Origin of the sequence: Pseudomonas flavescens (assembly GCF_013408425.1) — a bacterium.
GTDB lineage: Bacteria > Pseudomonadota > Gammaproteobacteria > Pseudomonadales > Pseudomonadaceae > Aquipseudomonas > Aquipseudomonas fulva_A.
This window is the reverse complement of record NZ_JACBYV010000001.1, coordinates 4,577,137-4,634,807: the sequence shown is the minus strand read 5'-3', so window position 1 is coordinate 4,634,807 and position 57,671 is coordinate 4,577,137. Positions and strand designations below refer to the sequence as shown.

General features: G+C 62.8%; 42 protein-coding genes and 1 pseudogene (2 of these 43 only partly in view). 30 read left to right on the top strand and 13 right to left on the bottom strand.

Annotation, left to right across the window (positions count from 1 at the left end):
- From recF to dnaA, 3 genes and pseudogenes are all read right to left on the bottom strand, one after another.
- Positions 1–49, bottom strand: a pseudogene (gene recF / locus FHR27_RS20730) (DNA replication/repair protein RecF) (it extends 1,054 nt beyond the left edge of the window).
- 141 nt (positions 50–190) lie between these two features.
- The gene (dnaN, locus tag FHR27_RS20725) at positions 191–1,294 is read right to left on the bottom strand and encodes a DNA polymerase III subunit beta (protein WP_179539434.1); all 1,104 of its coding nucleotides are present in this window, start codon (positions 1,292–1,294) and stop codon (positions 191–193) included.
- Positions 1,295–1,329: 35 nt separating this feature from the next.
- On the bottom strand, positions 1,330–2,811 hold the full coding sequence (gene dnaA / locus FHR27_RS20720) for a chromosomal replication initiator protein DnaA (RefSeq protein WP_042556079.1): 1,482 nt from the start codon (positions 2,809–2,811) through the stop codon (positions 1,330–1,332).
- Between the two features lie 520 nt (positions 2,812–3,331).
- Between dnaA and rpmH the strand changes: the two genes are divergently transcribed.
- From rpmH to yczE, 22 genes are all read left to right on the top strand, one after another.
- Positions 3,332–3,466: a 50S ribosomal protein L34 gene (rpmH, locus tag FHR27_RS20715; protein ID WP_003213577.1), complete on the top strand. Its 135-nt coding sequence runs from the start codon at positions 3,332–3,334 to the stop codon at positions 3,464–3,466.
- Between the two features lie 15 nt (positions 3,467–3,481).
- Positions 3,482–3,883: a ribonuclease P protein component gene (rnpA, locus tag FHR27_RS20710; protein ID WP_179539433.1), complete on the top strand. Its 402-nt coding sequence runs from the start codon at positions 3,482–3,484 to the stop codon at positions 3,881–3,883.
- A complete protein-coding gene (gene yidD / locus FHR27_RS20705; RefSeq protein ID WP_082045890.1) occupies positions 3,876–4,121 on the top strand; it encodes a membrane protein insertion efficiency factor YidD in 246 nt (81 codons plus the stop codon). Before rnpA ends, yidD begins: the two co-directional genes overlap by 8 nt.
- Positions 4,122–4,123: 2 nt before the next feature.
- Positions 4,124–5,863 (top strand): membrane protein insertase YidC, encoded by a 1,740-nt coding sequence (gene yidC / locus FHR27_RS20700; RefSeq protein WP_042556066.1) that lies wholly within the window; start codon positions 4,124–4,126, stop codon positions 5,861–5,863.
- Positions 5,864–5,936: 73 nt separating this feature from the next.
- Complete coding sequence (gene mnmE / locus FHR27_RS20695; protein ID WP_179539432.1) at positions 5,937–7,304, top strand: tRNA uridine-5-carboxymethylaminomethyl(34) synthesis GTPase MnmE; 1,368 nt, start codon at positions 5,937–5,939, stop codon at positions 7,302–7,304.
- An 812-nt stretch (positions 7,305–8,116) separates the two neighbouring features.
- Positions 8,117–10,009 carry a tRNA uridine-5-carboxymethylaminomethyl(34) synthesis enzyme MnmG gene (mnmG, locus tag FHR27_RS20690; protein ID WP_179539431.1) on the top strand — a complete coding sequence of 631 codons (1,893 nt, stop codon included), beginning with the start codon at positions 8,117–8,119 and terminating at the stop codon, positions 10,007–10,009.
- The gene (rsmG, locus tag FHR27_RS20685) at positions 10,009–10,653 is read left to right on the top strand and encodes a 16S rRNA (guanine(527)-N(7))-methyltransferase RsmG (RefSeq protein WP_373565126.1); all 645 of its coding nucleotides are present in this window, start codon (positions 10,009–10,011) and stop codon (positions 10,651–10,653) included. Before mnmG ends, rsmG begins: the two co-directional genes overlap by 1 nt.
- Positions 10,654–10,666: 13 nt before the next feature.
- A complete protein-coding gene (locus tag FHR27_RS20680; RefSeq protein ID WP_042556070.1) occupies positions 10,667–11,455 on the top strand; it encodes a ParA family protein in 789 nt (262 codons plus the stop codon).
- A gap of 11 nt (positions 11,456–11,466) precedes the next feature.
- Entirely contained in the window at positions 11,467–12,339 is an 873-nt protein-coding gene (locus FHR27_RS20675) for a ParB/RepB/Spo0J family partition protein (protein ID WP_179539430.1), read from the top strand.
- Between the two features lie 158 nt (positions 12,340–12,497).
- Complete coding sequence (locus FHR27_RS20670; protein WP_042556072.1) at positions 12,498–12,890, top strand: F0F1 ATP synthase subunit I; 393 nt, start codon at positions 12,498–12,500, stop codon at positions 12,888–12,890.
- A 31-nt stretch (positions 12,891–12,921) separates the two neighbouring features.
- Positions 12,922–13,791 (top strand): F0F1 ATP synthase subunit A, encoded by an 870-nt coding sequence (gene atpB, locus FHR27_RS20665; RefSeq protein WP_042556073.1) that lies wholly within the window; start codon positions 12,922–12,924, stop codon positions 13,789–13,791.
- A 163-nt stretch (positions 13,792–13,954) separates the two neighbouring features.
- Entirely contained in the window at positions 13,955–14,212 is a 258-nt protein-coding gene (gene atpE / locus FHR27_RS20660; protein ID WP_003097235.1) for a F0F1 ATP synthase subunit C, read from the top strand.
- Between the two features lie 57 nt (positions 14,213–14,269).
- A complete protein-coding gene (locus FHR27_RS20655; RefSeq protein ID WP_070882403.1) occupies positions 14,270–14,740 on the top strand; it encodes a F0F1 ATP synthase subunit B in 471 nt (156 codons plus the stop codon).
- A gap of 14 nt (positions 14,741–14,754) precedes the next feature.
- Complete coding sequence (locus FHR27_RS20650; protein ID WP_042556075.1) at positions 14,755–15,291, top strand: F0F1 ATP synthase subunit delta; 537 nt, start codon at positions 14,755–14,757, stop codon at positions 15,289–15,291.
- A 21-nt stretch (positions 15,292–15,312) separates the two neighbouring features.
- Positions 15,313–16,857: a F0F1 ATP synthase subunit alpha gene (atpA, locus tag FHR27_RS20645; RefSeq protein WP_179539429.1), complete on the top strand. Its 1,545-nt coding sequence runs from the start codon at positions 15,313–15,315 to the stop codon at positions 16,855–16,857.
- Between the two features lie 50 nt (positions 16,858–16,907).
- Entirely contained in the window at positions 16,908–17,768 is an 861-nt protein-coding gene (atpG, locus tag FHR27_RS20640) for a F0F1 ATP synthase subunit gamma (protein ID WP_042556077.1), read from the top strand.
- A 27-nt stretch (positions 17,769–17,795) separates the two neighbouring features.
- Positions 17,796–19,172, top strand: coding sequence for a F0F1 ATP synthase subunit beta (atpD, locus tag FHR27_RS20635; RefSeq protein ID WP_073263617.1), 1,377 nt, complete (start codon positions 17,796–17,798; stop codon positions 19,170–19,172).
- Between the two features lie 42 nt (positions 19,173–19,214).
- The gene (locus tag FHR27_RS20630; RefSeq protein WP_042554474.1) at positions 19,215–19,643 is read left to right on the top strand and encodes a F0F1 ATP synthase subunit epsilon; all 429 of its coding nucleotides are present in this window, start codon (positions 19,215–19,217) and stop codon (positions 19,641–19,643) included.
- Between the two features lie 118 nt (positions 19,644–19,761).
- Positions 19,762–21,126, top strand: coding sequence for a bifunctional UDP-N-acetylglucosamine diphosphorylase/glucosamine-1-phosphate N-acetyltransferase GlmU (gene glmU / locus FHR27_RS20625; protein ID WP_179539428.1), 1,365 nt, complete (start codon positions 19,762–19,764; stop codon positions 21,124–21,126).
- A gap of 136 nt (positions 21,127–21,262) precedes the next feature.
- Positions 21,263–22,036, top strand: a complete 774-nt coding sequence (locus FHR27_RS20620; protein WP_042554476.1) for a DeoR/GlpR family DNA-binding transcription regulator — start codon at positions 21,263–21,265, stop codon at positions 22,034–22,036.
- A gap of 10 nt (positions 22,037–22,046) precedes the next feature.
- The gene (gene glmS, locus FHR27_RS20615; protein ID WP_042554477.1) at positions 22,047–23,885 is read left to right on the top strand and encodes a glutamine--fructose-6-phosphate transaminase (isomerizing); all 1,839 of its coding nucleotides are present in this window, start codon (positions 22,047–22,049) and stop codon (positions 23,883–23,885) included.
- The gene (gene yczE / locus FHR27_RS20610; RefSeq protein WP_042554478.1) at positions 23,885–24,538 is read left to right on the top strand and encodes a membrane protein YczE; all 654 of its coding nucleotides are present in this window, start codon (positions 23,885–23,887) and stop codon (positions 24,536–24,538) included. The genes glmS and yczE overlap by 1 nt, the downstream gene beginning before the upstream one ends.
- A gap of 24 nt (positions 24,539–24,562) precedes the next feature.
- On the opposite strand, the gene map is transcribed toward yczE, so the two are convergent.
- A complete protein-coding gene (gene map / locus FHR27_RS20605) occupies positions 24,563–25,330 on the bottom strand; it encodes a type I methionyl aminopeptidase (protein WP_042554479.1) in 768 nt (255 codons plus the stop codon).
- Positions 25,327–25,539: a ParD-like family protein gene (locus FHR27_RS20600; protein WP_179539427.1), complete on the bottom strand. Its 213-nt coding sequence runs from the start codon at positions 25,537–25,539 to the stop codon at positions 25,327–25,329. Before FHR27_RS20600 ends, map begins: the two co-directional genes overlap by 4 nt.
- A gap of 206 nt (positions 25,540–25,745) precedes the next feature.
- On the opposite strand from FHR27_RS20600, the gene FHR27_RS20595 reads away from it, so the two are divergent.
- From FHR27_RS20595 to FHR27_RS20575, 5 genes are all read left to right on the top strand, one after another.
- On the top strand, positions 25,746–26,264 hold the full coding sequence (locus FHR27_RS20595; RefSeq protein ID WP_042554481.1) for a sigma-70 family RNA polymerase sigma factor: 519 nt from the start codon (positions 25,746–25,748) through the stop codon (positions 26,262–26,264).
- Positions 26,261–27,190, top strand: a complete 930-nt coding sequence (locus FHR27_RS20590; RefSeq protein WP_042554482.1) for a DUF4880 domain-containing protein — start codon at positions 26,261–26,263, stop codon at positions 27,188–27,190. The genes FHR27_RS20595 and FHR27_RS20590 overlap by 4 nt, the downstream gene beginning before the upstream one ends.
- A 613-nt stretch (positions 27,191–27,803) precedes the next feature.
- On the top strand, positions 27,804–30,167 hold the full coding sequence (locus FHR27_RS20585; RefSeq protein WP_257026961.1) for a TonB-dependent siderophore receptor: 2,364 nt from the start codon (positions 27,804–27,806) through the stop codon (positions 30,165–30,167).
- On the top strand, positions 30,164–31,009 hold the full coding sequence (locus FHR27_RS20580) for an alpha/beta hydrolase (protein WP_264650100.1): 846 nt from the start codon (positions 30,164–30,166) through the stop codon (positions 31,007–31,009). Before FHR27_RS20585 ends, FHR27_RS20580 begins: the two co-directional genes overlap by 4 nt.
- A 363-nt stretch (positions 31,010–31,372) precedes the next feature.
- Positions 31,373–33,265 (top strand): PhoX family protein, encoded by a 1,893-nt coding sequence (locus tag FHR27_RS20575; RefSeq protein WP_179539425.1) that lies wholly within the window; start codon positions 31,373–31,375, stop codon positions 33,263–33,265.
- 27 nt (positions 33,266–33,292) lie between these two features.
- On the opposite strand, the gene FHR27_RS20570 is transcribed toward FHR27_RS20575, so the two are convergent.
- The 8 genes from FHR27_RS20570 to zwf form a co-directional block, all read right to left on the bottom strand.
- Positions 33,293–33,805 (bottom strand): TadE/TadG family type IV pilus assembly protein, encoded by a 513-nt coding sequence (locus FHR27_RS20570; RefSeq protein WP_231570180.1) that lies wholly within the window; start codon positions 33,803–33,805, stop codon positions 33,293–33,295.
- A 44-nt stretch (positions 33,806–33,849) separates the two neighbouring features.
- A complete protein-coding gene (locus FHR27_RS20565; RefSeq protein WP_179539423.1) occupies positions 33,850–35,922 on the bottom strand; it encodes a pilus assembly protein TadG-related protein in 2,073 nt (690 codons plus the stop codon).
- A 2-nt stretch (positions 35,923–35,924) separates the two neighbouring features.
- A complete protein-coding gene (locus FHR27_RS20560; RefSeq protein ID WP_042554493.1) occupies positions 35,925–36,392 on the bottom strand; it encodes a TadE/TadG family type IV pilus assembly protein in 468 nt (155 codons plus the stop codon).
- Between the two features lie 295 nt (positions 36,393–36,687).
- The gene (locus tag FHR27_RS20555) at positions 36,688–37,863 is read right to left on the bottom strand and encodes an HlyD family efflux transporter periplasmic adaptor subunit (protein ID WP_179539422.1); all 1,176 of its coding nucleotides are present in this window, start codon (positions 37,861–37,863) and stop codon (positions 36,688–36,690) included.
- Positions 37,850–40,012 (bottom strand): type I secretion system permease/ATPase, encoded by a 2,163-nt coding sequence (locus FHR27_RS20550; protein WP_179539421.1) that lies wholly within the window; start codon positions 40,010–40,012, stop codon positions 37,850–37,852. The genes FHR27_RS20555 and FHR27_RS20550 overlap by 14 nt, the downstream gene beginning before the upstream one ends.
- Complete coding sequence (locus tag FHR27_RS20545; RefSeq protein WP_257026960.1) at positions 40,002–41,252, bottom strand: TolC family protein; 1,251 nt, start codon at positions 41,250–41,252, stop codon at positions 40,002–40,004. The genes FHR27_RS20550 and FHR27_RS20545 overlap by 11 nt, the downstream gene beginning before the upstream one ends.
- 20 nt (positions 41,253–41,272) lie before the next feature.
- Positions 41,273–53,350: an Ig-like domain-containing protein gene (locus FHR27_RS20540; protein WP_179539419.1), complete on the bottom strand. Its 12,078-nt coding sequence runs from the start codon at positions 53,348–53,350 to the stop codon at positions 41,273–41,275.
- A 501-nt stretch (positions 53,351–53,851) separates the two neighbouring features.
- A complete protein-coding gene (zwf, locus tag FHR27_RS20535) occupies positions 53,852–55,297 on the bottom strand; it encodes a glucose-6-phosphate dehydrogenase (protein WP_179539418.1) in 1,446 nt (481 codons plus the stop codon).
- A gap of 154 nt (positions 55,298–55,451) precedes the next feature.
- Between zwf and hexR the strand changes: the two genes are divergently transcribed.
- The 3 genes from hexR to FHR27_RS20520 form a co-directional block, all read left to right on the top strand.
- The gene (hexR, locus tag FHR27_RS20530; RefSeq protein ID WP_179539417.1) at positions 55,452–56,324 is read left to right on the top strand and encodes a transcriptional regulator HexR; all 873 of its coding nucleotides are present in this window, start codon (positions 55,452–55,454) and stop codon (positions 56,322–56,324) included.
- Positions 56,325–56,410: 86 nt separating this feature from the next.
- On the top strand, positions 56,411–56,599 hold the full coding sequence (locus tag FHR27_RS20525) for a PA3496 family putative envelope integrity protein (protein ID WP_042555851.1): 189 nt from the start codon (positions 56,411–56,413) through the stop codon (positions 56,597–56,599).
- 95 nt (positions 56,600–56,694) lie between these two features.
- Positions 56,695–57,671 carry the 5' end (the start) of a patatin-like phospholipase family protein gene (locus FHR27_RS20520; protein ID WP_042555852.1) on the top strand. It continues 1,210 nt past the right edge of the window, so only the first 977 of its 2,187 coding nucleotides appear in the window; its start codon is at positions 56,695–56,697; the stop codon falls past the right edge of the window.

The window sequence follows — 57,671 nt, the reverse complement described above, 5'->3', positions numbered from 1 at the left end:
ACGGTTCGAGGTTGCGCACTGCGGTCAGGTTAATACGGATCAGGGACATCAAGCGGACCGTGGAGGAGGGGAGCAAACAATTGAGGGACCAGAAACGAAATCAGCTTTGGATGTAGCGGATCAGTATCTGATCCGAACATGCCAAAGCTGATTTCAATAACGCCTGGAGTGCCGCTAGCGGCAGCGACAATTACAGGCGCATCGGCATGACGACATAAGCCGAGTCGTCGTTATCGGCTTCCTGCACCAGTGCACTGCTGTTGGAGTCGGACAGAATCAGACGCACCTTCTCGGTGGTCATTACACCCAGGACATCGAGCAGATAGCTGACGTTGAAACCGATCTCCAACGCACCACCGTTGTACTCGACGGCAATTTCTTCTTCGGCTTCTTCCTGCTCCGGGTTGTTGGCCTGAATTTTCAGAAGGCCGGACGCCAGTTGCAGGCGAATGCCGCGGTACTTTTCGTTCGACAGAATCGCGGTGCGGCTGAAGGCTTCACGCAGGCCCTGGCGATCAGCGACGACCAGCTTGTCACCGCCACGCGGCAATACGCGCTCGTAATCCGGGAACTTGCCGTCTACCAGTTTGGAGGTGAAGGTGAATTCACCCGTGGTCGCGCGGATGTGGTGCTGGCCCAGGACGATGCTGACACTGCCATCCTGCTCGGTAAGCAGACGAGCCAGTTCCAGGATACCTTTGCGCGGCACGATCACCTGATGACGCTCGACCTGCTCGATGCTGGCTTCCATGGAACACATCGCCAGGCGATGGCCGTCGGTAGCGACAGCGCGCAGAACACCCGTCTGCACCTCGAGCAACATGCCGTTGAGGTAGTAACGTACGTCCTGCTGGGCCATGGCGAAGCTGGTACGTTCGATCAGACGACGCAGCTTGCTCTGCACCAGATCGAAGGTCAGCGAACCTGGGCCTTCCTCAACGGTAGGAAAATCGTTCGCAGGCAGGGTGGACAGCGTGAAGCGACTGCGACCGGCCTTGACCAGCAGCTTCTGCTCGTCGACACGAATGTCGATCAGCGCATCAGACGGCAGGCTTTTGCAGATGTCCATCAGCTTACGCGCCGGCACGGTGATCTCACCCGGCTCGGCAGCATCTTCAAGCGCCACACGCCCGACCAGTTCGACCTCCAGGTCAGTGCCGGTCAGCGACAGCTGCTGGCCTTCGACGACCAGCAGAACGTTGGACAGAACCGGCAAGGTCTGGCGGCGTTCCACGACGCCGGCGACCAGTTGCAGGGGTTTCAACAGGGCTTCGCGTTGAATGGTGAAGTGCATGGTCTAGTCCCTTGCCTCGTGCATGGAATTGCGCATCACGTTGTCAGTGTACGCAGCAGGTTCTTGTAATCCTCGCGGATATCCGCGTCGGATCCTCTAAGTTCAGCAATCTTACGACAGGCGTGCAATACAGTGGTGTGATCGCGACCGCCGAAGGCCACACCTATTTCAGGCAGGCTGTGGTTGGTCAATTCCTTCGACAACGCCATGGCCACCTGACGCGGCCGCGCGATCGACCGCGAACGGCGTTTGGACAACAGATCGGTAATCTTGATCTTGTAGTACTCCGCCGTGGTGCGCTGGATGTTGTCGATACTGACCAGCTTGTCCTGAAGGGCCAGCAGATCCTTCAACGACTCGCGAATCAGCTCGATGGTGATATCGCGGCCCATGAAGTGCGAATGCGCGATCACACGCTTCAGCGCACCTTCAAGCTCACGTACGTTGGAACGAATACGCTGGGCGATGAAGAATGCGGCGTCGTGTGGCAGATCGACCCTGGCCTGGTCGGCCTTTTTCATCAGGATCGCTACACGTGTTTCCAGCTCGGGTGGCTCGACCGCAACGGTCAGCCCCCAGCCGAAGCGCGACTTGAGGCGCTCTTCCAGGCCTTCGATTTCCTTCGGGTAGCGGTCGCTGGTGAGGATCACCTGCTGGCCGCCTTCGAGCAAGGCATTGAAGGTATGGAAAAACTCTTCCTGCGAACGCTCCTTCTTGGCGAAGAACTGGATGTCATCGATGAGCAGCGCATCCACCGAGCGATAGAAGCGTTTGAACTCGTTGATGGCATTGAGCTGCAGCGCCTTGACCATGTCGGCCACGAAACGCTCGGAGTGCAGATACACCACCTTGGCATTCGGATTCTTGGCCAGCAGGTGATTACCCACCGCATGCATCAAGTGAGTCTTGCCGAGGCCGACGCCACCATAAAGGAAGAGCGGGTTGTAACCGTGCTTGGGATTGTCCGCGACCTGCCAGGCAGCGGCACGAGCCAGCTGGTTCGACTTGCCTTCGACGAAGTTGTCGAAGGTGAACGTGCGGTTGAGGTAGCTGGTGTGCTTGAGGCCACCTTCTACTTGTACGTTACGCTCACCACGAGCCGGCGCGACACTGGACGCAGCACCCGCCATGGAATCGAAACTGGCCCGCGACGGCTCGGCTTGCACAGGCGGTTTGGGCGGCGGTGCGCTGACCTGCGGTGCAGGCGCGGACGGGCTGCTGTAGTTGGACACCGAGGGCGAGGGCGTCAGCACTGCACGAGGCGTGGAGCTGCGGCGGCTGCCTATCAACAGCGATATCGCCGGTACCAGGCCCGTGGCACGCTCACCGAGCAGCTCGAGCATACGACCCATGTACTTTTCATTGACCCAGTCGAGCACGAAACGATTGGGTGCGTAGACACGCAGCTCGTCGCCTTCGGCTTCTACCTGTAGTGGACGGATCCAGGTGTTGAATTGCTGGGCAGGCAGTTCGTCGCGTAGGAGTTCTACGCACTGCTGCCAAAGTTCCACGGACACGGACATCCCCTGATCAAAAGCGCTGAGGCAAAAACAGCCGCTATTGTAGCCTCCACGGCCAGAGTTATCCACATAGGAAAGGTGATCAGTACATGACAAATCAAGGTGTTATAAAAACACCGCACGTCGGCTGAACAACTTTGAACCCTGTGGATAACAGCCCATGAGGCCGGTGTGAAAGCAGGGGGAAAACCGAGTGGATAATCGGCCTGTGGGTAAACAGGCGTTTCTTCCCCAGCTTATGCCCGCTGATCCAACAGGCGCAGCACCGCTTTCTGACAGGGTTTCGGATTCTCGTAGCCCCCGAAAGCAGAGACGCCAAGCTACTTATCCACAGAAACCGAATTGGCTAATTATAAAAAACATAACAAGCCTTTCTAAAAAGATTCTTTCCTTTATATTTCTCTATATGGAAAACACCTGGTTGGAAATTGACCTGGCCTGCGGCTTTCTCTAGAATCGCCGGTCTCTTAAAACGGGGACCATTCCGGTCCGTTGTCGACAACCAGGTAACCGCATCATGAAACGCACTTTCCAACCCAGCACCATCAAACGCGCTCGTACCCACGGTTTCCGTGCTCGCATGGCTACCAAGAACGGCCGTGCCGTCCTGTCGCGTCGTCGCGCCAAGGGCCGTGCTCGTCTCGCAGTCTGATTTTCCAGTCTTGTGGTGAGTCGAGGCTTCGGCCGGGAGAAGCGCCTGCTAACTCCCCGGCAATTCAAGGCAGTCTTCGACTCTCCCAGTGGCAAAGCGCCGGGCAAGAGTGTCCTGCTGCTTGCGCGCAACAATGAGCTTGATCATTCACGCCTAGGTCTGGTGATCGGCAAGAAGAGCGTCAAGCTCTCCGTTGAGCGCAACCGCCTGAAACGCCAGATCCGCGAATCGTTCCGCCTCAACCAAGACAACCTGGTGGGCTGGGACATCGTGGTGGTCGCGCGTAAAGGCCTTGGTGATCTGCAGAACGCCGAACTGGCTCAACAGTTCGGCAAGCTGTGGAAACGCCTCGCCCGCAGCAAGCCTGCCCAACAGCCCGATGCCCAGACCGGGGTGAACGACAATCCCCATGCGTAAACTGGTCCAAGCTCCAATCCGGTTTTACCAGTACGCCATCAGTCCATTGATGGCCAGTCATTGTCGTTTCTACCCCTCTTGTTCCTGCTACGCGCTTGAAGCCATCGAAACCCATGGCGTCCTGCGTGGTGGCTGGCTGACCGTTCGTCGTCTGGGACGCTGTCACCCCTGGCATCCCGGAGGCTACGATCCGGTGCCCCTCGCGAAACACTCCCGATCCTCTTCGATGGCCGAATAATCATGGATATCAAACGCTCGATCCTGATCGTCGCCCTGGCAGTCGTGTCCTACATGATGGTTCTCCAATGGAACCAGGACTACGGCCAGGCCGCTCTGCCGAATCAGACAGCTTCCACCGGCAAGGCCACCCCAGGCTTGCCGGAAACCGCCTCCGTTGCCAGCAATGACGATGTCCCGACGGCAAACGCCGAAGGCACCGATCCAAGCCCGGTGGAGGCCGTCGCTGTCAGCGATGAGCTGATCCAGGTTAAAACCGACGTTCTGGATCTGGCCATCGATCCACGCGGTGGTGATGTGGTGCGCCTGCAACTGCCCCACTACCCGCGTCGTCAGGACCGTCCCGATGTTCCGTTCCAGCTGTTCGACAATGGCAGCGAGCACCTGTACCTGGCGCAAAGCGGCCTGACCGGTGCAAACGGCCCTGACGCCCGCGCCAATGGTCGCCCGCTGTACAACAGCGAGCAGCGCGTCTATCAACTGGCTGATGGTCAGGACCAACTGGTCGTCGACCTGAGCTTCAGCGAAGCCGGCGTCAACTACATCAAGCGTTTCACCTTCAACCGTGGCCTCGATACCAGTTGCTCGGCCAAGGAAGTGGAGCAGAAGAAAGCTGGCTGCATCAGTGGCAATGGTTATCAGATCGGCGTGACCTACCTGATCAACAACCAGAGTGCCACACCGTGGACCGGTAACCTGTTCGCCCAGCTCAAGCGTGACAACAGCGGTGACCCGTCTTCCAGCACCGCCACCGGCACTGCCACCTATCTGGGTGCAGCGCTGTGGACCGCCGAGAAGCCGTACACCAAGGTGTCGATGAAAGACATCGACAAGCAAGGCCTCAAGGAAACCGTGCAGGGCGGCTGGGTTGCCTGGTTGCAGCACTATTTCGTGACCGCGTGGATTCCTTCGAAAGACGATACCAACTTGGTGCAGACCCGCAAGGACAGCCAGGGTAACTACATCATCGGCTACACCGGCCCGGCTCTGAACATCCCTGCCGGCGCCGAAGCCCAGGCCAGCACCACCCTGTATGCCGGTCCGAAGATCCAGAAGGATCTCGCGGCGCTGTCGCCGGGCCTGGACAAGACCGTCGACTACGGCATCCTGTGGTTCCTTGCCGAACCGATCTTCTGGTTGCTGGAACATATCCACAACCTGCTCGGCAACTGGGGCTTCTCGATCATCGTGCTGACGCTGATCATCAAGCTGGCCTTCTTCCCGCTGTCGGCCGCCAGCTACCGTTCCATGGCGCGCATGCGTGCCGTCTCGCCGCGCCTGCAGGCGCTGAAGGAACAGTTCGGTGACGATCGCCAGAAGATGTCCCAGGCGATGATGGAGCTGTACAAGAAAGAGAAGATCAACCCGCTGGGCGGCTGCTTGCCGATCCTCGTGCAGATGCCGGTGTTCCTGGCCCTGTACTGGACCCTGCTGGAATCCGTCGAGATGCGTCAGGCACCGTGGATCCTGTGGATCACCGACCTGTCGATCAAGGACCCGTTCTTCATCCTGCCGATCATCATGGGCGCTACCATGTTCATCCAGCAGCAGTTGAACCCGACGCCGCCGGACCCCATGCAGGCTCGTGTGATGAAAATGATGCCGATCATTTTCACCTTCTTCTTCCTGTGGTTCCCGGCTGGTCTGGTGCTGTACTGGGTGGTCAACAACGTCCTGTCCATCGCCCAGCAGTGGTACATTACCCGCAAGATCGAAGCGCAGACCAAGGCTTCCGCAGCCTGATCTACTAAGCTTCGCCGGCTACACAGAACGCCCCCTCGTGGGGCGTTTTGCTATCCAGCGTTTGGAGAGTTTTATGTCCACATCCCGTGAAACCATCGCCGCCGTCGCCACTGCCCAGGGTCGTGGCGGTGTGGGCATCGTGCGAGTCTCCGGGCCCCGTGCACGGATGATCGCCATTACCCTGAGCGGTATCGAGCCGACACCACGGCATGCGCACTACGGTGCCTGGCATGACGATTCCGGCGAGGTGATCGACGAAGGCCTGCTGCTGTTCTTCCCCGGACCCAACTCCTTTACCGGGGAGGACGTGCTCGAGCTCCAGGGCCATGGCGGTCCCGTGGTTCTGGACATGCTGCTGCAACGCAGCATGGAACTGGGCGCACGCCAGGCCCGCCCTGGTGAGTTCAGCGAACGGGCATTCCTCAATGACAAGCTCGACCTGGCTCAGGCGGAAGCGATCGCCGACCTGATCGAAGCCAGTTCCGCCCAGGCGGCGCGCAATGCCGTGCGCTCGTTGCAAGGCGAATTCTCCCGTCGAGTGCATGAGCTGACTGAGCGACTGATCAGCCTGCGTATCTACGTCGAAGCCGCCATCGACTTCCCAGAAGAGGAAATCGACTTTCTGGCCGATGGCCACGTACTGAGCCTGCTCGAAGCTGTACGCACACAGTTATCCACAGTGTTGCGTGAGGCGGGCCAGGGCGCATTGTTGCGCGATGGCATGAACGTGGTGATCGCCGGCCGGCCGAATGCCGGAAAATCCAGCCTGCTCAATGCGCTGGCCGGGCGCGAAGCCGCCATCGTCACCGACATCGCCGGTACCACCCGGGATGTGCTGCGCGAACATATCCACATCGATGGCATGCCACTGCATGTGGTGGATACCGCAGGGCTGCGCGATACCGACGATCAGGTCGAGCGCATTGGCGTGGAGCGTGCGCTGAAGGCAATCGGCGAAGCGGACCGCGTGCTGCTGGTGGTCGATTCCACTGCACCCGAGGCCAATGATCCCTTCGCGCTGTGGCCGGAGTTTCTCGAGCGGCGCCCGGACCCTGCTCGTGTCACCCTGATCCGCAACAAGGCAGACCTTTCCGCCGAACCTGTCGGCCTGCAACTCAGCGACGATGGCCATGCCACGCTGGTGCTATCGGCCAAATCCAGCGAAGGCCTGGACCTGCTGCGTGAACACCTGAAAGCCTGCATGGGCTTCCAGCAGACCGCTGAAAGCGGCTTCAGCGCGCGCCGCCGCCACCTCGATGCCTTGCACCAGGCACAGAGCCACCTCGACCACGGCCACGCCCAACTGACGCTCGCAGGCGCCGGGGAACTGCTCGCCGAGGACCTGCGGCAGGCTCAGCAGGCGCTCGGTGAGATCACCGGTGCCTTCAGCTCGGACGATCTGCTGGGGCGCATCTTTTCGAGCTTCTGCATCGGTAAATGAACATGTCGGGGCTCTGTAGCTTCGCGCAAAGCCCTGCTTGCTCTCCCGCCTGCTGACCGATCTGCACTTATCCCCAGGGGCCACAGGCGTTCCGCACGCCCTGTCGGCCGACCGCCGCGGTGAATGGCAGTCCTGCCAAATTTTGCAGCATCACGCCATCTCATCGCCCACAAGGGGGTTCCTACAGGTTGCGGCTTGCTCCATTCAGCCAGCCATCTCCCTCATACAAAAGCCTCTCCCCTGTCTGCAATTTCTCTCACTTGCAGGCCCCGCATTCTGACCAGGACCTGCCAGCCGCACCCTGTCTCGTAGCTCATTACCTGCCTATCGAGGATTTCAACAGCCCAAATAAACCCTGTGGAAAACCGCCACTGAGCTATGCCCATAACCCGGTGACAAAGCTAGGGATAACCCACCCTGTGCATAAGTACCCGTTTTACACACAGGCTGATAACCGCTACCTAACACCCTCAGCCCAGGTTAATCCCGCTTTCATACATCGCTGTACATCACGTGGTTAAAGGCCTGTAGCAATGTATCCACAGAAATGCCCGCCACCATTTATAAACATAAAAACAAGCCTTTTAAAAAAATCATTCTTTTTTCTTTTATTTACCTCCAGACCATCTGACCTGCAGGAGCGATGAGCGGACAAGGTGAAGCGCATCGGGACATCGGACGATTTCCCTGACACCCGATTGGCTATTTTTTGTGCAAAAGGCTTCTTTCAACCTGCCTAAGTCCCTATACTTGCCGCCCTTTCTCGCTTTCAAACCAAAAAGCTCCCTTACTCAACAGGCACGAGGTGCGTGGTGGATTTCCCTTCCCGTTTTCAGGTGATCGTCATCGGCGGCGGCCATGCCGGTACCGAGGCTGCGCTTGCAGCGGCGCGCATGGGTGTAAAAACCCTTCTGCTGACCCACAACGTGGAAACCCTCGGGCAGATGAGCTGCAACCCGGCCATCGGCGGGATCGGCAAAAGCCATCTGGTCAAGGAAATCGACGCCCTGGGTGGTGCCATGGCGATCGCCACCGACAAGGGTGGCATCCAGTTCCGCGTACTCAACAGCCGCAAGGGCCCGGCAGTACGTGCGACCCGTGCTCAGGCTGACCGTATCCTGTACAAGGCAGCGGTACGCGAGATCCTGGAAAACCAGCCCAACCTGTGGATCTTCCAGCAGGCTGCGGACGACCTGATCGTCGAGCAGGACGAAGTCAAGGGCGTGGTCACTCAGATGGGCCTGCGTTTCTTCGCCGATTCCGTGGTGCTGACCACCGGGACCTTTCTCGGTGGACTTATCCACATCGGCCTGCAGAACTATTCCGGCGGCCGCGCCGGTGATCCGCCCTCGAATGCCCTCGCCAAACGCATGCGTGAACTGCCGCTGCGCGTCGGTCGCCTGAAAACCGGTACGCCACCACGCATCGATGGTCGCTCGGTGGACTTCTCGGCGATGACCGAGCAGCCAGGCGATACGCCGATTCCGGTGATGTCGTTCATGGGCAGCAAGGAACAGCATCCTCGCCAGGTGAGCTGCTGGATCACTCACACCAATGCGCGTACCCACGAAATCATCGCTGCCAACCTCGACCGTTCGCCGATGTATTCCGGGGTCATCGAGGGTGTCGGGCCGCGTTACTGCCCGTCCATCGAGGACAAGATCCATCGCTTCGCCGACAAGGACAGTCACCAGGTGTTCATCGAGCCGGAAGGCCTGACCACCCATGAGCTGTACCCCAACGGAATCTCCACCTCGCTGCCGTTCGACGTGCAGTTGCAGATCGTGCAAAGCATCCGCGGGATGGAGAATGCCCACATCGTGCGTCCGGGCTACGCCATCGAGTACGACTACTTCGACCCGCGCGACCTGAAGTACAGCCTGGAGACCAAGGTCATCGGCGGGCTGTTCTTCGCCGGTCAGATCAACGGCACCACCGGCTACGAAGAAGCCGGTGCACAGGGCCTGCTGGCCGGTGCCAATGCCGCGTTGCGTGCCCAGGGCAAGGACAGCTGGTGCCCGCGTCGCGATGAGGCCTACATCGGCGTGCTGGTCGACGACCTGATCACCCTGGGTACCCAGGAGCCTTACCGCATGTTCACCTCGCGGGCCGAGTACCGGCTGATCCTGCGCGAAGACAACGCCGATCTGCGCCTGACCGAAAAAGGTCGCGAGCTCGGCCTGGTCGACGACGATCGTTGGGCAGCCTTCGAGGCCAAGCGTGAAGGTATCTTCCGTGAAGAGCAGCGCCTGAAAGGTACCTGGGTGCGCCCGAACACGCCTCAGGGCGATGCGCTCGTCGAGCGTTTCGGCACGCCGCTGACCCACGAGTACAACCTGCTCAACCTGTTGGCGCGCCCGGAGATCGACTACGCCGGCCTGGTCCAGGTGACCGGTGAAGGCGCCGAGGATCCGCAGGTCGCCGAGCAGGTCGAGATCAAGACCAAGTACGCGGGTTACATCGAGCGTCAGCAGGACGAGATCGCTCGCTTGCGCGCCAGTGAAGAAACCGCGCTGCCTGTGGATATCGACTACGCAACGATTTCCGGTCTGTCCAAGGAAATCCAGCACAAGCTCGGCAATGCCCGACCACAGACCCTGGGCCAGGCATCGCGGATTCCGGGTGTCACCCCGGCCGCGATCTCCCTGTTGCTGATCCACCTGAAGAAACGTGGCGCCGCTCGCCAGATGGAGCAGACCGCCTGATGTCCGTGACCTCTCGCCACGCCGAAGAATTGCAACAAGGCGCCCTCGAACTGGGTGTCACCCTGTCCGAGCAGCAACACCAGCAATTGCTCGCCTACCTGGCCTTGCTGATCAAGTGGAACAAGGCCTACAACCTGACCGCTGTACGCGACCCCGACGAGATGGTCTCGCGTCATCTGCTCGACAGCCTCAGCGTGGTGCCCTTCGTCGCGGAGGCTGGGGATAACTGGCTGGATGTCGGCAGTGGCGGCGGCATGCCGGGTATTCCGCTGGCTATCCTGTTTCCGGAGCGGCGCTTCACACTGCTCGATTCCAACGGCAAGAAAACCCGCTTCCTGACCCAGGTGAAACTCGAGCTGAAGCTGGCCAACCTGGAAGTTATCCACAGCCGTGTGGAAGGCTTCACGCCTGAGCGGCCGTTCGGCGGTATCTGTTCACGGGCTTTCAGCTCTCTGGAGGATTTTTCCAACTGGACGCGCCACCTTGGCGATACCCAGACCCAGTGGCTGGCAATGAAAGGCGTGCATCCGGACGATGAGTTGCAGGCATTGCCAGCGGACTTCCGTCTCACTGCAACCCACGTGCTCAAGGTTCCCGGTTGCCAAGGTCAGCGCCATCTGTTGATACTGCGTCGCTCGGTTTAGGGGGAACGGCAACATGGCTAAAGTATTCGCAATCGCCAACCAGAAAGGCGGGGTGGGCAAGACCACCACCTGCATCAACCTGGCGGCTTCCCTGGTTGCGACCAAACGCCGTGTGCTGCTCATCGACCTCGACCCGCAGGGCAACGCCACCACTGGCAGCGGTGTGGACAAGCAGGCGCTGGAGCACTCGATCTACGACGTACTGGTCGGCGAGTGCAATCTGGTCGAGGCCATGCAGTTTTCCGAGCATGGTGGCTACCAGCTGCTGCCCGCCAACCGCGACCTGACCGCCGCGGAAGTGTCCCTGCTGGAAATGAAGATGAAGGAAAGCCGCCTGCGTTATGCGCTGGCGCCGATCCGCGAAAATTACGATTACATCCTCATCGACTGCCCACCGGCGCTGTCCATGCTGACGGTCAATGCCCTGGTCGCCGCCGATGGAGTGATCATCCCCATGCAGTGCGAGTACTACGCACTCGAGGGGCTGAGCGATCTGGTCAACAGCATCCAGCGCATCGGCAAGCTGCTCAATCCGTCGCTGAAGATCGAAGGCCTATTGCGCACCATGTACGACCCGCGCATCAGCCTGACCAACGATGTATCGGCGCAGCTCAAGGAACATTTCCCCGAGACGCTCTATCAAACCGTGATCCCGCGTAACGTGCGACTGGCCGAAGCGCCGAGCTTCGGCATGCCGGCGCTGGTCTACGACAAGCAATCCCGTGGTGCGATCGCCTATCTGGCGCTGGCTGGCGAACTGGTTCGCCGGCAGCGCGCGAACGCCCACACCGCAACCGTATAAGGAATCTGTGCATGGCCGCCAAGAAACGTGGGCTGGGACGAGGCCTGGACGCCCTGTTGGGGGGCACCAGCGTCGACGCCCTTGAGGAAGAAGCGGTCAAGGCCGATACCAGTGAGTTGCAGCACCTGCCTCTGGATCTGATCCAGCGCGGCAAGTACCAGCCGCGCCGCGACATGGACGCCACCGCCCTCGAAGAACTGGCCCACTCGATCAAGACCCACGGCGTGATGCAGCCCATCGTGGTGCGTCCGGTCGGTGATGGCCGTTACGAAATCGTCGCGGGTGAACGTCGCTGGCGGGCCACTCAGCAGGCCGGCCTGGACCGCATCCCGGCGCTGGTCCGCGAACTGCCGGACGAAGCCGCCATCGCCATGGCGCTGATCGAGAACATCCAGCGTGAAGACCTCAACCCGATCGAAGAAGCCATGGCCCTGCAGCGCTTGCAGCAGGAGTTCCAGCTGACGCAGCAACAGGTCGCCGAAGCCGTCGGCAAGTCGCGGGTGACCATCACCAACCTGCTGCGCTTGATCGCTCTGCCCGAAGAGGTGAAAACCCTGCTTTCCCACGGTGACCTGGAAATGGGTCACGCTCGCGCCCTGCTGGGCCTGCCTGCCGAACAGCAGACTGAAGGAGCGCGACACGTTGTCGCACGGGGCCTGACCGTCCGTCAGACCGAGGCGCTGGTGCGGCAATGGCTGAACACCCAGGAGAAGCCCGTAGCCGCCACCAAGACCGATCCGGATATCAGTCGGCTCGAACAGCGCCTGGCTGAGCGCCTGGGCTCTCCAGTGCAGATCAAGCACGGTCAGAAGGGTAAAGGCCAACTGGTCATTCGCTACAATTCCCTCGATGAGCTCCAGGGCGTCCTAGCCCACATCCGCTGAAACAATTGCCCGCGCAGCACTAGTGCGAAAAGACTTTCGGGCAGTTGAACGGGGTGGGAACCACCCCTATACTCTGCGCGCATTTCGACGGCACAAAATGTGCCAAGTTATTGATTAGCTTGGTAACGAAGTCTGAGTACGATTTACCGGGAAAAATGATGGATATACGCACGCCAAAACGCCTGCCATTCCATCGACTGCCGGTGTTTCCTGTTCTGGTAGCTCAACTGATCGTGGCATTGGTTCTTGCCGCTGCCTGCTGGCACTGGCGGGGCTCGATCGGCGGATATTCGGGCTTGTGTGGCGGGCTGATTGCCTTGCTGCCGAATGTGTACTTCGCCCACAAGGCATTCCGGTTTTCCGGAGCGCGGGCAGCCCAGGCCATCGTTCGGTCGTTCTACGCCGGCGAAGCTGGGAAACTGGTTCTGACAGCGGTGCTTTTTGCGCTGGTGTTTGCAGGTGTGAAGCCTTTGGATGCGCTGGCGTTGTTCGGCGTGTTCCTGCTGACCCAATTGGTCAACTGGTTCGCACCCTTGCTGATGAAGAGATAACTTTTAAAGCCTTAGAGCGTTTGAGGGATTTATGGCAGCTGCAGAAACCGCTTCGGGTTATATCCAGCATCACTTGCAGAACCTGACCTATGGTCAGCATCCGGTGAATGGCTGGGGTTTCGCCCACTCCGCTGAAGAAGCCAAAGAAATGGGCTTCTGGGCGTTCCACCTCGACACCCTGGGTATCTCCGTGGTGCTGGGCCTGATCTTCATTCTGCTGTTCAAGGCTGCCGCAAGCCGCGCAACCTCGGGCCAGCCTGGCGGTCTGCAGAACTTCGTCGAAGTGCTGGTCGAGTTCGTCGACGGCAGCGTCAAGGACACCTTCCACGGTCGTAACGCACTGATCGCTCCGTTGGCCCTGACCATCTTCGTCTGGATCTTCCTGATGAACCTGATGGACCTGGTGCCGGTGGACTGGATTCCAGTAGCTGCCGCCAAGATCGCCGGCGACGAGCACCTGTTCTTCCGCGCCGTTCCGACCACTGACCCGAACGCGACCCTGGGCATGGCCCTGTCGGTGTTCGCGCTGATCATTTTCTACAGCATCAAGGTCAAGGGCATCGGCGGCTTCCTCGGCGAACTGACCCTGCACCCGTTCAGCGCCAAGAACATCTTCGTGAAAATCCTGCTGATCCCGGTCAACCTCCTGCTGGAGTTCGTGACCCTGATCGCCAAGCCGATTTCCCTGGCGCTGCGTCTGTTCGGCAACCTGTATGCCGGCGAGCTGATCTTCATCCTCATCGCGGTCATGTTCGGCGGCGGCATTCTGTTGGCAGCACTGGCAGGCGTACTGCAGTGGGCCTGGGCAGTGTTCCACCTGATCATCATCACGCTGCAGGCATTCATCTTCATGATGCTGACCATCGTCTACCTGTCGATGGCGCACGAAGACAGCCATTGATGGCGTGACGCGCATCCACTGCCCTGGCGGGATGCGCGGCGTTTTCGATGGATTCCAGTTTCGGCTGGATCGCCCGCAAGGGCACTGGAAGCAACGATTTTGCTTTACCGCTTTACCCTTAGAAAAACCTTAACCAATACGACGTAAAAAGTCGGGAGGAAAGATGGAAACTGTAGTTGGTCTGACCGCGATCGCTGTTGCTCTGCTGATTGGCCTGGGCGCTCTGGGTACCGCCATCGGCTTCGGCCTGCTGGGCGGCAAGTTCCTGGAAGGCGCTGCGCGTCAGCCGGAAATGGTCCCAATGCTGCAAGTGAAAATGTTCATCGTCGCCGGCCTGCTCGACGCCGTGACCATGATCGGTGTTGGTATCGCACTGTTCTTCACCTTCGCGAACCCCTTCGTTGGTCAAATCGCTGGCTAATCACTCGAATTTTCGAGCTGATTGGTGTGATGGACAACGAACGAGCGAGGTGTTGGCGTGAACATTAATGCAACCCTGATTGGCCAGTCCGTTGCCTTCTTTATCTTCGTGCTGTTCTGCATGAAGTTCGTGTGGCCTCCGGTCATTGCGGCTTTGCAAGAACGTCAGAAGAAGATTGCAGAAGGTCTGGATGCAGCCAGTCGTGCGGCTCGTGATCTGGAGTTGGCCCAAGAGAAAGCGGGTCAACAACTGCGCGAAGCCAAGACACAGGCTGCTGAGATCATTGAGCAAGCCAAGAAACGCGGTACCCAAATCGTCGATGAAGCCCGTGAACAGGCTCGTGTCGAGGCGGATCGCGTGAAGGCACAGGCTCAGGCCGAGATCGAACAGGAAATCAACAGCATCAAAGACGCGCTGCGTGCCCAAGTGGGTGCTCTGGCCGTTGGCGGTGCCGAGAAGATCCTGGGCGCATCTATCGACCAAAACGCGCATGCGGAGCTGGTTTCCAAACTGGCCGCCGAAATTTAAGCGAGGGCGCGATCATGGCAGAACTGACCACGTTGGCCCGACCTTACGCCAAGGCGGCCTTCGAATACGCCCAGGCTCACCAGCAGCTGGCCTCTTGGTCAGCCATGCTCGGCCTGGCAGCGGCGGTGTCGCAAGACGCCACCCTGCAGCGCGTGTTCAAGGCCCCGCGTTTGACGAGTACAGACAAGGCCACCACCTTCGTCGAGGTGTGTGGTGACAAGTTCGACGCCCAGGTACGCAATTTCATCCACGTTGTCGCAGAGAACGATCGTCTGGCCCTGTTGCCGGAAATCTACTCGCTGTTCGAGCTCTACAAGGCCGAACAGGAGAAGTCGATCGACGTGGATGTCACCAGTGCCTTCGCATTGAGCGATGAACAGCAAGACAAACTCGCCAAGGTTCTCAGTGCACGGCTCGGCCGGGAAGTGCGCCTGCATGCTGCGGAGGATGCCGCCTTGATTGGTGGTGTCGTAATCCGCGCCGGCGACCTGGTTATCGATGGCTCAGTTCGCGGCAAAATCGCGAAGCTGGCCGAAGCATTGAAATCTTGAGTTTGAAGGGGCAGCAGAGCTATGCAGCAACTCAATCCTTCCGAAATTAGTGAAATCATCAAGGGACGTATCGAGAAACTCGACGTCTCTTCCCAAGCCCGTAACGAAGGCACTGTCGTCAGCGTGTCTGACGGTATCGTGCGCATTCACGGTCTCGCCGACGTCATGTACGGCGAAATGATCGAGTTCCCGGGCAGCGTCTACGGTATGGCACTGAACCTGGAGCAAGACTCCGTAGGTGCCGTAATCCTGGGTGCGTACACCACCCTGGCCGAAGGCATGAGCGCCAAGTGCACGGGCCGCATCCTGGAAGTTCCGGTTGGTCCGGAACTGCTGGGCCGCGTTGTCGACGCACTGGGCAACCCGATCGATGGCAAAGGCCCGATCAATGCTCAAGCCACCGACGCCGTCGAGAAAGTCGCACCTGGCGTAATCTGGCGTAAGTCGGTCGACCAGCCGGTGCAGACCGGTTACAAGTCGGTCGATGCCATGATCCCGGTAGGCCGTGGCCAGCGTGAGCTGATCATCGGTGACCGTCAGATCGGCAAGACTGCTCTGGCCGTCGACGCCATCATCAACCAGAAGAAAAGCGGCATCTTCTGCGTCTACGTAGCCATCGGTCAGAAGCAATCGACCATCGCCAACGTGGTTCGCAAACTGGAAGAGTCCGGTGCTCTGGCCAACACCATCGTGGTGGCTGCCTCGGCTTCCGAATCCGCTGCGCTGCAGTTCCTGGCTCCTTACGCCGGCTGCACCATGGGCGAATACTTCCGTGACCGCGGTGAAGATGCCCTGATCGTGTACGACGACCTCTCCAAGCAGGCCGTTGCTTACCGTCAGATCTCCCTGCTGCTGCGCCGTCCGCCAGGCCGTGAAGCCTACCCGGGCGACGTGTTCTATCTCCACAGCCGTCTGCTGGAGCGTGCATCGCGCGTTTCCGAAGAGTACGTCGAGAAGTTCACCAATGGCGCCGTGACTGGCAAGACCGGTTCCCTGACCGCTCTGCCGATCATCGAAACCCAGGCTGGCGACGTTTCCGCGTTCGTTCCGACCAACGTGATTTCGATCACCGACGGTCAGATCTTCCTGGAATCGGCCATGTTCAACTCGGGTATCCGTCCGGCCGTCAACGCCGGTATCTCGGTATCCCGTGTGGGTGGTGCTGCGCAGACCAAGATCATCAAGAAGCTCTCCGGTGGTATCCGTACCGCTCTGGCTCAGTACCGTGAACTGGCGGCATTCGCCCAGTTCGCTTCTGACCTGGACGAAGCCACCCGCAAGCAGCTTGAGCACGGCCAGCGCGTTACCGAGCTGATGAAGCAGAAGCAATACGCTCCGATGTCCATCGCGGACATGGCGCTGTCGCTGTATGCCGCAGAGCGTGGTTTCCTGACCGACATCGAAGTCGCCAAGATCATCAGCTTCGAGCAGGCTCTGATCGCCTTCTTCAACCGTGATTACGCCGCTCTGATGGCGAAGATCAACGAGAAGGGTGACTTCAATGACGACATCGATGGCCAGCTGAAAGCCGGTATCGAGAAGTTCAAAGCCACCCAAACCTGGTAAGCCGCAGCGGGCGCCCAACGGCGCCCGCCTGCTAACCCGATAGGTGTGAAATGGCAGGCGCAAAAGAGATTCGCAGCAAGATTGCGAGCATCAAAAGCACGCAGAAGATCACCAGCGCCATGGAAAAGGTGGCGGTCAGCAAGATGCGCAAGGCACAACAGCGCATGGCAGCTAGCCGTCCCTACGCGGAGCGTATCCGCCAGGTAATTGGTCATTTGGCCAACGCCAACCCGGAATACCGTCATCCCTTCATGATCGAACGCGAAGTAAAGCGCGTCGGTTACGTGGTGGTGAGTTCGGACCGTGGTCTGTGCGGTGGCTTGAATACCAACCTGTTCAAGGCCCTGGTCAAGGACATGTCGGCAAACCGCGAGCGCGGCGTGGAGATCGATCTCTGCGTGGTTGGCAGCAAGGGCGCGGCATTCTTCCGCAACTTTGGTGGCAACGTCGTCGCTGCGATCAGCCACCTCGGCGAAGAGCCGTCGATCAATGATCTGATCGGCAGCGTCAAGGTGATGCTCGATGCTTACCTGGAAGGGCGCATCGACCGTTTGTCCGTGGTTTCCAACAAGTTCATCAATACCATGACCCAGAAGCCGACCGTGGAGCAGTTGATTCCACTGGTGGCCGATCCGGATCAGGAACTGAAGCACCACTGGGACTACCTGTACGAACCCGACGCCAAGCAACTGCTTGACGGGCTGATGGTGCGCTACGTGGAGTCGCAGGTGTATCAGGCAGTGGTCGAGAACAACGCAGCCGAACAGGCCGCGCGGATGATTGCGATGAAGAATGCCACCGACAACGCTGGCGACATCATCAAAGACCTGCAGTTGGTTTACAACAAGGCACGTCAGGCAGCGATCACCCAGGAAATTTCGGAAATCGTCGGCGGCGCTGCCGCGGTTTAACGGTTCAAATATTCAGAGGAACCAAAGATGAGTAGCGGACGTATCGTTCAAATCATCGGCGCCGTCATCGACGTGGAATTCCCGCGTGACAAGGTGCCGAGTGTTTATGAAGCGCTGAAAGTAGTCGGCGCCGAAACCACTCTGGAAGTTCAGCAGCAGCTGGGCGACGGCGTGGTGCGTACCATTGCGATGGGTTCGACCGAAGGCCTGAAACGTGGCCTGGACGTCGACAGCACTGGCGCAGGCATCCAGGTACCGGTCGGGGTGAAAACCCTGGGCCGTATCATGGACGTACTGGGCAACCCGATCGACGAAGCTGGCCCGATTGGCGAAGAAGAGCGTTGGGGCATTCACCGTCCTGCGCCGACCTACGCCGAGCAAGCTGGCTCCAACGAGCTGCTGGAAACCGGCATCAAGGTCATCGACCTGGTCTGCCCGTTCGCCAAGGGCGGTAAAGTCGGTCTGTTCGGTGGTGCCGGTGTCGGCAAGACCGTGAACATGATGGAACTGATCCGTAACATCGCCATCGAGCACAGCGGTTATTCCGTGTTCGCCGGTGTGGGTGAGCGTACTCGTGAGGGTAACGACTTCTACCACGAGATGAAGGACTCCAACGTTCTCGACAAGGTAGCCCTGGTCTACGGTCAGATGAACGAGCCACCAGGCAACCGTCTGCGCGTAGCACTGACCGGCCTGACCATGGCCGAGAAGTTCCGTGACGAAGGCCGTGATGTTCTGTTCTTCGTGGACAACATCTACCGCTACACCCTGGCCGGTACCGAAGTATCCGCACTGCTCGGCCGTATGCCGTCTGCAGTGGGTTATCAGCCGACCCTGGCCGAAGAAATGGGCGTTCTGCAAGAGCGCATCACGTCGACCAAGACCGGTTCGATCACCTCGATCCAGGCCGTATACGTCCCTGCGGACGACTTGACCGACCCGAGCCCGGCGACCACCTTCGCCCACTTGGACGCCACCGTCGTACTGTCCCGTGACATCGCTTCCCTGGGTATCTACCCAGCGGTCGATCCACTCGACTCGACTTCGCGCCAGCTGGACCCGAACGTGATCGGCCAGGAGCACTACGACACCGCTCGCGGCGTTCAGTACGTGCTGCAGCGCTACAAAGAGCTGAAGGACATCATCGCGATCCTCGGCATGGACGAACTGTCGGAAGAAGACAAGCAGCTGGTATCCCGTGCTCGTAAGATCCAGCGCTTCCTGTCCCAGCCGTTCTTCGTGGCCGAAGTCTTCACCGGTTCGCCAGGCAAGTACGTTTCCCTGAAGGACACCATCGCTGGTTTCAGCGGCATCCTCAAAGGTGAGTACGATCACCTGCCGGAGCAGGCGTTCTACATGGTCGGCGGCATCGAAGAAGCCATCGAGAAAGCGAAAAAACTGTAATCACCCGTGCGCCCGGCAACGGGCGCTTACGTGAGGCTAGATATGGCTATGACAGTCCATTGCGACATCGTCAGCGCAGAAGGCGAGATCTTCTCCGGTCTGGTCGAAATGGTGATCGCCCACGGCAACCTGGGTGATCTGGGGATTTCCCCGGGCCACGCACCGCTGATCACCGACCTCAAGCCGGGCCCGATTCGTCTGGTCAAGCAGGGTGGCGAAACCGAGGTGTTCTACATCTCCGGTGGCTTCCTCGAAGTGCAGCCGAGCATGGTCAAGGTACTTGCCGATACCGTGCAACGTGCTGCCGACCTGGACGAAGCCTCTGCTCAGGAAGCCGTCAAGGCTGCCGAGAAAGCGCTGAGCGAGCAGGGTGCCGAGTTCGACTACGGTTCTGCCGCTACGCGTCTGGCCGAGGCCGCAGCCCAGCTGCGCACCGTCCAGCAACTGCGCAAGAAGTTCGGCGGTAGCTGATACCTGCGGGCTTCATCGTTGCTTGGTAAAAGGGTAGCCTTGGCTACCCTTTTGCTTTTCTATCGTTTTTGTTTCGCAGCCGACCCGTGCGGCTGCGATTGCCAAGGAACCGCTCGCCATGTCCCTCGATATCGTCATCCTCGCCGCCGGCCAAGGCACCCGCATGCGCTCCGCTCTGCCCAAGGTCCTGCACCCGGTGGCCCACAAGCCCATGCTCGCCCACGTCGTCGACACCGCCCGCAGCCTGCAGCCACAGAGCATTCAGGTGGTGATCGGGCATGGCGCCGAGAAGGTGCGTGAGCGGCTGGCAGCGGACGACCTGAATTTCGTCATCCAGGCCGAGCAGCTCGGTACCGGCCACGCCGTGGCTCAGGCGCTGCCGCAGCTCAGTGCCGATACCGTATTGATCCTCTACGGTGACGTGCCGCTGATCGAGACCGCGACCCTGCAGCGCCTGCTGGCTCTGGTCAATGACGACCAGCTTGGCCTGCTCACCGTCGAGCTCGCCGATCCGACCGGCTACGGCCGCATCGTGCGGGACGATCAGGGCGTGGTGCAGGCCATCGTCGAGCACAAGGATGCCAGCGCAGCGCAGCGGCAGATCCGTGAAGGCAATACCGGCATTCTCGCGGTGCCGGGCAAGCGCCTGGCCGACTGGCTGGGGCGGCTGTCGAACAGCAATGCCCAGGGCGAGTACTACCTGACCGATGTGATCGCCATGGCAGTGGCCGACGGCCTGGTGGTGGCCACCGAACGGGCCGCCGACGAGATGGAAGTGCTCGGTGCCAACGACCGCATCCAGCTCTCGCAGCTGGAGTGTCATTACCAGCAGCGCATCGCCCGCCGCCTGATGGCGCAGGGCGTCACCCTGCGTGACCCGCATCGTTTCGATGTGCGCGGCGATGTCACCGTGGGCCGCGATGTGACCATCGACATCAACGTGATCCTCGAAGGCCGGGTAGTCATCGAAGACGACGTGCAGATCGGCCCCAATTGCGTGATCAAGGACAGCGCCCTGCGCAAGGGCGCCATCGTCAAGGCCAACAGCCATCTGGAAGGTGCCGAAGTGGGTGAGGGTGCCGATTGCGGCCCGTTCGCCCGTCTGCGCCCGGGCAGCGTGCTGGGTGCCAAGGCCCATGTGGGTAACTTCGTGGAACTGAAGAATGCCGTGCTGGGGGAGGGCGTGAAGGCGGGTCACCTGACGTACCTGGGTGACACGGTCATTGGTGCGCGCACCAACATTGGCGCTGGCACCATCACCGTCAACTATGACGGCGCCAACAAGCATCAGACGGTGATCGGAGAGGATGTATTCATCGGCTCCAACAACGCGTTGATTGCACCTGTGGATATCGGTGATGGCTCCAACACCGCTGCCGGCTCGACCATTACCAACGACGTGCCCCCCAGGAACCTGGCCGTGGCCCGTGGCCGCCAGCGCAATATCGAAGGCTGGCAGCGCCCGACCAAAAAGCAGAAGTAAGCTCCATCTGTGGATAACTTGATCTTCCGGCTGCAGTCCGGGACGAGTCAGCTTATCCACAGGGCTTGAGCGTCTTGACAGAGAAGCTTCGTTAGGTTTTGATTCGCTCCATTATCTTTCGAATCGAAACTTAAGCATGTCGAAGCGCAACACACCGCAGCGCCGCCACACCATTCTCACCTTGCTCGCCGAGCAGGGTGAGGTGAGCGTGGATGCCTTGGCCAAGCGTTTCGCGACGTCCGAAGTGACCATCCGCAAGGACCTCGCCGCTCTGGAAACCAACGGCCTGCTGCTACGCCGCTATGGCGGTGCCGTGCCGTTGCCCCAGGAACTGATCGTCGAGAGCAGTCAGCCGGTTTCCCGCTACAAGCAGGCCATCGCCCGTGCCGGCGTGGCGCGGATTCGCGAGCATGCGCGGATCATCATCGACAGCGGTACCACCACGGCGGCGATGATTCCCGAACTGGGCCACAAGCCCGGCCTGGTGGTCATGACCAATTCACTGAGCGTGGCCAACGCCCTGAGCGACATCGAGCACGAGCCGGTGCTGTTGATGACCGGCGGAACCTGGGATCCGCACTCGGACTCCTTCCAGGGGCAGGTCGCCGAGCAGGTGCTGCGCTCCTATGATTTCGACCAGTTGTTCATCGGTGCCGACGGCATCGATCTGCAGCGCGGTACCACCACCTTCAACGAACTGCTGGGTCTTTCACGGGTGATGGCCGAGGTGGCCCGTGAAGTGATCGTGATGGTCGAGAGCGACAAGATCGGCCGCCGCATCCCCAACCTCGAGCTGCCCTGGAGCAGCGTGCACACCCTGATTACCGACGAGCGTCTCGCTGATGAGGCGCGTGAACAACTCTCGGCCCGCGGGATCCAGTTGATCTGCGCGGTAGCTGACGCTTCCTGAGGAGAACGCTATGTGTGGCATCGTAGGCGCCATCGCCGAACGTAACATCACCGCTGTGCTGGTCGAGGGCCTCAAGCGCCTCGAGTACCGTGGCTACGACAGCGCCGGTGTGGCACTGGTCGATGATCTGGGCGCCTTGCAGCGTCGTCGTCGCGTTGGCAAGGTCAGCGAACTGGAAAGCGCGCTGAGCAGCGAGCCGCTGCCGGGCCGTCTGGGTATCGCCCACACCCGCTGGGCTACCCACGGTGTGCCGACCGAGCACAATGCCCACCCGCATTTCTCCGGTGATCAGCTGGCCGTCGTGCACAACGGCATCATCGAAAACCACGGTCCGCTGCGCGAGCGCCTCCAGGGCCTGGGTTATACCTTCAGCTCCGATACCGATACCGAAGTCATCGTGCACTTGCTCGATCACACCCTGAAAACGCAGAGCGACCTCGCTGACGCCCTGAAGGCGGTGGTCAAGCAGCTCCAGGGTGCTTACGGTCTGGCCGTGATCAGCGCCGCTCGCCCTGATCGTCTGCTCGCCGCGCGCAGTGGCAGCCCGCTGGTCGTTGGCCTGGGCCTGGGTGAGAATTTCCTCGCCTCCGACCAGCTCGCCCTGCGCCAGGTCACTGATCGCTTCATGTATCTCGAAGAAGGCGACATCGCCGAGATCCAGCGCGACAGCGTGCAGATCTGGGACACCAACGGCACTGTTGTGCAGCGTGAAGTGGTGCAGTACCACGAAGGCGCCGATGCGGCCGACAAGGGCGCGTTCCGCCACTTCATGCTCAAGGAAATCCACGAACAGCCCACCGTCGTGCAGCGTACGCTGGAAGGCCGTCTGGGCAGCGATCATGTACTGGTGCAGGCTTTCGGCCCTCAGGCTGCCGAACTGTTCGCCAAGGTGCGCAACGTGCAGATCGTCGCCTGCGGCACCAGCTACCATGCCGGCATGGTCGCCCGTTACTGGCTCGAAGGGCTGGCGGGCATTCCCTGCCAGGTCGAAGTGGCCAGCGAGTTCCGTTATCGCCGCGTGGCGGTGCAGCCGGACACCCTGTTCGTCAGCATCTCCCAGTCCGGCGAGACGGCCGACACCCTGGCCGCCCTGCGCAACGCCAAGGCCGATGGCGGCTACCTGGCCAGCCTGGCCATCTGCAACGTCGGCATCAGCTCGCTGGTGCGTGAATCCGACCTGACCCTGCTGACCCACGCCGGCCCCGAGATCGGCGTCGCCTCGACCAAGGCCTTCACCACTCAACTGGTCGGCCTGATGCTGCTGACCCTGGCCGTCGGCCAGGTCAAGGGCTCCCTGCAAGCCGGTGTGGCTGCCGAACTCGTCGAAGAGCTGCGTCGCCTGCCGGCCCGCCTGGACGAAGCGCTGGCCATGGACAAGATCGTCGAGAAGGTCTCCGAGCTGTTCGCCGAGAAGCACCACACCCTGTTCCTGGGGCGCGGCGCTCAGTACCCGGTGGCGATGGAGGGCGCGCTCAAACTCAAGGAGATCTCCTACATCCACGCCGAAGCCTACCCGGCCGGTGAGCTGAAACACGGCCCCCTGGCCCTGGTGGATGCGGACATGCCGGTGGTCACCGTTGCACCGAACAACGAGCTGCTCGACAAGCTCAAGTCCAACCTGCAGGTGGTACGCGCCCGTGGCGGCGAGCTGCTGGTGTTCGCCGACGAGCAGGCCGGCATGAGCAACGGCGAGGGCACCCACGTGGTGAACATGCCGCACATCCACGACGCCCTGGCGCCGATCCTCTACACCCTGCCGCTGCAGTTGCTGTCCTACCACGTGGCCGTGCTGCGCGGCACCGACGTCGACCAGCCGCGTAACTTGGCCAAAAGCGTAACGGTGGAGTAATGGGCAACAGAGCTACGCTCGCCCAGCTTGGCCCAATCGAGCAGTTGCGCGCAGGCAAGCTGATGCGCCGCCTCGTGCAACTGATGGTCGGCCTGACCTTCTTCGGAATTTCCATGGCGCTGATGATTCGCGGCAATCTCGGCCTGTCGCCATGGGATTCGCTGCATGTCGGCCTGGCCAAACTGCTGCCTGTCAGTTTTGGCTGGATCGTGGTTGGTGTTTCGTTCCTGGTGCTGCTGTTGTGGATCCCACTGCGGGAGATACCTGGCATCGGTACCATTGCCAACGCAGTGGTCATTGGCGTTGTGGCTGACATCAGCTTGCGATTACTGGCTGCACCGGACGCGTTCGTCTGGCGCCTGCTGTTCACCATTGGCGGGGTACTGCTGTGCGGGCTGGGTTCGGCCCTTTACATCGGTGCCCAGCTCGGTCGTGGCCCGCGGGACGGGCTGATGACCGGGCTCAACCGGGTCACCGGCTACTCGCTGCGTTCCATGCGCACCGCCATAGAATTGAGCGTGCTCCTGGTGGGGTTCCTGCTCGCCGGTTCGACTGTCCTGGGCGTAGGCACCCTGTTGTTCGCGTTGGGCATCGGGCCGCTGACACAGTTGATGCTGCCCTGGGTGATGATCACGCTCGAGACGGCTGGATAACAACAGCAGGGCTGTGCTCGAGCGTCAGTGTTGCGGCGTCTCGTCTGGCCTTAGCGTGAGCACCTGTACACCATCTCTAGTGACCGCCACCGTGTGTTCGAACTGCGCCGACAGGGCGCCGTCACGGGTTACCACCGTCCAGCCGTCACGCAGGGTGCGTACGCCAGGCTGGCCCTGATTGATCATCGGCTCGATGGTAAAGGTCATTCCTTCGCGAAGCGTCAGCCCAGTCTTCGCCTTGCCCCAATGCAGCACTTCCGGTGCCTCATGCATTTCCTTGCCGATACCGTGGCCGCAATACTCGCGAACCACCGAGTAGCCGTGGGCCCGGGCGTGCTTTTCTATGGCGTGACCGATATCGCCCAGGCGGCCGCCGGGGCGCACGGCTCCGATGCCTTTCCACATCGCCTCATAGGTCACTGCGGCGAGTTGCCGGGCCTGTGGAGAAACCTCGCCAATCAGGTAGGTCTTGCTGGAGTCGGCGATGTAGCCGTTCTTCTCCAGGGTGATGTCGAAGTTCACCAGGTCACCGCTTTGCAAAATCTCGCCGGCGCTGGGCACGCCGTGGCACACCACCTCGTTGCGGGAGGCATTCAGCGCATAGGCATAACCGTACTGCCCCTTGCTGGCAGGGCGGGCCTGGAGCTGCTGGACGATAAAGTTATCCACAAGGTCGTTGACCTGCAGGGTCGACATGCCCTGCAGGCTGAGCCCATCGAGATGGCTGAATACCGATGCCAGCAGCCTGCCGGATTCCGCCATCAGGGCGATCTCTTCCGGCTTCTTGATCATACCGCTGCCTCTACACGGCGCGGGGGGACTACACCGGCAGCGCGCATTTCCTCGGCGATCACCTCGTTGAAGCTCAGGTTCGGGTTCATCTCGCACAGCATGCCGATGCGGATCCAGAAGCTGGCCTGGGCGTTGATCGAGCGACACGACACGCTGCTGGCCTTGCGAATCTGGTCGTGCAGTTCATCTTCGATATTGACGATGCCCATGGTAGCTCCTGATATACGAAATATATATGAATCATATATCGGCACTTGCATTTCTGTCATCACAGGGTGCAGGTGATGCCATTTATCGACCCTGCCCGTCGGCTGAACCACGTCAGTGGTTGTAATAAGAACGATTCGCGAATAATGTTCGCGGTCGCCAGCTTATCCACGCTGTTCTTCGCGCTTGTCGGCCTCGGAGGGCGTCCATGTCGCTACCTGAAACGGATTCCATCGTTCCTCTCGATGTGCTCTACGGCACGCACCACGGCTGGCTGAATGGCTGGCTGCGGCGTTCGCTCGGCTGTTCGCAGCAGGCGGCGGATCTGGCTCAGGACACCTTCGTGCGGCTGCTGATGCGTAACAAGCCGATCAGCGATCGTGCACCGCGTGCCTTGCTGGTTCGTATCGCCCGCGGCCTGGTGATCGATCACTGGCGCCGTGACGCGCTGGAGCGTGCCTACCTCGACGCATTGGCACAGTTGCCCGAAGCCAGTCACCCGTCGCCGGACGTACGCCACGAGGCGCTGGAGTGCCTGGAGCGAATCGCCTGCTTGCTCGACGGCCTCAAGCCAGCCATACGCGAGGCCTTCCTGCTCTATCAGCTCGGCGGCCTGACCCATCAGCAGATTGCCGAGCAACTGGGTATTTCCAGCCGTACCGTCGAGCGGCATGTGGCGAGTGCGCTGTTGCACTGTTACCGCGGCTGCTTCGAGGCAGCGCTGTGAGTGCAGCCGCGGAGCGTTTGCCGGAGGCCATCGTTTGCGCGGCCATCGAGTGGCAGATGCGTCTGCGCGACGATAGCGCCGGTGCCCATGTGCCGGAGCAGTTACAGGACTGGCTGGAGCGCGATGCGCGTCATCGACTGGCCTGGCAGCGCCTGCAGCAGATGGGTGGTCTTTTCCAGGCCAGTCAGTTGCCGGATGCCGCACAAACCATCCCCGTGTTGCGCCGCGCCGAAGCCGATCTGGGCCGGCGACGCACACTGAAGTTGCTCGGTTTCGGCCTCGTGGCGGGCGGCACCACGCTGGTGGTGACGCAGACCTCGCCCACCTGGCGGGCCGACTTCGCCACTGCGACGGGTGAGCGCCGCCGCATCAGCCTGGATGCGGCTGCCGAGGTGATGCTCAACACCGGCAGCGCCCTGGATGTCGAGGGGCATCAGGTGATCCTGCGTGCTGGTGAGGCGCTGGTGGAGGGCGCGCAGTGGCAGGCACGCTGCCGTTTCGCCACCTGCCAGGGCCGCAACGCCAGCGTGCTGCTGCGCGAGCATGACGATTACAGCGAGATCCGCGTTCAGCGTGGCGAAGCGCTGGTGTCCACTGCAGCCGGCCAATTGCGGCTACGGGGCGGCGAGGGGATCGGTGTGTCGGCAGTCGGCACGACCACCCTCGGCAAGGGGCCTATCGATCCTTTCGCCTGGGCACGTGGCCTGCTGGTGGTCAGCGACATTCGCCTGACCGACTTCCTGGCCGAAGCAGGGCGTTATCGCAAGGGCTGGCTGGGCTGCGATGCCGCCGTTGCCGACCTGCGCCTTTCCGGGGTTTTCCGCCTGGACGAGCCGGAGGTGATGGTGAGCAACATCACCCACCTGCTGCCGGTGAGGATCGTCGAGCGTACGCGCTGGTGGGTACGGGTGATGCCGTTGGCCTGAGGCGGGCGTTCGATGTGGTGGGCTGAAGCCCACCCTACGTCTGCGATGCCGCCGTTGCCGACCTGCGCCTTTCCGGGGTTTTCCGCCTGGATGAGCCGGAGGTGATGGTGAGCAACATCACCCACCTGCTGCCGGTAAGGATCGTGGAGCGTACGCGCTGGTGGGTACGGGTGATGCCGTTGGCCTGAGGCGGGCGTTCGATGTGGTGGGCTGAAGCCCACCCTACGTCTGCGATGCCGCCGTTGCCGACCTGCGCCTTTCCGGGGTTTTCCGCCTGGACGAGCCGGAGGTGATGGTGAGCAACATCACCCACCTGCTGCCGGTGAGGATCGTCGAGCGTACGCGCTGGTGGGGTCGGGTGATGCCGTTGGCCTGAGGCGGGTGTTCGATGTGGTGGGCTGAAGCCCACCCTACGCCCAGTGCCCTGAAGTAATCGGACGGTATCTCGCGGGCCCTCGGCTGTAGGGTGGGCTTCAGCCCACCAATAGGGTTTTCCCCAAAGCAACAGCCGCTTGCGCCTCGAGCATTCGATGCAGGCCCGTCTTTCCAATCGTCTGTCGGACTTTTTCGATTCATCCGGTTAGAGGGGATCACTCTCTCAATGGATACCCTCATGCGTTCTGCCAGCCCCCTGCCGTTTCAGCTTCAGCCTCGTACGTTGTCAGGTGCCATCTGTCTGGCGCTGGCCTTGCTCGGTGGCACGGCGGGCCTGACGGTGCAGGCGGCCCCGGCCGATGCCGCTGCCCCGCGCATCGCCGCCGGGTCGCTGGAGCAGGCGCTGAGCGCCTTCGCCGAACGTGCGGGCATTACCCTGTCGTATTCCCCCGATGTGGTCCGCGGCCTGAGTAGCCCGGGCCTGGCCGGTGGCGGCTCGCTGGAGGAAGGGTTGGCGACGCTGCTCCGCGGCAGTGGGCTGGTCGCCCGCAAGACCACATCGGGTTACGTGGTGCTGCCGGGCAAGGCCGAGGCCAGTGTGCAGCTCGACGCCACCAGCATCGAGGCCACGGCGACGCAGAGTGCCTTCGCACCGGCGGGCGGTTACTTCGCCAGCAATGCCAGCAGTGCGACCAAGAGCGACCGGCCGATCCTGGAAACTGCCCAGAGCATCAGCGTGGTAACGGCCGAGCAGATCGCCGATCGCAAGGTCAACGCGGTCGAGGATGCGGTCGCTTACACCGCTGGTGTGCGCACCGGCGGTTCGGGGCTGGATCCGCGCTTCGACACCATCAGCGTGCGCGGCTTCGATACCACCATGACCGCAGACTTTCTCGACGGCCTGCGTCAGCCCTACAACAGCTGGCTCTCCATCTATGGCACCGAGGCTTACGCCCTGGAACGCATCGAGGTGCTCAAGGGGCCGGCTTCGGTGCTCTACGGGCAGATCAGCCCGGGCGGTATGGTCAACCGGGTGAGCAAGCGTCCGAGCCTGCTGGCCAGGAACCAGGTGGAAATACAGGCCGGCAACCACAATCACCAACAGGCGCAATTCGACCTGGGTGGTCAGCTGGACGAAGAGGGCGACGTGCTGTTTCGCACCGTCGGCCTCTACCGCGATGCGGAAAACTACATCGAACAGCTGAACAACGATGTACGCATGATTGCACCTTCGCTGAGTTGGCAGATCGACCCCGACACCAGCCTGACCGTCCTGGCCCAGTATCAGGAACGCGAAACCGCGGCGTCGCCGATGCTCTATCAGGACGGAGGTCGCCTGAGCGACTTCTGGCAGGGCGACGAGTACTTCGACAAGCTCCAGCAGCGCCAGTGGACGCTAGGGTATGAGTTCGAACACGCCTTCAACGACACCTTCAGCCTGCAGCAGAACCTGCGTTACGGCGAACTGGATACCACCAACCAGTACCTGCAGCCCACCGGCACCATTACCAACGGTGTGATGGAACGCGGCGCTGTCGGGGTGTACGAAGATATGCAGTCGGTGACCACCGATACCCGTCTGGTCAGCCGTTTCGCCACTGGGCCCGTGCAACACACCCTGCTCAGCGGGGTGGATTACGCCTGGTTCGACGGCTCGGTGTTGTATGCCAGTGGCCCCGGGCCGTCCATCGACATGAATGCCCCTGACTACCATCAGCCCGTCAGCAAGCCAGGCAATGTGCTCACCGATCAGGACAACATGAGCCAGCGCACCGGCCTGTACCTTCAGGACCAGTTGGAGATCGACCGCTGGCGCCTGTCGGCTGGCGTGCGCCGTGACCGCGCGCGCATGCGCGTCAGCGACAACCTCACGGGTGGCAACAGCACGCGTACCGATGCGGCCACGACCTTTCAGCTCGGCGCTCTGTACCTGTTCGACAATGGCGTGGCGCCGTATGCCAGCTATGCCGAGTCGTTCCAGCCGCAAAGCGGAAGCAACGCCAATGGGCCACTGAAGCCGACCGAGGGCAGGCAGTATGAGGTGGGCCTCAAGTACCAGCCGCCAGGCACCAATACCTTGCTGACTGCCTCGCTCTACCACCTTACGCAAGAAAATGTCGTGACCCGCGATCTGCTCGATCCACTCAATAGCGTACAGACCGGCGAACAGGTTTCTCGCGGCCTGGAACTGGAGGCCGTCACCGATCTCAGCGATCGCCTGCACCTGACCGCCAGCTACAGCTACAACGACCCCGAGGTGACCAAGAGCAACGACGGTAACGAAGGCAAGGATCCCAAAGACGTACCGCGCCACCTGGCTTCCCTGTGGCTGGACTACAAACTGCCGTTCGGCCTGGGCTTCGGGGCTGGCGCTCGCTACACCGGTAGCGTCTACGGCGACAACCTGAACACGGTCAAGAATGACGACTACACCCTGATCGATGCCGGTGTGCACTACGACTTCGGCGGTGGCCTGGATGGCGTACGCCTGGCCCTCAATGCGCGCAACCTGACCGACAAGCAGTACGTCAATTGCCAGGACGGCTTCTGCTACCGCGGCGAAGCGCGCAGCATGGTCACCAGCCTGAGTTATAACTGGTGATCGCGATTGGCTGGTGGCGTGGGTTGCTGAGCGCGCTGCTGCTGGGCAGCCTGGCGGTTGCCCAGGCCGAGCCGGTGGTGCTGGACGGTACCGAGCAATGGATGATGAAGAGCGCCGAAGGGCGCGAGTACCGCATCATGATCAGCCTGCCGGAGGGCGACGTGCCCTACACCGGCGGCTACCCGGTGATCTACCTGCTCGACGGCAATGCCTACTTCCCGGCCTTCCACGCTGCCAAGCGTGCTCAGGAGCGGCTGCGCGGGGCGATTCTGGTGGCCATCGGTTACCCGAGCGACACGCCCCTGGACTTCGAGCGCCGTGCGTTCGATCTCTCGCCGCCGCAACCCGCCGAGCGCAATACACCACCCCAGGGTGGGCAGGATCTGTTTCTCGACTTCATCGAGAAACGCCTGATGCCGAGGGTCGCCGAACGCTTCCAGGTCGATCAGGATCAGCGCAGCCTGGTCGGCCATTCCTTTGGTGGGATGTTCGGCATCTACACGCTGTTCACTCGCCCTGCGCTGTTCCAGCATGTGGTGGCGATCAGCCCGAGCCTGTGGTGGCGTGATCGCTACCTGCTGGAGCATGAACGGGCTTTCTTCGAGCGTGCCCACGCCGGTCAGCTGGATCTTATCCACAGCAGCCTCACGCTGTTGATAGGTGACCGTGAGGCCCCGCAGGGAATTCAGGACGCCCGCGCTCTGCAACTGCGCCTGGAGGATCTGTCGCAGTACGGGCTGCGCAGTGATTTCCAGATAGAAACAGGCGAAGACCACACGTCGGTGTTGTTCAGAGTGGCTTCCCGGGTACTGGAAGAGCTGACGAGTACGCGGCGTTTTTGACCCGAAACATGCCGGTTCGCGCTGTCTGTGCAGTGTTCAAAAAATATCCAGAGTGCTGAAGGCCCCGAAATACGTGGCACCTGAAGCTTTATCCACAGGTACTCATGGATTTTATCCAGAGTCCCTGTGAGTAAATCATGCTTACTGATCAGATTCTGTACACTCTCCTGTAGCGCCCGTGGTGTATGGCCTGTAGCAGAGAGCTACCAGGTTATCCACAGAGTGGACCACCGTATTTGTGAACAGTACACAGCCTGTCGATAACGTCGCTACGGCCTGACACGCGCTGCAAACAACTGTCATCCAACCGTCATGTCATTGACATAGCGTCCCTGCCAATCAGAACAAAGCAGGAGCGCCGTGATGCATGACGATCAATTGACTGACCTCGAACGCCTGACCCTTTCCCGCCGTCGCTTCATCGGCGCAGGTGCGCTGACCGGTGCGGCACTGTTTCTCGGCGGTGGCCTGCTGGGGCGCAGCGTATTGGCCGATTCGATCAGTGCCGCTGCCGGCAGCTCTCTGCTTGGCTTCGCCAACATCGCTGCTGCAACGGCCGACACCATCACCCTGCCGCCCGGCTATTCGTTCAGTACCTTGATCAGTTGGGGTCAGCCGCTGCACGCTGGTGGCCCGGCGTTCAAGGGCGATGGCAGCAACACGGCCGCCGAACAGCTGCAGCAGTTCGGTGACAATACCGATGGCATGAGTTTCTTCCCCTGGCCGGGTGACGCGGATCGTGCGCTGATGGCCATCAACAATGAATACGTCAATTACCGCTATCTGTTGGCTCACGGTGGTTTGCCGAAATCCGCCGAGGACGTGCGCAAAGCGCAGAATGCCGAGGGTGTGACGGTGATCGAAGTGCGTCGTGGCGCCAGTGGCTGGGCGTTCGTGCAGGGCTCGCCCTACAACCGCCGTGTACATGGCAACCTGCCGATGGACGTCAGTGGCCCGGCACGTGGCCACGAGTTGCTCAAGACTGCCGCCGACCCGGCTGGCATCGAGGTGCTCGGTACCTTCCAGAACTGTTCCAGCGGCCAGACGCCCTGGGGCACCTACCTGACCTGTGAAGAGAACTTCAGCGACTGCTTCGGCAGCAGCGATGCCAGCCTGCCGTTCAGCGCCGATCAGAAGCGCTTCAGCGTGTTGCACGCCAGCGCGGAAAACGAGTGGCACCACTTCGATCCGCGTTTCGATCTGGCGAAAACACCCAACGAACTGAATCGTCACGGCTGGATCGTCGAAATCGATCCGTTCGATCCTCAGGCCAAGCCAATCAAGCGCACCGCCCTCGGGCGGTTCAAGCACGAGAACGCCGCCCTGACCACGACCCGCGATGGCCGCGTGGTGGTCTACATGGGCGATGACGAACGCGGCGAGTTCATCTACAAGTTCATCACCCGTGACCGCCTCGATCGCGGTGATGCCAAGGCCAATCGTCATCTGCTCGACCATGGCACCCTGTATGTGGCGCGTTTCGACGAGGGTGACGGCAATGCCGATCATCCCAAGGGGCGTGGCCGCTGGATCGAGCTGACCGCAGGCAAGAACGGCCTCGATGCCGAGAAGGGTTTCGCCAGCCAGGGCGACGTGGTGATTCGGGCGCGTCAGGCGGGCACTCAGGTCGGCGCCACGCGGATGGATCGCCCCGAGTGGATCACCGTCAGCCCGCTGGACGGTCAGGTCTACTGCACCCTCACCAACAACAGCAAGCGGGGTGAGGAAGGTCAGCCGGTGGGCGGGCCGAACCCACGTGCCAACAACCTGTACGGGCAGATCCTGCGCTGGCGCGAAGGCGGCGATGACGCGGCTGCGGAGGATTTCGAATGGGATCTGTTCGTGGTCGCCGGCAACCCCGTTGTGCATGCCGGTACGCCTCAGGCCGGCAGCCACGCGATCAATGCCCACAACATGTTCAACAGCCCGGATGGTGTCGGCTTCGACGGTGGCGGCCGCCTGTGGATCCAGACAGACGGCAAGTACAACAACAAGGGCGACTACGCCGGCATGGGCAACAACCAGATGCTCTGCGCCGACCCGAAAACCGGCGAGATTCGCCGTTTCATGGTTGGCCCGGTGGGCTGCGAAGTGACCGGGCTGGCCTTTTCACCGGACTACAAAACCCTGTTCGTGGGCATTCAGCATCCCGGTGAGGAGGGTGGCTCGACCTTCCCGGATCACCGCCCCGGTGTCCATCCACGCTCTTCGGTGATGGTCATCAGCCGTGACGATGGCGGTGTGATCGGCGCCTGAGGGCGCCTCTAAAAACGGGAGGTTTTGTTAGAGGGTCACCGTGGTTGCCCCCCGTATGACCACATTGCCGCCTTCCTCCGGAAGGCTCGGAATGCTGATGCCGAGCAGCCTCAGGGTCGGCACGATGGCCCTCTGGTCGCTGGCGCCCTCGCGGTTGTAGAGGCGTTGCAGGCACACGTGCAGCACGTAGCGCGGGGCATCGGGGTCACGGGCATCAAGGGCGATGTTGCCGTAGGAGGGGTGGCCATTCTGGCCGGGCAGGCTGGTCCAGCTGAAGCCGGCGGCATCCTGCTCCGGTGGTGGGCAGTTGCCGCCCAGCCAGCTGTCCGGCAGCCAGCTGCGCTCCACCACGCGGGTGATTTCCCGGCTGAGCAACTGGGTGTAGGCGGCGTTGCCGGGGTCGACCTGCAGGGTGGCGCGGGCCGCGTCGGCGCTGACCTGCTTGAAGGTCAGCATCAGCAGCATGGGAATGCTGTAGGCGATGATTGCGTACACCACCACGAAGAACACGCCGAACAGCACGGCGAATTCGATGGCCACCGCACCTCGCTGTGAATCTCTCGCCGCGCGCTTCACATCACACCTCATCGAATCAGCTGGGGGATGCCGCAGCTGATGCTGTGGACCTTGATTTCGCTTTTGCCCAGTTCCAGACCGAGGCTGGTGAGCAGGCTACTGACGGCCGTGCCCACGGAGTTGAGCAGCGGTTTGATCAGATCGATTACCGGATTGAGGATGGTGAGCAGCAAGGGCTGGGCGTTGCTACCCAGGCCAAGCGAGCTGGCCAGGCCGGTCAGCACGCTGTTCAGCAGCCCGCCCTGGGGTTTTGTCTGCAATGAAGTGATCAGCTCATCGCGGCAGCGCACCTTGTTGGTGGAGCAATTCACCAGACTCAGCTTGCTGTGCCATTCATCGGGCATGGTCGTATCCAGCAACAACAGCACGGGTCTGGGCCAGGTAAGGCCATCCTTTTTCATGGCGTCTCGAATGGCATCCTTGCTGCTGTGAGCCGCGAGGTACTTATCGGCGATCTGCGCAGCCTGGGCGGGAGTGAAGCCCGGAGAACCGTCCGCTCCCTTCGGCACCCCGAGCCCTAGCATTCTGGTGACCTGCGAGAGCAGGTTGGCGATCGAGTCGCCAATCTTCAACTGATTGACCTGGGTGATCTCCGATTCGTCCTCGGCGAGCGTCACCTCATCGCGAACTGGATTGGTACCGGTGCCAATCAGCGGCACTGCAGCCTTGCCCTTGATCAGGTCGACGTTCAGCAGCCGGAGAATGCTGGCGTCCTGCAGGTTGGATTCGGTGCAGCTGGCACGGGTCGACCACAGCGTGCCGTTGGGCATATCGCCAATACAGATATTGCCGACCGTGGACTCGACGTCGATGGTCGCCTCCGGTTCTGCCCGAGAACAGTCGATATCCGTCACTTCGCCTTTGGCACTCACCAGATCGATGATGATGGGCAGCTTGATCGAGGTGCCCAATATATTGAGCAGCGAGTTGGCCAGAGGCACACCGGAGCTGTCGATATCGATGTGCATGCGAGTCTGGGCGTTGAACGCTGTCGTTCCAACGGGGCCGATACCGATGGCTGGCGGCTCCACGACGCCAAGCTGCACCTTCACCAGGCCGAGAAGGTTCAGTTGATCCACCAGCAGGCCGCGTCCCTGAACGGCAGTCATCAGGCCTGTGGATAACACGTCGCCAAGCGCCAGCTTGGCATCCAGTGCCGAGCCGACGGCCTGGCCCGGGCCGCTGACGAGCTTCAACAGGCCGGGGCGGTCGTCGGTCGCCAGCAGGTTTACCGTGGCGTTCTGCAACTGCGAGTTCGCCAGGGTGCTGCCCAGGGCTCTGATATCGGCGGCCAGCGCCTGGTTGTGGTCGACCAGCTTCGCCGATACATCGACCAGTTTCTGAATACCGATCACCCCGATCTGGGTATCCACCAGGTCTACCAGCCCCTCGGAGGTCAGTGCCCTCAGTTGGTTTATCCCCAGGTTCACGCCAAGTGCCTGCAGCAAGCTGGCTGGGGTCACCTGAGCATTCGCCAGCCCGTCGGCGTCGAGCAGGGTCAGGCCGCTGAGGTTCACTCCGGCGGCCTTGAGCAGCCTCGGCACCACGCCGTTGCCGTTGAGGTCGAGCAGTTGCGAGCCGACGCTGAATACCGTCAGCGGGTCACTGTCTTTCTCGGCCACCGCAACGGCTTGCAGGCTCACGGTGGCATTGCCGGGAAGGCCGAACAGGCCGCCGGTACGCACGATGATGCTGGCGGGCACCCGGCTGCTGGTGACCACCCTGACGGCCCTGCCACCGGCATCGATGGTCGGTACCCGGAGGCCATCGACGATCGTGATGCTTGCGCAGGAGGAGGCCAGCGACTGCAGGTCGCTGCCGGGGAAACCGTAAGAGGTAGCGTTTTCCAGGGCGTAGAGCTGTGCGTTGACGGTGTCCAGCGCGCAGTTTCCGGCCGCGAGTCGGGAGATCGATTCCAGGGCTGCGGTGTCGGCGAGTTTCTGCAGCTTGCGCTGTTCCAGATACAGGCGCCCGGTGTCCACCACCAGAGAGAGAAACAGGATGGCCATGACCAGGGTCGCGGCGCTGAGAATGCTGAACGCACCGCGCTGGCGCTGCAGGTCGGATCGAATGCGCTCCATGCTCAGCTCCCCGACCCGGCGTTGTACAAGCGAATGGTCGCCTCACCGCGTATCTCGCTGGGCAACTGTGGCACCTTCCAACCGAAGATGGAGAATGGCGGCATGATGCTTTCGGGGTTGTCGTGGCGTACGCAGACGCTCCACTGCGCACCGGTTTTCAGGAAGCCGTCGTAGCCCGCGCAGGGTTGCATCCAGGCTTCCGGCAACCAGGAATTACGCATCGTCTGCAACACGCGCTGCTGATAGAGCGCTTGCTGTTCCGGCGTGGGCGCGCGGGTATCGGGCGAGCGAATGGCATCGCGCAGGGCTTCGGTGGCCAGCTCCTGATAGGTGGCGCTGAGCAGGAACGGAATGCTGTAACCCACCAGGCCGTAGAAGATCAGGAAGAAAATGATGAAGGCGATGGAAAATTCGACGGCGACGGCACCGCGCTGCTTGTGAGCCGAAGGCATTTCTGAAGAGTGAGGCACTTCCCTGATCCCCATGCCGTTGCAGTCGCTCGATGCGGCGAACGCGCAGCAGCCTTCGTCGAGCGGCTGGTTGCGCAGGGCACGGCCACCTGTACATGGCGTCGGCAGGGATGATGCCGATGACGCACAGAGGTCTTGCCAGTAGATACTTAATAGCAAGCGGCCATGCGCCACGCCATAGCACTTTGTGACTAACACCAGGCGGGAACACCGGCCTGTCGGCGTGTCGCCCGCGGCAGTCGACGACTGGGCGTCTCGAACAGCGAAGATGCCTGCTGCGCCCTGTCGGGTTTCATTACAACTGCGCCTTCAGCAGCGGCCTGAGCAGGTAGTTGAGCACCGTGCGCTTGCCGCTGAGGATATCCACCTCGGCCACCATGCCCGGAATGATCGGCAGGATTTCGTCGCGCCGCTTGAGCTGGCTGCCGTCGGTCTTGATCAGCACCTCGTAGTAGAACTCCTTGCCCTGTGCCGTCTCCTCCTCGATGGTGTCGGCGCTGATCTGTTCCAGGGTGCCGGTCAGGTAACCGTAGATGCTGTAGTCATAGGCGGTGATCTTCACCTTGGTGGGCATGCCGGGCACCAGGAAGGCCACGTCGCGGGGTTTGATCCTCGCTTCGATCAGCAGCCGATCCTCCACCGGGATCACCTCCATGATCGGCTCGCCAGGCTGGATCACCCCGCCGCGGGTATTGATCAGCACGGTGTTCACCCGGCCGCGTACGGGTGAAAGGATTTCGGTGCGGCGCAACTGATCCTCGCGCTGCTGGACGATGGGCTCCAGGGCGCTGAGTTCGGCCTTCTTGCTTTGCCGCTCGGTGTAGGCATCCTGGAAGTAGCTGCTGCGCAGTTCGGTGAGTTTGCCGTTGAGCGTCGCGATCTCCTGGCTCAGCTTGAGTGCTTCCATCTGGCTCACGGCACGTTTGGCCACCAACGGCTCGACCAGGTCGAGTTGCTGTTGCGAGAGGCGGATCTGCCGGTTGATGGCACTGACACCATCCTGCAGTTTGTCGCGCCGCGACTTGAACAGCTCCTGCTCGGAGCGGGCCAGGGGGCTGGCGGGGTCGATGTCCTCGGGAAATGCGATGCGGTCCTTGCCGAGCACTTCGGCATCCAGGCGGGCGATGGTGGCGCGCATGGCCGCCGACTGGTTGGCCGATTCCTGGAACGAGGTACGAAAGCGCGTTTCGTCCAACCGCACCAGGGGTTGCCCGACCTCCACCAGATCGCCTTCGCCGACCAGCAGACGATCGAGAATGCCACCCTCCAGGCTCTGGATCTTCTGAATACGGGTGAACGGCACCACCCGGCCATCACCGCGCGTCACTTCATCGAGCTCGGCCCAGGCAGCCCACGCGATGGCCAGCAGTACGGTAGCCAGAATCGTCCACAGCAGGGGTCGGAACAGCGGGTGGGTGGCGCTGAGCAAGGGGTCTTCGAGCTGTCGGCGCAGCCGGTCATTGGACGGCATGATTGCCTCCTCGGCTTTCCGCTGGCGCGTTCACCACGTTGTCCTGCACCACCTGATCCAGCGCGCCATCCATGATCACCCGGCCCTGGCGCATCACCACGGCGCGCTCCACCAGCGAGAGCATGACCTTCTTGTGGGTAACCAGAATCAGGGTGCGCCCGCTGATCCACTGCTGCAGGTACTCGACCACCTGCCTTTCGCTGGTCTGGTCGAACGAGGACGTCGGTTCGTCGAGCAGTACGATGGGCGGATCCTGCACCAGCACGCGCACCAGCCCGACCGCCTGGCGCTGGCCGCCGGACAGGCTGGCATTGCCCTGAATGGGCATGTCCAGACCCAGCGGATGGCTGCGCACCCAGGCGCCCAGACCGACGCCGTCGAGTGCCTCGAACAGCTCCTCGTCGCTGACCGCGGCACCCTCCAGATTGAGGTTGTCGCGCAGCGTGCCGTAGAACAGGGCGATGTCCTGAGGCAGGTAACCGATATGCCGGCGGCGATCCGCTGGATCGATCTGGGTCAGGCTGATGTCGTCGACCATCACCCGCCCGGTGCTCGGGTCGAGAAGCCCGGCGAGCAGGCGCAACAGGGTGGATTTGCCGGCGCCGTTGCCGCCCAGCAGGGCGATCCGCTCACCGGCACGAATGCTCAAGGCGTTGACGTCGACAATGGGCGGCGCATCATCGTGGCTGAGGCGCAGCTGCTCGAGTCGATAATCACCTGCCAGGTTTTCCTTGCGTACGAAGCGCTGGCCGGCGGGGCGCTCCACCGGGCCGGTCATCAGTTGGTCGAGGCCTTCGAGGGCGACCTTGGTGTGCTGCCAGCGGCCGAGAATGCCGGCTATCTGCGACAGCGGCGCAATGGTCCGCGCGGAAAGAATCGAGCAGGCCACCAGCGCCCCCATGCTCAGGTAGCCATCGCTGATGCGGTACACGCCGAACACCACCACGCCGACGTAGCAGAGCTGCTGCACCGTGCTCACCCCGTAGCTGAGTGCCGAGGTCAGGCTTTGGGTCTTCATCGCGCTGCCGGCGAGCTGCGCCGTGAGGGTTTCCCACAGGTGCATGCAGCGGCCCTCGGCACGGCTGGCCTTGACCGTTTCCAGGTGCTCGATGGATTCGAGCAGGATGCCGTTCTTCACCGCCCCCTCGCGCAGATTCTGCCGTGACAGCCGCGCCAGACGCCCCTGGGCGAGCAGCCCGGGCAACACCATCAGCACCGCCGCGACCGCAGGCACCCAGACCACATGGCCACCGATCAGGGCGATGATCAGCAGGAAGATGAGCACGAAGGGCAGGTCGCTGATCACCGCCGCGCTCGACGAGGTGAAGAACTCGCGCACCGACTCGAACTCGCGGATCTGCGTGCTGAAGGCGCCGACCGAGGCGGGCTTGGCGCCCAGCCGGGTATTGAGCACCCGCTCGAACAGCAACGACGACAGCTGCAGGTCCAGGCGTTTGCCCAGGGTCGTCAGCAGGTGCGCGCGCAGCCCGCGCAACAGGCTTTCCAGGACGATGGCCAGGGCCACGCCACTGGCCAGTACCCACAGGGTGTCGAAGGCGGCGTTGGGCACCACGCGGTCATAGACCTGCATGGCGAACAGCGCAGCGGCAATGGCCAGCAGGTTGGCGATGAAGGCCGCCACGGCGACCTCGACATAGGAGCGGCGCAGGCGCTTGAGGGCCCCGTAGAACCAGTGCTCGCGAGTTGGGCTGGCGAACTCTTCGGCACGCCCATCGGGGCGGTAGCGGCATTTGGCGAACACCGCCATGCCGCTGTAGAGGCTTTGCAGGTCGGCGATGGCCAGACGCTGTACGCCGCCATCGCTGTGGGGCACGAGAATATCGGCCTGTTCGTCGTGTTGGCTGACCAGCACCACACAGCGTCCGTCTTCGAGCAGCAGCAAGGCGGGCAGCAGGTAATCGTCGATCCGCCTGAGCGGCTCCTCGGCGACCCGTGCGACGATATCCGCACGGCGCAGGGCCCGGGCGACCATGCGCAGGGGCAGGCGGCCCTGCTCCAGGGCGATGCCATCGGCCAGTTCGGCCCCCGTCAGCGGTCTGCCGAGCTGGCGGCAGAGCAGCACCAGGCCCTGACGCAGTGGGTCCTGATCGCCTCCCTTGCCGGCTGCTGCCAGGTTGTCAGGATCCATTCAGGCTGTTCTCCAACAGGGGGCCGAGCAGACCGATCTGCGCGGCGGCACGGTACTCGAGGCGCAAGCGTTCGACCTGCAGCACGATCAACTGGCGCTCGGCCTCGAAACGTTCACGTTGTACGGTAAGCAGGTCGATCACATCGCGGCGACCGACCTCGAACTGTTCACGGTAAAGACCGCCGACCTGTTCCGAATCCCTCACCTGCACGGCGAGGGCATGTTCGCGCCAGAGCAGGGAATCGCCGATATCGAACAGGCTCTGCAACTGGCGGCGGATGTCGCGCAGGATGGCGTCCTGGCCCCAGCTGGCCGACTCCAGGCGTTGCGCGGCGGCAGTGGGGCGCTGGAAGTTGGAAAGCCCCTGGAGGGTGTCCATGCGCAGGCGCAGGTTGACCATCGAATCGTTCTGCAGGCGCCCGCCAATTTCCCGGCGTGTCGCCGAAGCCTCCAGATTCAGCTGTGGCAGCAACGCTGCCTTGGTGCCTCTGAGCTCCGCCTCGGCCAGGCTGGTGTCTTCCATGGCACGCAGGTACAGCGGCGAGCTGCTGATGATGCGCGGCAGGTCGCGAGTCGCCAGGTAGCGCTGCATGGAGGGCGGCCGTGGTTCGGCCAGGCCCTCGGGGGGCGCTCCGGTGAGCAGCGCGAGCTGGTTGCCGGCATCGAGCAGGGCGCCTTTTTCCAGCGCCAGCTGCTCCTGGGCGCGGGAGATTTCCAGGCCGGCGCGATCCTGCTCGCTACGGTCCGAATAACCATCCGCACCGCGCGCCTCGGTCATTGCCCGGATGTCGTCGAGCAGACGAATATGGCGGCGTACGGCATCGATGCGGCGCTGCGCGACCAGCACGTCCAGGTACGTCTCGACGATATCCAGGGCAGCATCTTCGCGGGTGACTTCTGCGCTGGCCGAAAGCTGGCGCTGGGTCGCCTTGGCGGTATCCACCTGGCTGTCCACGCGGCCCCAGTCGTAAAGCATCTGCGAGACGGTGACGTCGTAGACCGCCTCGCCGATATCGAACTCCTGCGGGCCGCCGGACAGCGACAGCGACGGGTAGTAGCCACCCTTGGCGATCTTCACCTCGGTTTCCGCCCGTGCGGCCTCGGAGAGCGCCGCACGCACCTGCGGATGAATCGCCAGGCCGTTGCGTACCGCCTGGTCCAGTGGCATGGCCTGCACGGACACGGGCAGGCACAAGGCGATTGCAACGCGAATGACCCAGTCACGACGACGCGTATCCATACTGCGCAACGGCTTCCCTATCAACTGACCACGACCTGTACCGTATTCTCTTCCACCAGCAGCGTGGTGCTTCCGTAGGTATAGACGTCGTAGGTGATGCCGTCGATCTGCTGCGCCCCGGTTTTCAGCGCGCTGGCCGTGAGGTTGAGCACGTCATTGCTTTCGCCGGTGATCTGCAGGGTGTTTCTCGAATCGGTCATGGCGTCGACGGCGGCTGCGGTGAGGGTCAGCGTGCTGCCCGAATCACCGGTACCGAGATCGATGCGCTCGATGTTGCTGAAGGTGCCGATTCCCGCGGCCCCGTAGTTGATGTCGATCCCGCCATCGAAGACCACCGTGTCGAAACCGGTCCCGCCATCGACGTTGCCGAAGTTGGTGGCCTTGATCTGAATGGTGTCGTTGCCTGCGCCTGCGTCCACCCGGTCGCCGGAGCCGACATTGAGGATCAGGTCATTGCCGAGCCCGGCGAAGATCCGCTCGCCGGCGATGGTCGCGTTACCGGAGAGGATGTCGTCCGCTGCCGTGCCATCGACCCGCACGCTGCCGATGGTCAGGCCGAGCAGGCCCAGTGGGTCGAGGTCGACGGTGTACACGCCGCTGGTCTTGCCCGCGGAAGTGGCGGTGATGCGCAGCGCCAGATCGCCGCCGAGGTTGAGGATGTTGGTGAGCGACAGACCGAGCTGGCTGAGCACCGTGGGGCTGAGCAAGTTGAGCGAGAAATTGCCATTGGCGTCGGCAGCCAGCGGGGCGACGCCGATGTAGCCGACCGGGGTCAGCACTTCGACGGCCAGTGCGGCACCCGCCACGGTCTTGCCGCTGACGCCCAGCCGGGCAGCGGGAAGATTGAGCAGATTGAGATTGGCGTCCACGGCCAGGTTGCCCAGGGTGATGGGTTGCTGCTGCAGGCTGGTACCCAGGCCCAGGGTCGCGACGTTGCTCTGGTTGCCCGCCTGATCCCTGGCGGACACCGAAACCTGGGCGCTGAGCAGTTGGTCGTAGCTCAGGCCGATGTTCAGCCCGGTGAGCAGATTCACCGAGGCCAGGCCCGCGTTGTTGGCGGTGACCGTGGCGGTGGCCACCGTACCGCCCAGGTCGATACGGACCGTCAGTTCACTGTTCGGCTCACCGGAAATGGTCAGCAGGTTACCGACCAGACCGAGCACCGGAGAGGACGGCGCGATTGTATCGACGGTGAAGTTCGCCGCCTGGGAGTTGGCGCCATTGTTGACATGCGCCGTCACCGAAGCCGCCCCTTGGGGGAAGCTGCCAGCGGGTGGCACGACCGACACCACGGCGCTGCCTGCCAGAGCCTCGGCGGCGGTCACGGTATGGGCCTGATTGAACTGGTAACCACCCGTGCCGGTGTAGGTGACGGTGACCACGTCACCGGCGCGCACGCCGGTGGCCAGGCCAACGCGCACCTGGATGCCATCCGCCGCTTCGGCAGCATTGATGTAAGTATCGGCCGCCTCGGCAACGCTGATGGTCGGCGCTGACAGGTTGGGCGCGTTGGTGCCCGCCGATGCGCTGACGTTACCCGCCGCGTCGATGGCCGTCACGCCGATGGGCTGGCCGGCCACCAGTGCCGGGATCAGTATGGCGGCGAAGGTACCCGCTGCGGTGGCCGTCACCGTGATCGGATTGGCGACGTTGCCATTGACCACGATACGCACCTGGCTGCCGGCCTCGGCGTTGCCGGTGAGCAGCGTGCCGTCCGCGGTAACGAACAGGTTGCTTGGCGCGTTGGGTGCCTGGCTGTCGATGTTGGTGGTCGCTGCAGTGCTGGTATTGCCCGCTGCATCCCTCGCAACCACGGTCACCGTGGTGCCGTTGGCCAGCGGCGCTGCGGGTGTGAAGCTCCAGGCGCCGCCGGCATTGGCGGTGGTTTGACCGAGCGCGGCGCCGCCCGGGCCGGTGAGGATCACGGTACTGCCTGCTTCGGCAGTACCGGTCAGCAGGGTGCCCTTGCTGGGTTGAATGGTTGGCGCTACGGGTGCGACGCCATCGATGGTGGTGCTGATCGAGCCGCTGGTATTGCCAGCGGCGTCGCGGGCCACCGCCTTGACCACGGTGCCATTGCTCAGCGTACTACCCGGCGCGAAGCTCCAGTTGCCGCTGGCGTTGGTGAGCGCCGTGCCGATCGGTGCACCTCCTGCGCCAGTCAGTAGCACCGTGCTGCCGGCTTCCGCCGTGCCGCTGAGCAGGGCACCATTGCTCGGCTGAATGGTCGGCGCTACCGGTGCCACGGCATCGATGGTGGTACTGACCGAGCCGCTGTTGTTGCCGGCGGCATCTCTGGCTATCGCCGTTACCACCACGCCGTTGGCCAGCGCCGGGCTGGGCGAGAACGACCAGGCGCCGCTGCCATTGGCAGTGGTGGTGCCGATCTGCACGCCGCCCGGGCCGGTGAGAATGACCGTGCTGTTCACCTCTGCGCTACCGCTCAGCAGCGTGCCGTTGCTGGCCAGGATGGTCGGGGCCGCAGGCGCTACCGCATCGACGGTGACGCTGGCCGATGGGCTGGTGTTGTTGGCTGCATCCCGGGCGACCACGGTCACCTGGGTGCCATTGGCCAGCGGTGTACCGGGGTTGAGGCTCCAACTGCCGCTGGCAGTGGCGGTGGTGATACCGATTGGCACACCCCCGGGACCGGTGAGGATCACCGTACTGCCCGCTTCGGCCGTGCCGGTCAGCAGGGTGCCATTGCTGGCCTGGATGGTTGGCACCGCTGGCGGCACGCTGTCGATGACGATGATCGCCGGCGCGCTGACATTGTTGGTGGCATCGGTGGCGGTGACGCTGACCGAGGTGCCATTGGCGATGGCCGGTGAAACCGGCAGCACCCAGTTTCCGGTGATCGGATCGGCGATGGTCTGGCCGAGTTGCTGGCCGCCGACACTGACGGTGATGGTGCTGCCCGGTTCAGCGCTACCGCTGAGCAGGCTGCCGTTGCTGGGCTCGACGACGGGCAGGTCCGGTCCGGAGTCGTCCACCGTCACGCTAGCCGAGCCACTCGTGTTACCTGCGGCGTCTACGGCGATCGCGGTGACCAGCGTGTTGTCCGGCAGCGCCAGGGGCGGGGTGAAATGCCAGTTGCCGTTGGCATCGGCGATGACCTGGGCGATCTGTACGCCCCCTACGCTCAACCGCACCGTGCTGCCCGCCTCTGCGGTACCACTCAGATCGACACCATTGCTGGCGGCGATGAAGGGCGTCTGAGGCGCGATGGCGTCGACACTGGTGCTGGCCGAGGCGCTGAGGTTGCCTGCCGCATCCCGCGACACAACGGTTACCAGGGTGCCGTGGCCCAGTGCCGTGCCCGGCGTCAGGCTCCAGGCGCCATTGGCATCGGCGGTGAGCGTCGCGAGGGGGCTGCCATTGGCGGTGGTGAGGATGACGGTACTGCCAGCCTCTGCGGTACCCCGCAGCAAGACGCCATTGGTGGCGTCGATGGTTGGTGCAACAGGTGCCACGGCGTCGATGCTGACGCTGGCGGACGCTCCCGTGTTGCCTGCCGCATCCCGGGCGCTGACGCTGATCTGGGCGCCGTGCTGCAGCGGCGTTTGTGGGCTGAAGCTCCAGGCCCCGCCTGGCCCCGCGATGGTCTGACCGATGACCACCCCACCAGGGCCGGTGAGGATCACGGTACTGCCGGCCTCGGCAGTACCGGTCAGCGACACGCCATTGCTCGGTTGCACGGTCGGCACGACGGGCGCCACGGTATCGATCACCAGGCTCGCGGATGGCCCGGTGTTGCCCGCCGCATCGCGCGCCACCACGGTGACCTGGGTGGTGTTGGTGAGTGCCACGGGGGGGATGAACGACCAGTTGCCCGCAGCGTCGACCTGCGCCTGACCAATGGCGACGCCGCCAGCGCCGGTGATGATCACCGTACTGCCGGCCTCTGCCGTCCCGCTCAGGATGACGCCGTTGCTGGCACCGATGGTTGGCGCTCCGGGTGCCTGTGCATCGACCGTCGCAGTGGCGGCGGTGCTGACGTTGCCTGCCACGTCGGTGGCCGTGGCACTGATCTGCGTGGCATTGCTCAGCGCCGTGCCCGGGGTCAGTGACCAGTTGCCGTTGGCGTCCGCCAGAGCGGTACCGATGCTGTTGCCGGCCACCCGTACGGTCACCGTGCTACCGGCTTCGGCGCTGCCGCTGATGACCAGACCATTGCTTGGACTGATCAGAGGCGCGGAGGGCGCGATGCTGTCGATCAGCGTGCTGGCTGGGGCGCTCTGGTTGCCCAGTGCGTCGCGGGCCACCACAGTGACCAACGTGCCGTTGGCCAGCGCCGAGGCGGGCGTGAAGCTCCAGTTGCCACTGGCATTGGCCGTGGTGGTGCCGATTGCGGCGCCGCCCGGGCCGGTGATGATCACCGTGCTGTTGGCTTCGGCAGTACCGCTCAGCAGCACGCCATTGCTCGGATTCACGGTGGGGTGATCCGGCACCTGCGAGTCGATGACCGTGCTCGCCGATGGGCTGGTATTGCCCGCCGCATCCCGGGACACCACGCTGACCTGAGTGCCGTTCGGCACCGCCGTCGTGGGTGTGAAACTCCAGGTGCCGCCCGCGTTCGCCGAGGTCTGGCCGATGATGCTGCCGCCCGGGCCGGTGATGATCACCGTGCTGCCGGCTTCCGCGGTGCCACTGAGCTCGATGCCGTTGCTGGGCGAAATGGTGGGTGCAACCGGGGCGACACTGTCGATGGTGGTGCTGACTGCGGCGCTGGTATTGCCCACGGCATCCCGGGCGACTGCGCTGATCAGCGCGCCATTGGGCAGTGCAGGCGAGGGCGTGAGTGTCCAGGTTCCATCGGCCGTTGCGGTGGCCTGGCCGATGATGCGCCCGTTGGCATCCGTGACCACCACCGTGCTGCCTGCTTCGGCGCTACCGCCAAGCTGCGTGCCATTGCTGGCATCGATCGTCGGTGTGGCCGGTGCCAGCGCATCGATGATGGTGGCTGCCTGACCGCTGGTATTGCCGGCGGCATCGCGAGCCACCGCCGTGACCACGGTGCCGTTGGCCAATGCACTGCCCGGCGTGAACGCCCAGTTGCCGTTGGCGTCGGCAATGACCTGGCCGATGGCGACGCCACCCGAGCCAGTGAGAATCACCGTGGCTCCCGCTTCGGCGGTGCCACTCAGCTGCGTGCCGTTGCTGGCGCCGATGGTGGGGGGATTGGGCGCGACCGCGTCGATGGTGCTGGTGATCGCCCCGCTGGTATTGCCGGCGGCGTCCCGGGCGACCACGGTCACCACTGTGCCGTTGGCGATTGCCGTGGGCGGCGTGAATGTCCAGTTGCCCTGGGCGTCGGCAACGACCTGGCCGATGACGGCACCAGCGGCACCGGTGATGATGACCGTGCTGCCAGCCTCGGCGCTGCCACTGAACGTAATGCCATTGCTCGATTGCAGGGTTGGGACGCCGGGTGCCACGGCATCCACGGCCGTGCTGGCCGGGGCGCTGATGTTGCCGGCGACGTCACGGGCCACCACCGTGACCACGCTGGCATTGGCCAGCGCCGGGGAAGGGCTCAGGGACCAGTTGCCATTCGCATCGGCGGTGGTCTGGCCGATCACCCGACCGTTGGCATCGGTGACAATCAGGCTGATACCGGCCTGCGCGGTACCCGAGAGCAGGGTTCCATTGCTCGGATCGAGGGTAGGCGCATCGGGGGCGACGTTGTCGATGGTGGTGCTGGCCGAAGCGCTGGTGTTGCCAGCGGCGTCGCGGGCTACGGCGGTCACCAGGGTGCCGTTGCTCAGCGCCGCGCCCGGCGTGAATGTCCAGTTTCCATTCGCATCGGCGATGACCTGGCCAATGCCGATACCGCCACTGCCGCTGAGGATCACGGTACTGCCGGCTTCGGCGGTGCCGCTGAGCAGGCTGCCATTGCTCGGGTCGATCGTCGGCGCTGCCGGGGCGATGCTATCGATGATGCTCGTGGCAGGCGCGCTGTCGTTCACGCCATCGTTGGCGACTGCGGTGACCACGGCGCCGTTGGGCAGCGCCGCGGGGGGAGTGAAGCTCCATTCACCTTGAGCGTTCACGCTGGCCTGGCCGATGGAGGTGCCATCGGCAGCGGTGAGTATTACCGTGGTGCCCAGTGGGGCCGTTCCGCTCAGTTGCAGGCCGTTACTCGGATCGATGGTAGGCCGTGCTGGCAGGTCGGCTTCCACGCTGATCGTTGCAGGACCGCTCTGGTTGCCTGCCGCATCGGTGGCGATGACCGAAACCGAGGTGTTGTCGGGCAGTGGCGTGCCCAGCGGGATCGTCCAGTTGCCATTGGCGTCGACCGTCGCTTGCAGATTGAGATCCGCCGGGCTGGTTACGGTGATCGTGGTGCCGGGTTCGCCCGTACCGCTCAGTTCCAGCCCGTTGCTTGGATACAGATCAGGAGCATCGGGCGCCAGGTTGTCGATGGTGGTGGATGCTGCCGGACCGGTATTGCCGGCTGCATCGCGAGCGCTCACGGTGATGGTGATGCCATTACCCAGCGCAGGATTCAGTGCATAGGACCAGTTGCCGCCTTGGTCTACGGGTATTTCAATCGCGGCAGCCCCTCCGATGCCGAGCAGCAGCGTGCTGCCCGGCTCGGCGGTGCCGCTGAGGGTGGTCCTGCCGTCGCTGGGAGAAATCGTCGGTGCGCCCGGCGCGATGGCATCGACGGTGACGGTTGCCGATGGGCTGGTGTTACCGCTGGCATCACGGGCGACCACGGTGACTGGCGTGCCATCGAGAAGCGGATTGGCCGGGCTGAACGTCCAGCCGCCGTCGACGTCCGCGGTGGCCTGGCCGATGAGCACACCGCCGGGGCCGGTGATGATGACGATGCTGCCGGCTTCGGCGATACCACTGAAGCTACTGCCATTGCTGGCGTCGATGCTGGGTTGCAGGGGCGCATTGGTATCGATGGTGACGATGGCGGAGGGCTGGCTGATGTTGCCTGCTGCATCGGTCGCCGTGACCTGAATCTGGTTTCCGTCGATCAGGGTGTTGGGCGGTGTGGGCGAGAACGACCAGTTGCCTTGGGCATCGGCCACCACGCTGCCGATTTCGGTCTGCTGGCCGTTGACCAGCAGCTTGATGCTGACCGTGCTGCCGGCTTCGGCAGTGCCGCTCAGCAACGTGCTGGTACCCACCACGATCACCGGTGAACCGGGTGCCGCGGCATCGATCTCGATGGTTGCTACAGGGCTGAAATTGCCGGAAGCATCGCGAGCCACCGCGCGAACGGGGGTCAGGTCTGCCAGCGGGGCGCTCAGGGGATAGGTCCAGACGCCGTTCGAGTCGACACCGACTTCAATCGCTGGCGCGGTGCCGATGGTGAGCAACAGTGTGGTTCCGGGTTCGGCAGTACCGCTGAGCAGGGTCTTGCCATCGCTCGGGGCCAGGGTGGGTGTTGCCGGGACGACCGCATCGACGATCACGGCAGCAGGAGCGCTGGTGTTGCCGGCACTGTCACGGGCGACCACGGTGACCTGAGTGCCGTCGAGCAACGGGTTGGTTGGCGTGAATGCCCAAGTATTGTTGCCGTCTGCGATGGTCTGGCCGATGACGACGCCACCCGGCCCGGTGATGAGGACGGTACTGCCCGCTTCAGCGCTACCGCTGAGGAAGCTGCCGTTGCTGGGTTGAATCACCGGGGTGGCGGGGGTCAGAGCATCGATTGTGACACCCACCGAGGCGCTCTGGTTGCCGGTGGCATCCCGCGCGACGATGCTGATCGCGGTGCCATCGGGCAATGCAGCGGGCGGCGTGAAGCTCCAGGTGCCGTCAGCGGCGACCAGGGTCTGACCGATGACGGCGCCGCCGACGCTGATGATCAGAAGGGTCCCCGCTTCGCCGGTGCCGCTGAGCAGTGTGCCGTTGCTGGGCCCCACGCTCGGTGCGTTCGGTGCCTGGCTGTCGATGGTGACGCTGCTGGCCGCACTGGTGTTGCCGGCGGCATCGCGGGCGACCACGCTGACCTGGGTGCCATTGCCGATTGCGCCGGTGGGTATGAAGGTCCAGTTGCCATTGGCGTCTGCAGTGACCTGGCCGATGCTGGCGCCGCCAGCTCCGGTGAGGATCACGGTACTTCCCGGCTCGGCGCTGCCGCTGATTTCACTGCCATTGCTCAGGGCGACGGTGGGGGCTGCGGGGGCGACGCTATCGATCGTCAGCGACGCGGCCGGGCTGGCGTTGCCGCTGGCGTCCGTGGCGATGACCCGGATCTGCGCGGCGTTGGGTATCGGCGTGGCGAGGGGGATGCTCCAGGTGCCATTTGCGCCCACCACCGTTTCGGCTATCAGGTTGCCGGCCAGATCCCTGATGGTCAGGGTGCTGCCTGGCTCTGCGCTACCGCTCAGTACACGGCCATTGCTTGGATCGAGAAGCGGAGCGGCGGGTGCGCTCGCATCGATGATCACGCTTGCCGATGGACTGGTATTGCCGGCCGCATCGCGCGCGACCACGCTGATCTGCGCGTTGTCGGCCAACGCGGGGGACGGCGCCAGAGTCCAGTTGCCATTCGCATCGGCGGTGGCTCGACCAATGACCCGACCATTGGCGTCGCTGACGATCAGCGTACTGCCTGCTTCCGCGGTTCCGCTCAACAGGGTGCCGCTGCTGGGCAACAGGGTGGGCGTCTGCGGGGCGACGCCATCGGTGGTGGTCGTGGCTGCTGCGCTCTGGTTACCGGCGGCATCACGAGCGACAACGCTCACCAGCGTGCCGTTGGCCAGTGCCGTACCCGGTTGGAATGTCCACACGCCCTGATCATTGGCAGTGGCCTGGCCGATGCTGGTGCCACCCGGGCCGGTCAGAATCAGCGTGCTACCGGCTTCGGCGGTTCCGGTCAGCAGGCTGCCGTCGCTTGGCTGGATGGTCGGCGTGGCCGGCGCGATGCTGTCGATCACGGTGATCGCCGGTGCGCTGCTCACGCCATTGGCGTTGACCGTAGCGCTGACGCTGGTGCCGTTGGCCAGTGGCGCGGCCGGGCTGAAGTTCCAGACCCCGTTCGCATCGGCGCTGGTCTGGCCGATGGCGACACCGCCTGCGCCAGTCAGCACCACGGTCGCCCCGGCCGTTGCGGTACCGCTGAGCGCGCTGCCGTTGCTGGGGGCGATGGTTGGGCGTGCCGGCAGCGCGATATCGATGATGGTTCCGCCAGCGGTGCTCTGATTGCCCGCCGCATCGGTGGCGGTCACTGCCACCGATGCGCCATTGGGCAATGGGCTGGTCGGGGTGACCGTCCAGTTGCCATTGGCATCGGTTGTCGCCGTCTGCTCGGGGTTGCCTGGGGTGGTGACGGTCACGGTGCTGCCCGGCTCGGCGGTGCCGCTCAGAATGTCGCCGTTGCTGGGGTGCACCACGGGCGCTGCCGGAGGCTGGCTGTCGACACTGCCACTGACCGGTGTACTGCTATTGCCGCTGGGGTCCTGTGCCACCACCGTGACCGGGGTGCCATTGGCAATGGGTTGGCCTGGCAGGTAAGTCCAGTTTCCATCGTTGCCCACGCTCACCTGCACGGCGGGCTCGTTGCCGATGGTGATGATGACCGTACTGCCGGGTTCGGCGGTGCCACTCAGTGCGTTGCCTCGCGAAGGTGCGAGCGTGGGCGCTTGTGGCGCTTCTGCGTCCACCACGCCGGTGGCCGGTACGCTGACGTTGCCGGCCTGGTCACGGGCGCTCACGCTGATCGGGGTGTCATGGCCGAGGGGTTGGGTTGGCGTGATGCTCCAGTTGCCGTTGGCGTCGGCGATGGTTGCTCCGATGATCACCCCGCCCGGGCCGCTGACGGTCACCGTGCTGCCGGCTTCGGCGGAGCCGCTGATAGTGATGCCATCGGTTGCATCGAGCGTCGGAATGGTCGGCGGATCGCGGTCGATGACCACGGTGGCTGGAAGGCTGGTATTGCCGACGGCGTCACGCGCCGTCACCTCGATGCTGGTCCCGTCGCTCAGTGGCGTGGTGGGGATGAAACTCCAGTTACCGTCCGCATCGGCAGAGGTCTGCCCGATCAGTTGGCCATTGCTGTAGATCAGGATGATCTTTGCGCCGGCTTCGGCCGTCCCCGTCAGCACTTCGCCGTTGCTGGGCTGCACCACGGGCGCTTGGGGCGGCGCGGCATCGACGGCGATGGTGGTGCTGGCGCTGTCGCCCTGGGCGTTCTGGGCGATGGCGTTGATCACCGAGCCATTGGCCAGAGGCACCGCTGGCGTGATCGACCAGGCGCCGCTGCCATTGGCTGTGGTCTGGCCGATAAGGCCGCCATTGGCGTCTCTGACGATGATGATGCTGCCGGCATCAGCGGTGCCGGCAATGACCGTACCGTTGCTCGCGGTGATGACCGGGGCATTGGGCAGTGCGTCGTCGACGGTCACCGAGTCGGCAGGGCCGGTATTGCCTGCGGCATCGCGTGCCGCAGCGCTGACCAGGATGCCATTGGCGACAGGTGGGCTGGCGGTGAAGCTCCAGTTGCCGTTGGCGTCTACCAGGGTCTGGCCAATCACGGCGCCAGCGGCGCTCAGTATCAGGGTGCTGCCGGCCTCGGCCGTGCCGCTGAAAACCACGCCGTTGCTGTTGCCGATCTGTGGCGCCAGCGGCGGGCTGGCATCGATGGTCAGGGCGGTGGGCGGGCTGCTGTTGCCAGCCCGGTCGGTTGCGACCACGCTGACTAGCGTTCCATCGGCCAGCGCCACAGCCGGGCTGTAGTACCAGAGCCCACTGGCGTCGGTGGTGACCGTTACCGCTGGGTTGCTGCCGATGGTCAGGGTGATGGTGCTGTTGGCTTCCGCCGTGCCGCTCAGCAAGGTGCCATTGCTGACCTCTACGGTGGGCGCGTCGGGAGGGCTCCGATCGATCACGATACGGATGATCGGTGAGCGAATGCCCTGCACGTTGATCACCGACATGTCGACTAGGGCACCGTCCGCCCAGGGGACGTTCGGAGTGAACGTCCAGTTGCCATTGGCATCGGCAGTGGTCTGGCCGAGCAACGAGCCATCTGGGTTGGTGAACTCCACTGTCGCGTCCGGCGGCGCGGTGCCTGTCAGTTGAGCACCATTGCTTGGCTCGACCGTCGGGGCTTCAGGTGCCAGCACGTTCGGCGCGGCGATGGTCGCCGTCTGGCCCTGATTGCCCGCGCCATCGATGACCCATACCGCGATGGTCTCGCCAGCTACCAGCGGTGGGTTCAGGGTGAACGTGAAGCGCCCGTCGGGCCCGGCGATGGCGAAGCTGTCGGCGATGCCGTCACCATTCAGATCGATCTCGACGCGCGCGCCAGGCTCGGCGAGCCCAGTCAGCACATCCCCTTCGGCAGACACCTGCAACTGGCTGGCCGGGTCCGGTGCGCTGATGTCGGGTGCGGCCACCTGCGCTGCGGGGCTGGTAGCGCCCGCCGCATTGACCACCACCACGCTGACCGCCTCGCCGTTGGTCAGCGGCGGTACGAACGACACCACGAAGCGCCCGTCGTTATCCACCGTGGCGGTGTAGTCGACGTTGCCATCGCCGTTCACATCCACTCGCACGGTCGTGCCAGCTTCGGCGCTGCCGGTCAGCAGGCGGCCGTCCGCACTGACCTGCAGGCTGCTCGCAGCGGATGGGGCGACCGGGGTTGCGCCGCCGTTGTCGTTGTTGCTGTCTCTGCTGCTGATCTCATCGGCCACCACCACACCACCGGCGATCGCCACGCCACCGATGAGCGCAGCGGTGCCCAGACCCAGGGCGCCGCCGGTGGTTGCCGCCGCGGACGTCAGCGAGGTGAATCCGGACAGGGTGGTTTCCGATGCATAGGACGCGGCGAGGATGCCGTCGGAGGCGGCTTGCGAGAGGTCTACCGCGATCAGTTGCTCTTCCTCACCCACCAGGAACAGCTGGCTTGGCTGTTCGACGGGTGAATAGAAATTACTGATCCGCAGTACTTCCCCATCCTGCATCTGCACGACCAGATCCATGCCTTCACGGCTGTAACTGGCGACGGATTCCGGAGCGATATTCAGTGCGACGTTGCTGCTCTGACTTAGCGGTAACGTGTTGCTGACAGTGCGCTCGGTTGCTTGAGCGACTTGCTGGTCAATAGGGGCGACCTTAGCCTGTACAGCCATGAAGATTTCTCCCAATCCTTAACTTTCGACTTCCATCGAATTCCTGACTTCACTTCGGGAGTAACCCGTACTTCAGTTGCACCAGATAAGACGACCGCTACTTAAACCTAGCGGTCGAATCGCAAGCATGTAGAGAGAAGTGATACTTTTTTGGAATAGTGTTCCGGTATTTTTAGGCCCTAAAGCTATTTAATACCAACGGATTAATGCCAGATTTTTATAATGAAAATCCCAAGTATATGTTTTGGTTGTTTATTTTTTAAATTTCTATTGGCGAAATTTTTAGTCGAGAAATGAATATGCAGTTTTCTTTTGAAAAAGAGTCATTTCTGAACTATGCCGCTGCAACAGCGGCATTTATATAAGGTTCAATTGTTTTGATCGGGGATGGACTGAGACGGCGCAATATAATGGCCAATGGCTTACAGGCAGTATCGGTATTCGGAGTTACAACTTTGCTTACCAACGGTTAATGAATGATCGATAACTGGCCGTTCTCGATCATTCGATCCATTCGCGGCCATGCCGCTCCAGCAAGTGCTGCAATTGTTCTGGCCCGTTACTGCCGGCAGGATAAGGGCGTGGGCTCTGATAATGCTGATTCCAGCCCTTGATGATCGGATCGATCCATTGCCAGGCGGCTTCCACTTCGTCACGGCGCATGAACAGCGTCGAATCACCTTCGATGACATCCAGCAACAGGCGCTCGTACGCATCCCAGCGTCGTTGTTTGTTGAAGGCATCGGCCAGGTTGAGGTCCAGCTCGACCGGTTTCAGGTGCATGCCCTTGCCGGGGTTCTTGGCCATCAGCTGCAGGCTGATGCGTTCCTCGGGCTGCAGGCGGATCAGCAACTGGTTGGCTTCGCCATTACCGAACAACTGGTGGGGGACCGGCTTGAACTGGATGAGGATTTCCGACGTCTTGCGCGCCAGCCGCTTGCCGGTGCGCAGGTAGAAGGGCACGCCTGCCCAGCGCCAGTTGTTGATCTCGGCCTGCACGGCGACGAAGGTTTCGGTGTCGCTGTCGTTGTCGACGTTCTTCTCGAAGTAATAGGCAGGCACTTCCTGGCCGCCGATCCTGCCGGCGGCGTACTGGCCGCGTACGGTCTTGTCGCGCACGTCGAGGCCGGTGATGGGCTTCAATGCTTCGAGAATCTTCACCTTCTCGTTGCGCACCGACTCGGCGTCGAAGCGCACCGGGGCTTCCATGGCCACCAGGCAAAGCAGCTGCAGCAGATGGTTCTGCACCATGTCGCGCATCGCCCCGGCCTGGTCGTAATAGGCGCCGCGGTTTTCCACGCCCAGGGTCTCGCAGACGCTGATCTGCACGTGGTCGATGTGCCCGGCGCGCCACACGGGCTCGAACAGGGCGTTGGCGAAGCGCAGCGCCATCAGGTTCTGCACGGTTTCCTTGCCCAGGTAGTGGTCGATGCGAAACACCTGGGGTTCGTCGAAAACCGCCCCGATTCCCGTGTTGATCTCCAGGGCCGATTGCAGTGAATGGCCGATGGGCTTTTCCAGCACGATGCGTGCGCGGGGGCCGGCCAGGCCTGCAACCTTGAGGTGCGAGGCGATGTCTTCGAACAGATTGGGCGCGGTGGCCAGGTAGTAGACCCTCACCCGTTCCCGATCATTGCCCAGGTACTTGGCCAGGCGGCCGAAGTCGGCGCTTTGCGAGGCGTCCATGACGAAGTAGTCGAGACGCTCGGCGAACGCTTGCCAGGTTTGCTCATCGAAGTCGGCGCGTGCCACCTGTACGCGGCAGTGGCGCTCGGCGAGGGCCTGGTAGGCCGCGCGCGCGTGATTGCTGCGGGCCAGGGCGAGAATACGGGTGTCGCGATGCAGGCGACCGTCGCGATGCAGGTAATAAAGCGCAGGCAGCAGTTTGTGCAGGGCCAGATCGCCAGTGCCGCCGAAAACCAGCATGTCACAGGAATTGCTCAGCATGGGAACTCCGAATCGGTTTGTCCGTGCGAGGGCGTCAGCCTTGTAGTATAACTACAAGCACACTACACCCCCGGCGCATCTCGATCATAACCGAGTCGTGACACCTCTAAAGTCCAGCCGGCGTCTTCATCACTTTTCAGTCGAGTCTCTGCCAGTGAATTTGTTGCAGCACATTGCCCAGTCACGCCACCTCCTGCGCAAGTCGGAACTCAAGGTGGCCGATCATGTGCTACTCGATCCTGCGGCGGTGATGCACAGTTCCATGGCGGAGCTGGCGCATTCCGTGGGCATCAGCGAACCAACCATCGTGCGCTTCTGCCGCGCCATCGGCTGCAGCGGTTTTCAGGATCTCAAGCTCAAGCTGGCGCAGAGCCTGGCGGCTGGTGCGAGTTTCGGTCAGTTCGCCATCCATGAAGACGATTCGGTCGCCGACTTCAGCATGAAGATCTTCGACACCACGCTGCATACCCTGATCGAGGTGCGCGAGAAGCTCGATCCGGTGGCACTGGAGAAGGCCATCGGGCTGTGCTCCCAGGCGCAGCGCATCGAGTTCTACGGTTTTGGCGCGTCCGGTGCCGTGGCGGCCGATGCCCAGCATAAGTTCTTCCGCCTGTTGCTCAATGCGGCGGCGTACTCCGACCCGCATATGCAGGCGATGTCGGCGATTACCCTCAAGCCGTCGGATGTCGCGGTGTGCATCTCCCAGTCCGGGCGCTCCAAGGATCTGCTGACCACTGCCAACGTGGTGCGTGAAGCCGGTGCCTCGCTGATCGCCCTGTGCCCGGGGCAGACGCCGCTGGCTGATCTGGCTACCGTGAACCTGGCCATCGATGTGCAGGAAGACACCGAGATCTACACGCCGCTGGCCTCGCGCATCGCCCATCTGGTGGTGATCGACGTGCTCGCCATGGGCGTGGCCATGGCCCGCGGTCCGAGCCTGGTCAACCACCTCAAGAGCGTCAAGCGCAGCCTGCGCAGTCTGCGGCTGTCGGCGAAGTCGATAAAGAATCACGAAGAAGGCGCCTGAGTTCACCTCAGCGTCACCGCATTGCCCTCAAACTGTCATGGCACTGGCTGAATCTGGTCTCCCGTTATTCAACCTGGAGACCTGCCATGGCTCGCCATGTGGATGAAGCGCAACAGCATGAACAGAGTGTGGTGAAAGCCCGGCGCAAGCTGCTCGACGAGCAGCGCATGCGCTACCGCCGCGCCATCGAGGCGTATGGCGAGAACCGTCGGCTGCAGTCCGAGATCGCCAGTTTCCACGACCCGTTCTCCGGTGAATCGCACCGCTTGCACTGAGTGAGCTGAACAGCCGCGTCGTGTGCCGCACATCTTGTTGATCAGGCTCCTATAATGGCGCCCTTGTCCTGATCGCCCACCGCCAGGGATGTGCCATGCGTCGTCGTCTGCTCGTTCTGCTGCTCCTGTTCTTCCCGCTGTTCGCCGTCGCGCAAAGTGCGCAGCCCAAGGTCGGCCTGGTGCTGTCCGGTGGTGCCGCGCGCGGGCTGGCCCATATCGGTGTGCTCAAGGCGCTGGAAGAGCAGGGCGTGCAGATCGATGCCATCGCCGGCACCAGCATGGGCGCGGTGATCGGTGGGTTGTACGCGTCGGGCTACAGCATCGCCGAGCTGGAAGACGTGGCGCTGAACATGGATTGGCGGCAGGTGCTGTCCGACGATCCGCCGCGCACCGATATGCCCTTCCGCCGCAAGCAGGACGACCGCGACTTTCTCATCAAGCAGCGTCTCAGCTTCCGTGACGACGGCAGCCTGGGCCTGCCGCTGGGCGTCATCCAGGGCCAGAACCTGGCGCTGCTGCTCGAGCGCCTGCTGGTGCGCAGCAGCGACGTGCGCGACTTTGATCGCCTGCCCATTCCCTTTCGTGCCGTGGCCACCGACATCGCCAACGACCAGAAGGTGGTCTTTCGCAGCGGTCACCTGCCCCAGGTGATCCGCGCCAGCATGTCGATCCCGGCGGTCTTCGCGCCGGTCGAGCTGGACGGTCGCCTGCTGGTCGACGGCGGCATGGTCGACAACATTCCCGTGGACGTGGCCCGCGACATGGGCGTGGATCGGGTCATCGTGGTGGACATCGGCACCCCGCTGAAGCCGCGTAAAGAGCTGCTCACCGTGGTCGACGTGCTCAACCAGTCGATCACCATGATGACCCGGCGCAATTCCGAAGAGCAGTTGGCGACGCTGCAGGCCACCGACGTTCTGGTGCAGCCGAACATGGCGCCCTTCGGGGTGACCGATTTCGGCCGCGGCGAGGAACTGATCGAAGCCGGCTACCAGGCTGCAAAGGCGTTGCAGCCACGCCTGACACCGCTGGTGCGACGCAGTGGCGGCAACCCGGCCCTTACGCTGGCGCG

Coding starts and splice junctions, on each gene's coding strand:
- dnaN (WP_179539434.1), bottom strand. CDS start 1,294: ATGCACTTCACCATTCAACGCGAAGCCCTGTTGAAACCCCTGCAACTG.
- rpmH (WP_003213577.1), top strand. CDS start 3,332: ATGAAACGCACTTTCCAACCCAGCACCATCAAACGCGCTCGTACCCAC.
- yidD (WP_082045890.1), top strand. CDS start 3,876: ATGCGTAAACTGGTCCAAGCTCCAATCCGGTTTTACCAGTACGCCATC.
- yidC (WP_042556066.1), top strand. CDS start 4,124: ATGGATATCAAACGCTCGATCCTGATCGTCGCCCTGGCAGTCGTGTCC.
- mnmE (WP_179539432.1), top strand. CDS start 5,937: ATGTCCACATCCCGTGAAACCATCGCCGCCGTCGCCACTGCCCAGGGT.
- rsmG (WP_373565126.1), top strand. CDS start 10,009: ATGTCCGTGACCTCTCGCCACGCCGAAGAATTGCAACAAGGCGCCCTC.
- FHR27_RS20680 (WP_042556070.1), top strand. CDS start 10,667: ATGGCTAAAGTATTCGCAATCGCCAACCAGAAAGGCGGGGTGGGCAAG.
- FHR27_RS20675 (WP_179539430.1), top strand. CDS start 11,467: ATGGCCGCCAAGAAACGTGGGCTGGGACGAGGCCTGGACGCCCTGTTG.
- FHR27_RS20670 (WP_042556072.1), top strand. CDS start 12,498: ATGGATATACGCACGCCAAAACGCCTGCCATTCCATCGACTGCCGGTG.
- atpB (WP_042556073.1), top strand. CDS start 12,922: ATGGCAGCTGCAGAAACCGCTTCGGGTTATATCCAGCATCACTTGCAG.
- atpE (WP_003097235.1), top strand. CDS start 13,955: ATGGAAACTGTAGTTGGTCTGACCGCGATCGCTGTTGCTCTGCTGATT.
- FHR27_RS20650 (WP_042556075.1), top strand. CDS start 14,755: ATGGCAGAACTGACCACGTTGGCCCGACCTTACGCCAAGGCGGCCTTC.
- atpA (WP_179539429.1), top strand. CDS start 15,313: ATGCAGCAACTCAATCCTTCCGAAATTAGTGAAATCATCAAGGGACGT.
- atpG (WP_042556077.1), top strand. CDS start 16,908: ATGGCAGGCGCAAAAGAGATTCGCAGCAAGATTGCGAGCATCAAAAGC.
- atpD (WP_073263617.1), top strand. CDS start 17,796: ATGAGTAGCGGACGTATCGTTCAAATCATCGGCGCCGTCATCGACGTG.
- FHR27_RS20630 (WP_042554474.1), top strand. CDS start 19,215: ATGGCTATGACAGTCCATTGCGACATCGTCAGCGCAGAAGGCGAGATC.
- glmU (WP_179539428.1), top strand. CDS start 19,762: ATGTCCCTCGATATCGTCATCCTCGCCGCCGGCCAAGGCACCCGCATG.
- FHR27_RS20620 (WP_042554476.1), top strand. CDS start 21,263: ATGTCGAAGCGCAACACACCGCAGCGCCGCCACACCATTCTCACCTTG.
- glmS (WP_042554477.1), top strand. CDS start 22,047: ATGTGTGGCATCGTAGGCGCCATCGCCGAACGTAACATCACCGCTGTG.
- yczE (WP_042554478.1), top strand. CDS start 23,885: ATGGGCAACAGAGCTACGCTCGCCCAGCTTGGCCCAATCGAGCAGTTG.
- map (WP_042554479.1), bottom strand. CDS start 25,330: ATGATCAAGAAGCCGGAAGAGATCGCCCTGATGGCGGAATCCGGCAGG.
- FHR27_RS20600 (WP_179539427.1), bottom strand. CDS start 25,539: ATGGGCATCGTCAATATCGAAGATGAACTGCACGACCAGATTCGCAAG.
- FHR27_RS20595 (WP_042554481.1), top strand. CDS start 25,746: ATGTCGCTACCTGAAACGGATTCCATCGTTCCTCTCGATGTGCTCTAC.
- FHR27_RS20585 (WP_257026961.1), top strand. CDS start 27,804: ATGCGTTCTGCCAGCCCCCTGCCGTTTCAGCTTCAGCCTCGTACGTTG.
- FHR27_RS20575 (WP_179539425.1), top strand. CDS start 31,373: ATGCATGACGATCAATTGACTGACCTCGAACGCCTGACCCTTTCCCGC.
- FHR27_RS20565 (WP_179539423.1), bottom strand. CDS start 35,922: ATGGAGCGCATTCGATCCGACCTGCAGCGCCAGCGCGGTGCGTTCAGC.
- FHR27_RS20555 (WP_179539422.1), bottom strand. CDS start 37,863: ATGCCGTCCAATGACCGGCTGCGCCGACAGCTCGAAGACCCCTTGCTC.
- FHR27_RS20550 (WP_179539421.1), bottom strand. CDS start 40,012: ATGGATCCTGACAACCTGGCAGCAGCCGGCAAGGGAGGCGATCAGGAC.
- FHR27_RS20545 (WP_257026960.1), bottom strand. CDS start 41,252: ATGGATACGCGTCGTCGTGACTGGGTCATTCGCGTTGCAATCGCCTTG.
- FHR27_RS20540 (WP_179539419.1), bottom strand. CDS start 53,350: ATGGCTGTACAGGCTAAGGTCGCCCCTATTGACCAGCAAGTCGCTCAA.
- zwf (WP_179539418.1), bottom strand. CDS start 55,297: ATGCTGAGCAATTCCTGTGACATGCTGGTTTTCGGCGGCACTGGCGAT.
- FHR27_RS20525 (WP_042555851.1), top strand. CDS start 56,411: ATGGCTCGCCATGTGGATGAAGCGCAACAGCATGAACAGAGTGTGGTG.